This is a genomic window from Xylophilus sp. GW821-FHT01B05, from assembly GCA_038961845.1.
Classification (GTDB): Bacteria; Pseudomonadota; Gammaproteobacteria; order Burkholderiales; family Burkholderiaceae_C; genus Xylophilus.
Genome location: CP152408.1, coordinates 5,787,674 through 5,832,500, shown reverse-complemented (window position 1 = coordinate 5,832,500; position 44,827 = coordinate 5,787,674). Strand labels below are relative to the sequence as shown.

The following is a 44,827-nucleotide window of genomic DNA, read 5'->3' as shown; positions in this document are numbered from 1 at the left end:
GTAGGAGTAATAAGGAGGGGTTGGGAGAGGCGGTGCCGGTGTGGATAGGCACGGGGGCGAAAGCGGCGGATTCTAAATTATCAAGACCTTGTCCACAAGCTTGTCCAGAACTTGTAGCCAGCTTGTATCCTACCGCCGCCCAGGCCCATGCATTGCCAGAAGCCGTCAAGTTGGTGATAATCATCGGTTTCCCTGAAAAGCGTTCAGGGGCCATACCACTGAAACCCCGAGCTTTCCCAAGGAATTTGCCATGAAGCGTACCTACCAACCGTCCAAGATCCGTCGTGCCCGCACCCACGGTTTCCTCGTTCGCATGAAGACCCGTGGCGGCCGCGCCGTCATCAATGCGCGCCGCGCCAAGGGCCGCAAGCGCCTCGCCGTCTGAGGACGAGCGGATAAATCTGCTGCGCGGCTTGGCCTGGCTGAGCCGCTCGCTGAGATTTTTCCCCCTGTTCTCCCCTGGCTCCAAGCCCCCCGGTCCACTGCCGGTGCGTCTCGCATCTCCCGATGCCGCATGTATCCGCCCGCCCGTTTGGCAAGGATGACTGCGTGCAGCGTCTGAAGACCCGCCCGCAGTTCCAGGCCGTGTTGGCCGGCGGCATCGTCTCCCGCACTCCGCATTTCGCGTTGCACCGTCTGGTGCTCAACGCCGGCTTGCCGGTGGGCGGCGACACGCCCGCAACTCCCCTGTTTGCTCCGCTGGACGACGTCTGGCTGGGCGCGCTCGTGCCCAAGCGCTGGGCGCGCCGCGCGGTCACGCGCAACGCGATCAAGCGCCAGATCTACACCGTCGGTGGCGACACCGGCGGCCGTCTGCCGCGCGCGGCTTACGTGGTGCGCCTGCGCAGCACGTTTGACCGTGCCCAGTTCGTCAGCGCCAGCTCCGACGCCCTGAAGCGCGCGGTGCGGGCCGAGCTGCAGCAGTTGCTTGGCCGCATTGCCCGGGCGCCGCAGGCAGAAGCGGCGGCGGCATGATGCGCCGCCTGCTCATGGCTGCGGTGCGCGGCTACCGCTTGCTGCTGAGCCCCTGGCTGGGCAATGCCTGCCGTTTCGAACCGACCTGCTCGGCCTATTCGCTGGAGGCGCTGGAGCGCCACGGCGCGGCTGCCGGCAGCTACCTGACGCTCAAGCGCATCGCCCGCTGCCAGCCCTGGTGCGAGGGCGGCTGCGACCCGGTGCCCGACGCACCGCCGCGCCTGTTCTCTGGCCCGTGCTTCACTTCCTCCCAAAAGAAGACTCCTTCATGAACGACATCCGTCGCACCATCCTCTGGGTGATATTTGGCTTTTCCATGGTGCTGCTGTGGGACAAGTGGCAGATCCACAACGGGCACCAGGCCACTTTCTTCCCGAGCGCGGCCGCACCGGCCGCGACCAGCCCCGCTCCGGCGGCGCCGGTGGGCCAGGCTGGCGCCTCGTCGGTGCCGACGGCGTCCGGCAACGGTGCTGCGGCCACGCCCGGCAGCACGCTGCCGCCGACGCTCGCCAGCGCGCCGAGCCAGCGCACCGAAGTGCGCACCGATGTGTTCCGCCTGGTCTTCGACAGCGCCGGCGGCACGCTGGTGCAGGGCGAGCTGCTGCTGCACACCGACTTCGAGCACCACGACGAGAAGTTCACGCTGCTCGATGAAAGCCCGAACCGCGTCTACGTGGCGCAAAGCGGCCTGATCGGCGGCGACTTCCCCACGCACAAGACGCCCATGACCCTGCTGCCCGGCCCGCTGAGCCTGGCCGATGGCGACAGCACGCTGGCGGTGCGCTTCGAATCCGGCGATGTCGGTGGCGTGAAGCTGCGCAAGACCTACACGCTGACCCGCGGCAGCTACGCCATCGACGTCAAGCAAGAGGTCATCAACGACGGCAGCACCCCGGTGTCGCCGCAGCTCTACCTGCAACTGGTGCGCGACGGCAACAAGCCGCCGGGTGAATCCTCGTTCTATTCCACCTTCACCGGCCCGGCGGTCTATACCGAAGCCAAGAAGTACCAGAAGGTCGACTTCAAGAAGATCGAAGAGAACAAGGTCGACATCGAAAAGCAGGCCACCAACGGCTACGTAGCCATGGTGCAGCACTACTTCGCCACCGCCTGGGTGCTGCCCGACGGCATCCAGCGCGACCTGTTCATGCGCAAGGTCGACTCCAACCTGTATGCGGTCGGCATGATCACGCCGATCGGCACGCTCGCCCCCGGCGCCAGCAAGACCATCGACGCCACCTTCTACGCCGGCCCGCAGGAAGAGAAGAAGCTCGAAGCCCTCTCGCCCGGCCTGGAGCTGGTGAAGGACTACGGCTGGCTCACCATCCTGGCCAAGCCGCTGTACTGGCTGCTGGACAAGCTGCATGGCTTCATCGGCAACTGGGGCTGGTCCATCGTCGCGCTGGTGCTGCTGCTGAAGGCGGCCTTCTACTGGCTCAACGCCAAGGCCTATTCCAGCATGGCCAAGATGAAGGCCATCAACCCCAAGATCATGGCCATGCGTGAGCGCCTGAAGGACAAGCCGCAAGAGATGCAGAAGGAGATGATGCGCATCTACCGCGAGGAGAAGGTCAACCCCATGGGCGGCTGCTTCCCCATCGTGATCCAGATCCCGTTCTTCATCTCGCTCTACTGGGTGCTGCTGTCCAGCGTGGAAATGCGCGGCGCGCCCTGGATCATGTGGATCCATGATTTGTCGGCGCCCGATCCGTTCTTCATCCTGCCGCTGCTGATGACCCTGACCAGCCTGCTGCAAACCGCGCTCAACCCCGCGCCACCAGACCCGATGCAGGCCAAGCTGATGTGGATCATGCCGCTGGCCTTCAGCGTGATGTTCTTCTTCTTCCCGTCCGGCCTGGTGCTGTACTGGATCACGAACAACATCCTGTCCATCGCGCAGCAGTGGATCATCAACACCCGCATGGGCGTGCCGCCGCAGTTCAACCTGCCGAAGTTCAAGTAAGCCGCAGCGCCCGACCAGGCCGCCGACCGAAAGGTCTGGCGGCCTTTTTCTTTCATCGCCGGGCCGCCCCAAGATGAAAGGTGCCCCCTCGGGGGGCGCGAACCACGCGAAGCGGGGAGCGTGGGGGCCCTTTACTTTCAGTGAGAATCGCCCCATGCCCGCACACCACCACGCCCCGATCGCCGCCATCGCCACCGCCCCCGGCCGCGGCGGCGTGGGCATCGTGCGCGTCAGCAGCGGCGCCGATTTGTCTGCCCTGGCGCTGGCGCTGTGCGGCCGTGCCCTGCCCGCGCGCGAGGCCTGCTACGCGCCCTTTCGCGACGCCGCTGGCCAGCCCATCGACCAGGGCATTGCGCTGCGCTTTGCCGCGCCGCATTCCTACACCGGCGAGCATGTGCTGGAGCTGCAGGCCCACGGAGGCCCGGTGGTGCTGCAACTGCTGTTGGCGCGCTGCCTGGAGGCCGCGGCCGAGCGCGACCCGGCCAGCGGCCAGCCGCGCTTGGCCGGCCTGCGCCTGGCGCGCCCGGGGGAATTCACCGAGCGCGCCTTCCTCAACGACAAGCTCGACCTGGCCCAGGCCGAGGCCGTGGCCGACCTGATCGACGCCAGCACCGAGGCCGCCGCGCGCAGCGCCGGCCGCTCGCTGGCCGGCGCCTTCTCGGCCGAGATCGCCACGCTGCGCGAGGCGCTGATCCACCTGCGCATGCTGGTCGAGGCCACGCTCGACTTTCCTGAAGAAGAAATCGACTTCCTGCGCAAGGCAGACGCCGACGGTCAGCTATCAAAATTGCAGCAAATGCTGGTCCAGGTGCTGCAGCGCGCGCGCCAGGGGGCGTTGCTGCGCGAAGGCATCACCGTGGTGATTGCCGGCCAGCCCAATGCCGGCAAGTCTTCGCTGCTCAATGCCCTGGCCGGGGCCGAGCTGGCCATCGTCACGCCCATCCCCGGCACCACGCGCGACAAGGTGGCGCAAACCATCCAGATCGAGGGCGTGCCGGTGCACGTGATCGACACCGCCGGCCTGCGCGAGAGCGAGGACGAGGTCGAGAAGATCGGCATCGCCCGCGCCTGGGACGAGATCGCCGCCGCCGACGCCGTGCTCTTCCTGCACGACCTGACGCGCGCCAATGCTCCTGAATACATAGCGGGTGACCGAGGCGTGGCCTCGGCTATGGCCCAAAAACTCTCAAAAAACGTGCCGGTGCTGGACCTGTGGAACAAGCTCGACGCCGCTGGCGCAGAAGCCGCGCTGCCGGCCGGCGGCATGGCGCTGTCGGCCCGCACCGGCGCCGGCCTGGAGGCACTGCGCCGCCGCCTGCTGGAGATCGCCGGCTGGCAGTCGGCGCCCGAAGGCCTGTATCTGGCGCGCGAACGCCACGTGCAGGCGCTGCGCCAGGTCGACGGCCACCTGATGGAGGCAGCGGCGCACCTTGCGGCCCAGGCCGGCGCGCTCGACCTGCTGGCCGAGGAACTGCGCCTGGCGCAGAACGCGCTCAACAGCATCACCGGCGAATTCAGCTCGGACGACCTGCTGGGCGTGATCTTTTCGCGCTTCTGCATTGGCAAATAGCGGGCGTCTTTACCAAGCACATGCAAAGTGCCCCTCGGTTTTCGCCGCCGGCTGCCGAAATAGCGAGACACCACCCATCGCCGGGAGCCCACCATGCAGATCACCAGCACTTCTTCCGCCAGCACCGCCTCCTCGGGCGGTAGCGCCAGCCAGATCGCCAAGTTGCAGGCGCAACTGAAGGAGCTGACCGCCAAGCTCAAGGCCTCCGCCACCTCTTCGGGCGGCACGGCCGAGGCCAAGCAGCAAGAGCAAAAACTGTTGCAGGCGCAGATCCAGGCCATCCAGCAGCAGATCGCGGCGCTGCAGCAGGCCCAGCAGCAGGCCGCTGCGGCCAAGGCCGAAAAGCACAACAAGACGGAGCCTGCCGCTGCTGCCGCCAGCACGACCGAGGCAGAGCGCAAGAAGTCCAATCCGCCCGGGCTGGGCGAAACGATCGACGTCTACGCCTGAGCGCCAACCGCCCGGCTTGCGGGCGGCACCGGCAGGCGGTCATCTGTAACTCGCAGTAATGGCTCTTGTGGTCGGCGACCGCCATGGCTATGTTCGCGCACCATGCAAGGATCCATCACCGCCGCCCTAGGCTCCTCCAGCGCTTTGTTGCAAGGCCTGATTGACGCCATCGCCCTGGCCCAGGGCGAGGACGTTCTCGCCGACAAGCTCTCGCCGTCTCAGTGGCAGACGCTCGCCCCTTACCTGCAGCCCTGCCACTTGGCGCAGGGCCAGACCCTGTTTGCCGAAGGCTCGGACGACCGCACCCTGTACTTCGTGGAGCAAGGCAGCCTGAGCGTGCACGCCCAAGACCATGCCGGCCGCCTGCGGCTGGCGATCGTCGGCGCGGGCTCGCTGCTGGGGGAAAGCGCCTTCTTCTCGCACCGGCCGCGCAGCGCCACGGCGCAGGCCGGCAGTGAATGCCGGCTCTGGGGCCTGTCGCCGCTGCGCTTCACCGAGCTCACGCACCGGCAGCCAGAGATCGCGGTGAACCTGCTGCTGGCGGCAGGTGCGGTGCTGGCCAAGCGCCTGGCGAATCGGCGGCGGCGCGTCGCGGCGGTTTGAGTTCACCCCCAGGCTTGCCCACTTCGTGTGGCCGCCAACCCCTTCCGGGGGCGTGCCTGTGGCCCGGCAAAGCCGGTTCCACGGCATCCTTGGGTTTGGCGCGCGCTGGCTTTGCTTAGAACGTGTTTGCGATCTGTATGGGGATCGCGTTGGAGTGCAATCGGGATGAGTGGGTGGCCCGGATCCCGCCGCATGGGCTAATGCCCATGCAAGGGGCCGGGGCGCTCAATCGCCCGATTTCACTCCAACCCGAAGGGCAAGTGTCTTTGCGGGCGGTCTGCGGCGTTGCGGCGCTTGCCAATAGCCGTGCTATTGGCTGCGCACCGCGCCTTGCATCCCATCCCGCAAAGACACTTGCGCGACCCCATAGAGATCGTAAACACGTTCTTAGTGGCCGGAGAAGTCGACCAGCGTGAACAGGGGCAGGCCTGACTCGCGCAGGCGGTCGGAGCCGCCTAGTTCGGGCAGGTCGACGATGGCGGTGCCTTCCACTACCGTGGCGCCCAGGCGCTCCAGCAGCTTCTTGCCGGCCATCATGGTGCCGCCGGTGGCGATCAGGTCATCCACCAGCAGCACGCGGTCACCGGGCTTGACCGCATCGGCATGCAGCTCGACCGTGGCGCTGCCGTATTCCAGCTCGTAGGTTTCTTCCACCGTGGTGAAGGGCAGCTTGCCTTTCTTGCGGATCGGCACAAAGCCCACGCCCAGCTCATAGGCGATCACCGCGCCCAGGATGAAGCCGCGCGCGTCCAAGCCTGCGACCACATCGGGCCGCATGGCGCGGTCCATGTAGCGGTGCACGAAGGCGTCGATCAGCACCCGGAACACCTTCGGGTCCTGCAGCAGCGGCGTGATGTCGCGAAACTGCACGCCCGGCGCGGGCCAGTCGGGCACGGTACGGATGTGCTGCTTCAGGTAATCGTGGACGGAGAGATCGAGCATGGCGCGGGGAGCTGGAGCAGTCTTGAAGGACGTGCATTGTGCCGCCCGCGCCGGCCTGCCTATTTGCGCAGCAGCAGTGCCTCGGCCAGCGCCAGCGCGGTTGGCCGGCCCGACAGCACCAGGGTATCGCCGGCCTGCACTTCCACGCCCGGGTCTGGCACCACGCTGTGGCCGCTGGCGCGCCGCACCCCGACCACGCGCGCGCCCACCGTGTCCAGCGCCAGCGTGCCCAGCGCGCGGCCTATGGCCTGCACGCCGGCAGGCAGGGTGAGCGGCTCCAGACGTTCGGTTTCTGCATCACGCTGCTCCGGATCGTCGGCGCCGTGGAAGTAGCCGCGCAGCAGGTCGTAGCGCGCGTCACGCTGGTCCTGCACCACCCGGATCACGCGCCGCATCGGCACGCCGACCAGCGCCAACGCATGGCTGGCCAGCATCAGCGAGCCCTCGATCGCTTCGGGCACCACCTCGGTGGCGCCGGCGCGCTGCAGCTTCTCTAGGTCGCGGTCGTCCTGCGTGCGCACGATCACCGGCACCTGCGGCGCATGGGTGCGCGCGTGCTCCAGGATGCGCAGCGCGCCCGGCAGGTCGAGGTAGGTGATGACCAGCGCGCTGGCGCGCGCCAGGCCGGCAGCCATCAAGGCCTGCAGCCGCGCGGCGTCGCCAAACACCACGGAATCGCCCGCCGCGCTGGCCTGGCGCACGCGATCCGGGTCCAGGTCCAGTGCGATCGAGGCAATGCCCTCGCGCTCCAGCATGCGCGCCAGGTTCTGGCCGCAGCGGCCGTAGCCGCAGATGATGACGTGCCGGTTGGCGTTGATCGACTTGCGCGCAATGCTGGTCATCTGCAGCGACTGCTGCAGCCATTCGCTGGCCACCAGCTTCATCACGATGCGGTTGCTGTACATGATGATGAAGGGCGTGGCCAGCATCGACAGCACCATGGCCGCCAGCACCGGGTTCAGCAGCGCCGGCGACACCAGCCCGCGCTCCTGCGCCAGAGACAGCAGCACAAAGCCAAATTCCCCCGCCTGCGCCAGGTACAGGCCGGTGCGCAGCGACACGCCTGTGGTCGCGCCCAGGCCGCGCGCCAGCAGCGTGATCAGGCCAACTTTCAGCAGCAGCGGCGCTACCAGCAGCAACAGCACCAGGCCCCAGCGCTCCAGCACGATGTGCCAGTCCAGCATCATGCCGATGGTGATGAAGAACAGGCCCAGCAGCACATCGTGGAAGGGGCGGATGTCGGTCTCCACCTGGTGCTTGAACTCGGTCTCCGACACCAGCATGCCGGCAATGAAGGCGCCCAGCGCCAGCGACAGCCCGGCGCGCTCGGTCAGCCAGGACAGGCCCAGCGCGATCAGCAGCAGGTTGAGCATGAACAGCTCCTCGCTGCGCCGCCGCGCCACGATGGTGAGCCACCAGCGCATCACGCGCTGCCCGCCCACCAGCAGCACGGTCACCAGCGCGGTGGCCTTGAGCATGGCCACGCCCAGCTCCGACAGCAGCGCCTCGGGCGAGGAGCCCAGCGCCGGGATCAGCACCAGCAAGGGCACCACCGCCAGATCCTGGAACAGCAGAATGCCCATCACCCGCTTGCCGTGCTCGCTTTCCAGTTCCAGCCGCTCGGCCATGAGCTTGACCACGATGGCGGTGCTGCTCATGACCACGGCGCCAGCCAGCGCCACGGCGGTCTGCCAGCCGATATGCCAGGCCGGTGGCAGCAGGCGCGCCAGCAGCAATGCGCCGGCCACCGCGATCGCCATGGTCAGCACCACCTGCAGCAGACCCAGGCCGAACACATGGCGCCGCATGGCGCGCAGCTTGGGCAGGCTGAACTCCAGGCCAATGGCGAACATCAAGAACACCACGCCAAACTCGCCCAGGTGGCGCACGCCTTCTGAGTCGTGCGCCAGCGCCAGCGCCAGCGCATGCGGCCCGATCAGCACGCCCGCGGCCAGGTAGCCCAGCATCGGCGGCAGCTTCAGGCTGCGGCAGGCGACCACTCCCAGCACTGCGGCCAGCAGGTACAGCAGGGTGAGTTCGAGGGAGGACATGTCCGATGCTAGCAAGCCCGGTGCCTGCAAGCGGGCTTCGGCGCGCCCCACCAGGCCACATCGGGCCGCTAGATAGAATTCCGCGATGACCGCCGCCCCCGCCCTCCCCGCGTTCGATGACGCAGCAGCCCTGCGCCTGGCCCGTGAAACGCTGGATATCGAGGCCGCCGCCGTCCTGGGCCTGAGGGCCCGGCTCGGCGACCCTTTTCTGCAAGCGATGCGCGCGCTGCTGGCCTGCCGTGGCCGCGTCGTGGTGATGGGCATGGGCAAGAGCGGCCATGTCGGCCGCAAGATCGCCGCCACCTTCGCCTCCACCGGCACCCCGGCCATGTTCGTGCACCCGGCAGAAGCCAACCATGGCGACCTGGGCATGATCACCGCCGAGGACGTGGTGCTGGCCATCTCCAACAGCGGTGAAGTGGCCGAGCTTGCCGGCGTACTGCCTGTGGTGCGGCGCATGGGCACGACCTTGATCGCCATGACCGGTGGCGCCCAGTCCACGCTGGCGCGGCATGCCGACATCGTGCTCGACAGCGGCGTCGAGAAAGAAGCCTGCCCGCTCAACCTGGCTCCCACCGCCAGCACCACGGCGCAAATGGCACTGGGCGACGCACTGGCAGTGGCGCTGCTGGATGCGCGCGGTTTCCGTGCCGAAGACTTCGCCCGCTCGCACCCCGGCGGTGCGCTCGGCCGCAAGCTGCTCACCCATGTGGCAGACATCATGCGCACCGGCGATGCCTTGCCCACCGTGGCGCCCGGCACCTCGCTGGGCGACCTGATGCGCGAGATGAGCGCCAAGGGCCTGGGCGCAGCCGTGGTGCTCGACGCCGGGCGCCGCGTGCTCGGCGTTTTCACGGATGGCGACCTGCGCCGCCTGGTGGAAACCGGCACCGACCTGCGCGCTCTCACGGCCGAACAGGTCATGCACCGCCAGCCGCGCACCATCGCACCGACCGCGCTTGCCGTCGATGCCGCCGAGCGCATGGAAGAGCACCGCATCACCAGCGTGCTGGTCGCAGACGAAGCCGGTGTGCTGGTTGGCATCGCCCATATTGGCGACCTGATGCGGGCGAAGGTGATATGAGTCCCTTGCCACCACTCGCGCCCGTGCTGCGCTGGGCCCCCGAGCTGCTGCTGCGCGCGCAGGACGTGCGCGTGGCCTTCTTCGATGTGGACGGCGTGCTGACCGATGGCGGCCTGTACTTCACCGAATACCCGGAGCCCGATCCGCGCATGGGCAGCGAAACCATCAAGCGCTTCAACACGCTCGACGGCCATGGCCTGAAGCTGCTGCAGCGCGCCGGCATAGAGCCGGCCATCGTCACCGGCCGCGATTCGCGGCCGCTGCGCGCGCGCCTGGCCGCGTTGGGCATCACGCACACGCACTTCGGCACCGAAGACAAACGCCCTGCCGCCGAAGCCACGCTGGCCGCGCTTGGCCTGGGCTGGCACCAGGCCGCCGCCATGGGTGACGACTGGCCCGACCTGCCGCTGCTGCGCCGCGCCGCTTTCGCCTGCGCGCCAAAGGAGGCACATGCCGAAGTCGCCGCCGTTGCGCATCACGTGACGACCGCCCCGGCCGGCCATGGCGCGGTGCGCGAATGCTGCGATTTGCTGCTGGTCGCAACCGGCCGCTACGACGCGCTGCTGCAGGACTACGCCCGGTGAGCAGCTTTCGCATCCCAGGCCCGAAGGCCACGCTGCAACTGGCGGCCGATCGCCTGTCCATCTACCTGCCGATCGCGGTGATGGGCGTGCTGGCCCTGGGCAGCTACTGGCTGGTGCGCAGCACGCCGCCGCCTGCGGCGCCCGAGGTGGCGCAACCGGTGCGGCACGAGTCCGACTACTTCATGCGCGATTTCGCGGTGCGCAACTTCGACGTCAACGGCAGGCTCCGCAGCGAGATATTCGGCGTCGAGGGGCGCCATTACCCTGACAACGACACGCTGGAAATCGACAAGCCGCGCATCCGCTCCATCAGCGAAGACGGCAACCTGATCACAGCCACCGCCAACCAGGGCCTGAGCAATGGCGACGGCACCGAGGTCCAGCTGTTCGGCAACGCCATCGTCACGCGCGCGCCCACCGTCGACAAGGCGGGCCGGCCAGTGCCCAAGATGGAGTTCCGTGGCGAGTTCCTGCATGCCAACACCCAGACCGAGCGCATGCTCTCCAACAAGCCCGTGGTCCTGACCCGTGGCGACGACCGTTTCACTGGCGACCGTATGGACTACGACAACATGAGCCAGATCATGAACCTGCACGGCCGGGTGCGCGGCGTGCTCGTGCCAAGCCCGGCGCCTGCACCAACCCCCAAGCGCTGACCCGGCGTCTCAAGAGATAAGCACCATGGCCGCTCCGCTTGTTTTCATCACCGGTGCGTCCAGTGGCATAGGCCAGGCGCTGGCCGCGCGCTACCACCAGGCCGGCTTCCGCCTGGCACTGGCCGCACGCCGGGTATCAGAGATGGAATCCTGGGCAAACGCAGCAGGGGTGCCGGCTGATAGCTATAAAATTTATAGTGCCGACGTGGCAGACATCGACAGCATCGTCGCCGCCGGTCGTGCCTGCCTGGCCGAGCAGGGAGTGCCCGACGTGGTCATTGCTAACGCCGGCATCAGCGTCGGTATCGACACCGCCGAGCGCTCAGACCTGGAAGTGCTGGCCCAGACCCTGGCCACCAACAACGTGGGTCTGGCAGCGACCTTCCATCCATTCATCACGGCCATGGTGCAGCGCGCCAAGCAGCAAGGCCGGCCCGGCCGCTTGGTGGGCATCGGCAGCGTCGCCGGCATCCGCGGCCTGCCAGGCCATGGCGCTTATTGCGCCAGCAAGGCGGCCGTCATCGCCTACTGCGAAAGCCTGCGCGGCGAGTTGCGCGGCACGGGGGTGCGGGTCACCACGCTGTGCCCGGGCTACATCGACACGCCGCTCACGCGGGAGAACCGTTACTCCATGCCCTTCCTGATGACGCCCGAGGCCTTTGCCGACCAGGCTTTTGCGGCCATCGCGGCGGGCAGCAGCTACCGTGTCATTCCCTGGCAGATGGGCATCGTGGCCAAGCTGCTGCGGCTCCTGCCCAATGGCTTGTTCGACCGCCTGCTGGCGGGACGCCCGCGCAAGCATCGGCGCAGCGAAGACGCGCCGCACTAAGCAGCCAAACGCGCAGGCAGCAAAAAAGGCCCCGCAGGGCCTTTCTTGTTGTTGGGAGTGGGTGCTCAGTAGCCGCCGTTGCCGCCGCCGCCGTATCCACCACCACCGCCGCCACCGCTGTTGCGGCCGCCACGCGGACCGGAGCCGTAGGGACTGCGGAAACCACCGTCGCCGCCACCACCACCACCGCCGCCGCCGCGACCACCATAGCCGCCGCCACCGCCGCTACGGCCACCAGCACCACCGCCGCCGCCGCCGCCATATCCACCACCGCCGCCTCCACCGCCGTAGCCGCCACCACCACCGCCGCCGTAGCCACCGCTGCGCGGGGGGCGTGCTTCCATGGGACGGGCTTCGTTGACCACGACGCTGCGGCCGCCAAGTGGCTGGCCGTTCATGCCATTGACGGCAGCCTGGGCTTCTTCATCGCTGCCCATCTCGACAAAACCAAAGCCTTTGGAGCGGCCGGTGTCGCGCTCCATCATGACCTTGGCGCTGGTGACGGCGCCAAATTGGCCGAAGGCCTGTTCCAGATCGCTGTCGCGTACGGAGTAAGGCAGGTTGCCAACGTAGAGTTTGTTGCCCATTACGGGACTCCTCAAAAACATGGATAAAGCGATGGAGTCCCGAGAACGCAATCAACACCGACCACGCGAAACCGACGCATCACCGCAAACTGGCATGGATTTTCAGGCCCTGCGATTGCATTATGGCCCATAAGTTCGAAAAAAAAGCAAGCATTCTTTCGCTCAAATACTGCTAATTCGACGCCCATGAAAAAAGGGCCCGAAGGCCCTTTCATGGTGCGTGCGCAGTGCGCTGGATCAGTAGCCGCCGCGACCGCCGTAGCCGCCGCCGCTGTTGCCACCGCCGTAACCACCGCCGCCGCCGCTACGGCCACCGCCGTAACCGCCGCCACCACCACCGCCGCCGTAACCACCACCGCCGCCACCACCACCGTAGCCGCCGCCGCCACCCGAACGTGGGGGACGGGGTTCCATCGGACGTGCTTCGTTCACGACGAGGTTACGGCCGCCGAAGGCTTGGCCATTGGTGCCGGTGATGGCCGACTGCGCTTCCGCGTCGTTGCTCATTTCGACAAAGCCGAAGCCCTTGGAGCGGCCAGTGTCGCGTTCCATCATGACCTTGGCGCTGGTGACAGCACCGTATTGGCTGAAGGTCTGTTGCAGATCTTCGTCACGGAAGGTATAGGGCAGGTTGCCCACATAAAGTTTGTTGCCCATCTTGGGACTCCTCAAAAAAACAAGACGCGATGGAGTCTGGGCCACGCAATCAGCAAACCAATGACGACTTCAAAGACGCGAAACTGACCATACACCGCAAAAACGCAGAGCCCAAAAGGACCCGCGCGCGGTCATTATGCGCGATATCACGCGTTATGAGACACCTGACGGACCTTCGTGCGCAGGGGTTTTCACGGAGTCAAGAGGTTTTCTTGTTACCAATTGGCTTCGCGCTCGGGGGTGGCGCTGATGCGGTGGACGGACAAATCGGCGCCGTCGAACTCTTCCTCGGGGCTCAGCCGGATGCCCAGCGACAGCTTTAGTACACCGTAGACCACGGTGCCACCCAGCAGCGCCCAGGCGACGCCGAGTAGTGTGCCCATACATTGGGCCAGCAGGCTCACGCCGCCCAGGCCACCGAATATCTGCTGACCAAAGATGCCGGCGGCGATGCCGCCCCAGACGCCGCACAGGCCGTGCAAGGGCCAGACGCCCAGCACGTCGTCTATCTTCCAGCGGTTCTGGGTGCGTGTGAAAAGCACCACAAACAGGGCGCCGGCCACCAGACCGGTGGCCAGTGCGCCCAGCGGGTGCATCAAATCAGAGCCGGCGCAGATCGCCACCAGGCCGGCCAGCGGGCCGTTGTGGACAAAGCCCGGGTCGTTGCGGCCGAAGGCCAGCGCAGCAAGCGTGCCGCCAGCCATGGCCATCAGCGAATTGACTGCGACCAGGCCCGAGACCTTGTCGATGGTCTGGGCGCTCATCACATTGAAGCCGAACCAGCCCACGGTCAATATCCAGGCGCCCAGCGCCAGGAACGGGATATTAGAAGGCGGGTGCGCACTGATGGCGCCGTCCTTGCGGTAGCGGTTGCTGCGCGCGCCCAGCAGCAGCACGGCCGGAAGCGCCAGCCAGCCGCCGACCGCATGCACGACGATGGAGCCGGCGAAGTCGTGGAAATCCGCGCCCGTGGTGCGGGCGATCCAGTCCTGCACGCCGAAGTGCCGGTTCCAGACGATGCCCTCGAAGAAGGGGTAGATGAAGCCGACGATGACGGCCGTGGCCAGCAGTTGTGGCCAGAAGCGCGCGCGTTCGGCAATGCCACCGGAGATGACGGCCGGGATGGCCGCGGCGAAGGTCAGCAGGAAGAAGAACTTCACCAGCTCATAGCCGTTGCGCTGCGTCAGTTCCTGCGCCCCTATAAAGAAGTGCGTGCCGTAGGCGACGCCATAGCCGACGGCGAAATAGACGATGGTGGAGACGCTGAAGTCCACCAGTATCTTGACCAGTGCATTGACCTGGTTCTTCTTGCGAACGGTGCCGAGTTCAAGAAACGCGAATCCCGCGTGCATTGCCAGCACCATGATGCCGCCAAGCAGAATGAACAGGACGTCAGCGCCCTGTTTGAGTGCTTCCATAAATCCTCTGGATGGGTTTTTGCCTTGTTGTGGTGCTTGTTTGGTTGAATCGCACCGTTTTTTGCTCTTTCGCACCAAAATGAAGCAAAAATCGCGCCAGTGATGTGGTGGGCGCTGCGAGGGCGTTTCACCTGAGAGGCGTTCGCAAGTGCCTTGCTATACTGGTCCGACGCGCCGATTTGCTCCAGCTTGCGGGCGCTTAACAAATACAGCTAAAGACAGACCGACGCGACAGACATCCCCCGACGCCCGGCCTCGTTTTCAGCGATGCCGGGTTTTTTCATGTCGTTTCTCGCTACACCCCAGTCCCTGCATTTCGCCGCGCCGCTGTCGCTGCAGAGCGGTGCTGTGCTGGCCGACTACACGCTGGCCTACGAGACCTACGGCACCTTGAACGCCGACCGCTCCAACGCGGTGTTGATCTGCCATGCGCTCAATGCCTCGCACCACGTAGCCGGCGTGTATGCCGGCCAGGAGCGCTCCGAAGGCTGGTGGGACAACATGGTGGGGCCGGGCAAACCGGTAGATACCGACCGCTTCTTTGTCATTGGCGTAAACAACCTGGGCTCCTGCTTTGGCTCGACCGGGCCGGCGGATGTGAACCCGGCCACGGGCCGGGTCTGGGGCGCGGACTTCCCCGTGGTCACGGTGGAGGACTGGGTCAATGCGCAGGCCCGGCTGCTGGATGCGCTGGGCATCGGCACGCTGGCCGCCGTCATGGGCGGCAGCCTGGGCGGCATGCAGGCGCTGTCGTGGACGCTGCAGCACCCGCAGCGCGTGCGCCATGCGGTGGTGGTGGCCAGCGCGCCCAACCTGAACGCCGAGAACATCGCCTTCAACGAGGTGGCGCGGCGCGCCATCGTGACCGACCCGGACTTCCACGGCGGGCATTTTTATGAGCAGGGCGTGATACCCAAGCGCGGCCTGCGCATTGCGCGCATGGTCGGTCACATCACCTACCTGAGCGATGACGTGATGAACGCCAAGTTTGGCCGGCAGCTGCGCCGCGCCACCGAGGCGGTGGTGGAAGGCGCCGCCAGCATCGAAGCCGAGACCTACCGCTACTCGACGCAAGAGATCGAGTTCCAGATCGAGAGCTACCTGCGCCACCAGGCCGACAAGTTCAGTGAGTACTTCGACGCCAACACCTATCTGTTGATCACGCGCGCGCTGGACTACTTCGACCCGGCCCGCACCTACGGCGGCAACCTGGCCCGTGCGCTGGAGCGCGCCAGTTGCCGCTTTCTGCTGGTGAGCTTCACCACCGACTGGCGTTTCTCGCCGACGCGCAGCCGCGAGATCGTGCGTGCCCTGCTGGATAACCGCCGCGACGTGAGCTACGCCGAGATCGACGCGCCGCACGGCCACGATGCCTTCTTGCTCGACGACGCGCGCTACCACGACCTGGTGCGCTCTTACTTCTATGGCATTGCGCGCGACCTGGTGATGGGCCAGGGCGCCCTGCCTGCGGCCCACGTGGAGGGCACAGCCCCATGAGCGATTCCCTGACCATGCGCCTGATCGCGCAACTCGTGCCCGAAGGCTCGCGCGTGCTGGACCTGGGCTGCGGCGACGGCGCCATGCTGGATCTGCTGCAGCGTGAGCGCGGCTGCACCGGCTACGGCATCGAGATTGCCGACGCCAATGTGCTGGCCTGCGTGCAGCGCGGCGTCAACGTGATTCAGCGCAACCTCGAAGCCGGGCTGGACCTGTTCGACGACAGCTCCTTCGATGTCGTGCTGCAGCTCGACACGCTGCAGCATCTGCGCAATGCCGAGACCATGTTGCGCGAAACCGTGCGCGTGGGCCGCATCGGCATCGTCGCCTTCCCCAACTTTGCGCACTGGCCCAATCGCCTGTCGGTGCTGCGCGGCCGCATGCCGGTGACGCGGCGCCTGCCCTACCAGTGGTATGACACGCCCAACATCCGTGTCGGCACCTACCGCGACTTTGCTGCGCTGGCGCAGAAGAACCAGCTGCGCACGCTGGACGCCTTTGGGCTGCAAGAGGGGCGTGAAGTGCGCTTCTTGCCGAATGTGCGTGCGGGCACGGCGGTGTTCAAGTTCGAGCGCGGAGACTGAGGCTCGTCGCGCGGGCGCGCACCCGCTGCGGTAATGAAATGCATCCGCAGCGTATCGCGATGGGCCGGGCGCGGGCCCTGGTTTTCTCCGGTATGCGCTGCGGCGCCAAGCCCCGGCCATCGGGGTTTGCTACCAATTTGGTAGCGCGATATCGCCATATGCGCGGCGCTGCGGATAAAGCGCTTTCGGGCCGGGCACCAGAGGCGTAGCATGCGCCAAGGAGCAGGGCCGGCCAGAAGGTCCGCCATTGGGCCGCAGCGCTGATGAATAGCGTTACGTCTCTTGCGAAATCACAGGAAGCTTTGCGTGCAAGTGCTCTTTAGCATAGGTTTTTTTCCGGAGAACCCATGGCGCTGCAATCCCCCTTCTTTGGCAAACGAGAGGCTGAACCTTTGAACTCCCGTCCTAACCCGCCCGCGGGTTCGTCGTCGATGGCCCTGCCGTCGTCTTCGGGCTCTTCTTCCTCCTCCTCATCCCCCCTGAGCAGCACGCCGGTCAGCGACCCGCGTGGCAACTCGCTGTCGGGCGCGCCCGCGGCGGCGGTCGGTGCTGTATCGGCCGACGCCAAGGAGAGCGCCAGCAAGCTCACCGTCGGCCCCAACATCAAGCTGAAGGGCGTGGAGATCACCGACTGCGACACCTTGGTGGTCGAGGGCATCGTCGAAGCCACCATGGATTCACGCGTGATCCGCATCGCCGAGCAGGGCGCGTTCAAGGGCTCGGCCGAGATCGACATCGCCGAGATCCACGGCGCCTTCGACGGCACCCTGACCGTGCGCGACAAGCTGGTGATCTATTCCACCGGCCGCGTCACCGGCACGGTGCGCTACGGCAAGCTGGTGATCGAAGAGGGCGGCCAGCTCTCGGGCGACATCACCTTTGGCTTCAACGGCGCGAGCAAGGGCGCACTGAAGTCGGCCTAAAGCGGCTAGCGGGGCCTCGCGGCCGGCAGTTGGCCTGGGAATCAGGGCAGGCGCAGAATTGCGCACTGCCCTTTTTCTTCTCCACGGAGCCCCCTGATGAACGCCCCCCTGCACCGCGAGATCCCCGCCGGCCTGCTTGACAGCGCCCGGCTGCGCAACGACGTCACTGCCCAATGGGATGGCGACATCGTGCGCCAGCTCACCGACTACATCGCCATTCCGGCCAAGTCGCCCGCTTTCGACGCCGACTGGGCGCAGCACGGCTACCTGGAAACCGTGCTGCGCAATGCCGCGCAGTGGGTCGAGGCGCAGAAAGTCGAAGGCCTGCAACTCGAGATCGTGCGCCTGCCCGGCCGCACGCCGGTGATCTTCTTTGAAGTGCCCGCCACCGGCACCAAGGTGAGCGACACCGTGCTGATGTACGGCCACCTCGACAAGCAACCTGAATTCACCGGCTGGCGCAGCGACCTCGGCCCTTGGACGCCCAAGTACCAAGACGGCAAGCTCTACGGCCGCGGCGGCGCGGATGACGGCTACGCCATCTATGCCTCCATCGCCGCGGTGCAGGCGCTCAAGGCCCAGGGCGTGGCACACCCGCGCATCGTCGGCCTGATCGAGACCTGCGAAGAGTCCGGCTCCTATGACCTACTGCCTTATGTGGACGCACTGCGTGCACGCCTGGGCAACGTGGGCTTGGTGGTCTGCATGGATTCAGGTGCCGGCAACTACGACCAGCTCTGGCTCACCACCAGCCTGCGCGGCGTGGCCAGCGGCACGCTCAAGGTCGAGGTGCTGACCGAAGGCGTGCACTCGGGCGATGCCTCGGGCCTGGTGCCCTCGTCCTTCCGCATCCTGCGCCACCTGTTGGATCGGCTCGAAGACAGCGCCACCGGCCGCCTGCTGCCGGCCAGCTTTCATTGCGAGGTGCCGGCCGAGCGCCTGGACCAGGCGCGCGCCACCGCCGCCATCCTGGGCGACGAGATCCATAAGCGCTTTCCGTGGGCGCACTACGACTGCGCCGGCTCGACCCAGTTCGCGCTGCCCACCACCACCGACCCGGTCGAGGCGCTGCTCAACCGCACCTGGAAGCCCGCGCTCAGCGTTATCGGCGTCGATGGCTTTCCGGCGCTGAAAGACGCGGGCAATGTGCTGCGGCCCTTCACCGCCTTCAAGCTCAGCCTGCGCCTGCCGCCGCTGGTGGAGGCCGACCGCGCGGTGCAAGAGCTGAAGGCGCTGCTGGAAGACAACGCGCCCTACCAGGCCAAGGTCACCTTCCAGGGCAACGGCGCCACCGGCTGGAACGCGCCCACCACGGCGCCCTGGTTTGCGCGCGCGCTGGATGCCGCCAGCCAGACGCACTTCGGCGCGTCCTGTGGCTATATCGGCCAGGGCGGCACCATCCCGCTGATGAACATGCTGAGCCAGGGCTTTCCCAAGGCGCAGATGATGGTCTGCGGCGTGCTGGGCCCGAAGAGCAACGCGCACGGGCCCAATGAGTTCCTGCACGTGCCCTATGCGCGCCGGCTCACCGCAGCGGTGGCCGAGGTGATTGCCGCCATGGCGGCGCCGGTCGACAGCACTGTTTCAGCATAAAAAGTGCCTCTAGCCCAGGCGGGGACTGGGCTTATAGCTATAAATTAGATAGCTATGCGGCTCAGCGCGGCGCGCGCTTGGCCAATAGCGGCTGGCTCACGCCCTGCACGCCCACCAGCGCCAGCACCGTCGTCAGGCTGGTCTGCGCGCCCTGCCAGGCATCGGTCGGGTCGAACCACTCGCCCAGCGCGTGAAAGCCGCCGGTCTTGCCGCCGCTGCCCAGGATGATGGCCGGGATGCCCAGGCCCATGGGTACGTTGGCGTCGGTGCTGGCCGCGCGCAGCCCCGGCTTCCAGCCAGCCAGCGTGACGGCGCCCACGGCGGCCTGCACGATGGGCTCGGTCGCGGCCGTGCTGCCGGCGGGGCGGTCGCCAATCAGCGTGGAGGTGACGGTGATCTTCACCGGCGCGTTCCAGCGGCGGTTTTCTTCGTCCACGCCGCGCTGGATGGCGGCCATGATGTCTTTCTCGGCCTGTAGCAACTCGGGCAGCGCGTTGGAGCGAATGTCCACCGCCATGTTGGCATCGCCCGCAATCGTGTTGACGGAAGTGCCGCCACCCACCTTGCCCACGGTAAAGGTGGTCTTGGGGTTGGCCGGCACCTGCACGTCGCCGATGTGGGCGATGGCGCGGCCCATGGCGTGGATCGCGCTGGGCACCTGGCCAAATGCACCAAAGCTGTGGCCGCCGGGGCCCTTGAAGGCGACGTCGTAGCGGTGGCTGCCGGTGCCCTGGTTCAGGATGGTGTCGCCCACGCCGGGCTCCAGGCCGACCATGCCGTCGATGTCGGGCTGGGCCGCAAACAGCGCCTTCATGCCACGCAGGTTGCCCAGCTCTTCCTCGCCCACATTGCCGACGAAGACGATATCGCCCACGGTCTGCAACTTGCGCTCGTTCAAGGCCTTGAGCCAGGACAGCAGCACGGTCAGGCCGCGCGTGTCGTCAGAGATGCCGGGCGCGTACAGCTTGCCGTCGCGCTCGTTCACGGTCACGTCGGTGCCTTCGGGGAACACCGTGTCCATGTGGGCCGACACCACCAGCTTCGGGCCCTGGCCCATGCCCTTGCGGATGCCGATGGCATTGCCTTCCTTGTCGACATAGGCGTCGCTGATGCCCAGCGCGCGCAGCCGCGCCACGAAGTATTCGGCGCGCTTCTGCTCCTTGAAGGGCGGCGCCGGGATCTGCGTCAGCGTGCGCAACTCTTCGACCGTGCGGGCATGGTCGGCCCTGAGGTCATCCAGCACCTGGCGCACGGCGGGCGCGGAGTGCACGGCCAGTACCACCTGCTGCACCGTAGCGCTGGGCGCGGCGACGGCCGACTGGGCACGCGTGACGGGGGAGTAAGCCAGAAGGCCCAACGCCAAGGCAGAGCAGAGCGGGGCCAGACGGTGGCGGGAAAGAATGTGCATGCAGATATGCCCGGCTGCATTGCGCCACCGGGACTTGTTGGTCAAGGGACAGCGCCATTCTTGACCAGGCCGCATGCGTGTTCGCCCAGCCGCGGCAGATTTTTCTGCTGCGGCTGGGGGCTGTGGCTCAGCCGAGCTTGTTCTGCCCGCCCAGCATGTTGCCCAGGCTGGCCAGCAGGCCGCCGGCCGGGGCCTCCTCACCCGGGGCGGGCAGCGCGCCGTTGGGGGTCAGGTGGTTGACCAGCGCCGGCAGGTACTCGGCCAGGTGCGACTGCAGTTGCGCCGGGTCGATACCGACCTTGGCCGCGAGGTTGGTGATGGTCTCGCTGCCCAGCACGCTTTTCAGCTGCTCTTCGGACACCGGCAGGTTGGCGCCGTTGCCGATCCAGGACTGCACCAGGTGGCCCAGCCCGGCTTGGCCGAATTTCTCGGCCAGGCCCGACAGCCCGCCGACCGGGCTGCTGGAGGAGGACAACAACGGCCCAAGCACACCGGCGAGGGCGCCGAGCCCGCCCAGGCCCGCCAGGCCGCCAAGGCCGCCCGCGCCGGGAGCTTGCTCTGGTTGCGCAGATTTATCGCCGAACGCCGAAATGACTGAATCCAGGAGTCCCATATGCTGTCCTTTCAAGTGGTAAGACGTGCAGCGGGCATTGTGCGCGGGATGGTTGCAAACACGTGAAAGGCTGTAACGGGCGTGGGGGCAGACACTAAAGCGCAAGCCGTGCCAGCACTGCCAGCGGCGCGGTCTCGGCGCGCAGCACCGGTGCGCCGAGCCGCACCGGCAAGAAGCCGGCGGCCAGGGCCGCGTCTTCTTCCTCGGGTGCCAGGCCGCCTTCGGGGCCAGACAGGAAGGTCAGCGCCTGCCCGGGCGGCTGCATGTCCGCAGTCAGGGGCTGCGCGCCTTCGCGCAGCGACAGCAGCAGCCGCGTGCCGGGCGGCGCGGCGGGCAGGCTGCGCAGCCAGTCGGCCAGCGTGCGCACCGGGTGCAGCGGCGGCACGCGGTTGCGCCCGCTTTGTTCGCAGGCGGCTACGGCCACGGCTTGCCAGTGGGCAATTTTCTTGTCGGCGCGCTCGCCCGACAGGCGCAGCACAGTGCGCGCGGTGCTCAGCGGCTGCAGGCTGGCGGCGCCCAGCTCGGTGGCTTTCTCCACCAGCCAGTCCATGCGCTCGTTGGCCGGCATGCCCATGGCCAGGTGCAGGGCGCGCGGTGACTCGCGCTCGACCGGGTCGTGCGCGCCGATCTCTACCGTGACCTCGCTGCGGCCCATGCTGCGCACGATGGCCGCGTATTCGCCGCCCTGGCCATCGAACAGCGTGAGCGGGTCGCCGGGCTGGAAGCGCAGCACCTGCACATGCCGCGCCGGGCCGGGCGGCAGCGCCAGGGTGGCGCCGGTGGCAAGGGGCACGGGGCAGTGGATTCGAGGCATTTGCTACTGTATTTGTAGCTAGCAGCCCTTGCTGCACAAGGGCTACAGCCACTTTTTATGTAAATTTCTAAACCCGGCCGTAAGCGAAGCCAACGGTGGGTGTCGTGCCTTCGATGCGGTCTACCAGGCGCAGCAGCGGCAGTAGTTCGCGGTAGCGCCCGGCAGTCGCGCGGATGTAAGCGATGAAACGCGGCGTGTCGGCCAGGTACTTGGGTTTGCCGTCGCGCAGCGTCAGCCGCGCGAAGATGCCGGCCACCTTGAGGTGGCGCTGCAGGCCCATCCACTCGACCGCGCGGTAGAAGTCGCCAAAGTCCGCGTCCACCGGCAGGCCGGCGCGGCGCGCCTGCTCCCAGTAGCGCACCGTCACCTCCAGCACCATGTCTTCTTCCCAGCTCAGGAAGGCGTCGCGCATCAGGCTGGCGATGTCGTAGGTGATGGGGCCGTAGACCGCGTCCTGGAAGTCGAGCACGCCCAGCGCTGCGGCCGGATCGGTGTCGTCCACCATCAGGTTGCGCGGCATGAAGTCGCGGTGGACGTAGACCGGTGCAGCCGCCAGGTTGTGCTCGACCAGCACATCAAAGGTCTTTGCCAGCGTGGCGGCGATGTCGCCTTCCACTGCCACGCCCCGGTGCTGCGCCAGATACCAGTCGGGAAACAGCTGCAGCTCGCGCCGCAGCAGCGCCGCGTCATAGGCCGGCAACTGGCCCGGGCGCGAGGCGCGCTGCCAGGCGATCAGTGCATCGATGGACTGCAGGTAATAGGGCAGGGCGCTTTGCGGGTTCGCGGGGTCCAGGACCTCCAGCATGGTGCGCCGGCCCAGGTCGTCCAGCAGCAAAAAGCCCAGCGGCTGCTCCCAGGCCAGGATGCGTGGCGCCCGCAGGCCGGCGCCGGCCATCAGGCCGGCCACCTGCACGAAGGCGTGGTTGTCTTCCTTGTCCGGCGGGGCGTCCATGACGATGGCGCTGCCGCCGGGCAGGCCGGGCGCGTCCACGCGGAAATAGCGGCGAAAGCTCGCATCCGCCGAGGCCGGGCGCAGCGAGCCTGTTACAAGACCGTGCGCGGCGGCCTGCGCCGCCAGCCAGGCGTCGAAAGCCGCATGGCGGGCCGGGTCGGCCCAGGCGATGGAGGGCGCCACAGGGGCGGCGGCAGAGAGGTCGGGGGCCACGGCCGCGGCTGCGGCGTGGTCCGCGCCGGGGCGGGCGGGTAGGCTCATGGATAATCCCCATTCTACAAAGCGCACCCCAACTTGGATCTCACGCCAGCACTGTCACCTGCCGATGGACGCCTCGACCGATGCATGATCTGACGCAACCGGGTGCCCGGCCGAGGCGCCGTACCTTGCGTACCCTGTTCAAACCCACCCCGCTCGCGCTGCTGGCCGCCGCCATGCTGCAGGGCGCGCCCCTGTGGGCCCAGACCGCCGCAGCAAGCGCCGCGGATGCGGCCGCCGAGCCCTCGCCCACATTGCGCAACAGCCCGCTGCTGCGCCAGGAAATCCCGTCCACGCAGCGCAAGCTGCTGCCGAGCTTCGTCACCGGCGACAACGTGGTCAGCGAGACCGACTTCAACACCATCGTCAAGGGCAATGCCGAGCTGCGCCGCGGCGACATGGTGATCCGTGCCAACCAGCTCGAGTACACCCAGCCCGACGACCTGGCCAAGGCGCAGGGCGATGTCTACATCAACCGCGCCGGCGACATCTTCCAGGGGCCCGAGCTGCAGTTGCACGTCGATGCCTTCGAAGGCTTCTTCACCCGCCCGCGCTACCTGTTCCTGAAGAACAACGCGCACGGTGTGGCCGAGCGCGTGGACTTCATCGACGACGAGCACATGGTGATCCACAACGGCAGCTACACCACCTGCGAGCGCCGCCCGGGCCCGAGCTGGCTGCCCGACTGGATGATCACCGCGCGCTCGATCACCATCGACCAGGGCGACTCCACCGGCGTGGCCGAGGGCGCCATCGTGCGCTTCAAGGGCCTGAGCACGCCAGAGCTGCCGTCGGTGAGCTTCCCGCTGTCGGATGCGCGCCAATCGGGCCTGCTGCCGCCGCTGTTCGGCATCAACAACCTGAGCGGCGTGGAGCTGACGCAGCCCTATTACTGGAACATCGCGCCCAACCGCGATGCCACGCTCTACCCCACCGTCATGAGCAAGCGCGGGGTCGACCTGGGCGGCGAATTCCGCTACCTGGAGAACGACTACCGCGGCCAGATCCGGGCCGACTACATGCCCAACGACAAGTTGCGCGACCGGGACCGCTGGGGCTTGGCCATGCTGCATTCCGGCAGCATCGACACCGGCATCCCTGGCATCGGGTCGCTTGGCCTGAACATGAACATCAACCGGGTGAGCGACGACAACTACTGGAGCGACTTCACCCGCACCGTACCCTCGCTGACCCAGCGCCTGCTGCCCACCGATCTGAACCTGAACTGGGCCCGCGGCGACTTCAGCGTCACCGCCCGCTCGCTCACGTGGCAGACGCTGCAGAACGTCACCTCGCCCATCATTCCGCCGTACGACCGCCTGCCGCAACTGGTGGCGCGCTACAACAAGGTGGACGTGGGCGGCTTCGACTATTCCGTCGAAGGCGACTACACGCAGTTCAGCTCCGACCCGTCGCTTACGGGCCAGCCCAATGCCAACCGCGCCTACGCCCTGGCGCAGATCAGCCACCCCTGGGTGGCGCCGGGCTGGTTCGTCACGCCCAAGGTGCAGTTGCACTCGACCCGCTACGACTTCCAGTACGCGCTGGCCTCCAACAACGCCTTGACCGCCTCGCGCACCGTGCCCACGGTGAGCCTGGACAGCGGCCTGGTCTATGAGCGCGATACCAAGCTGTTTGGCCGCAGCCTGATCCAGACGCTGGAGCCGCGTGCCTTCTACGTCTACACGCCCTTCGTCAACCAGAACTACCTGCCGGTCTACGACACCGCGCGCACCGACTTCAACTTCGCCTCGATCTACAGCGAAAACGCCTTCGTCGGCCACGACCGCATCTCTGACAACAACCTGCTCACGCTCGGCGTGACCACGCGCCTGATCGACGCCGACACCGGCGCCGAGGCCGCGCGCTTCGGCATCGCGCAGCGCCTGCGCTTCCGCGACCAGCTCGTGACCTTGCCAGGCGAGTCACCGGCCACCGACCGGCTGAGCGACGTGATGCTGGGCGCATCGATCAACTGGACGCCGCGCTGGGGCTTTGACTCCACCGTGCAGTACAACCCCAAGACCGGCCGCTCGGAAACCTCATCCATCGGCGGGCGCTACAACCCGGGCGACTTCCGCACCGTCAGCGTGGCCTACCGCCTGCAACGCGACACCAGCGAGCTGATCGACATCGGCTGGCAATGGCCGCTCAGCGACCTGTGGGGCGGCAAGCGCAGCATGGACCGCATGCCGGGCCGCGGCCTGGGACCGGGCAATGTCTACGCCGTCGGCCGCCTCAACTACAGCATGTTCGACAGCTCGATCGTCGACTCTGTCGTCGGCTTCGAGTACGAGGGAGATTGCTGGATCGGCCGCGTGGTGCTCGAGCGCCTGCAGAGCAGCACCACCACCTCCACCAAGCGCATCCTGTTCCAGGTCGAGTTCTTCGGCTTCTCCAGTGTGGGCGCCAATCCCCTGCAGGCCTTGCAGCGCAATGTGCCGCGCTACCAGTACCTGCGCCAGGAGATCAGCACCCCGAGCCGCTTCAGCCGCTACGATTGACCCCCCTCCGGCCGGCCCTGCGTGCCGGCCGCTCCTGTTTTCCCTGTAACTTCCCGCCCAGCCCGCGAACTCCACCGCCATGATGAAACGTGTACACGTCCTGCCGCTTGCCAGTCTGGCGGCCCTCCTGGCCACTGGCGCGTTGGCCCAGGGGCTGCGTCCCTCGGCCGGCGCCGGCAGCCTGGGGCTGCCGCGCAGCAACGCCGCTGGCGCCCTGCAGCCCTCCGCCATCACGGTGCCACGTGTCTCCGGGTCGGTCACCAGTGAGTCGCAGCAGGCCGACTACATCGTTGCTGTCGTCAACTCCGAGCCGATCACCAACAACGAAGTGCGCCAGCGCGCCGAGCGCGCGGCCCAGCAATTCACCCAGCAGGGCCGGCCGCTGCCGCCGCGCGATCAGTTCATGCGCCAGGTGCTGGAGCGCATGATCAACGAGAAGGCGCAGCTGCAAGTGGCCAAGGAGAACGGCATCAAGGTGGATGAGTCCTCCGTCGACCAGGCCGAGCAGAGCGTGGCGCGCCAGAACCAGGTCGAGGTGCCCGAAATGCGCCGGCGCCTGCAGGCCGACGGCATCGCGCTGTCGCGTTTCCGTGACGACCTGCGCAACCAGTTGCTGCTGCTGCGCCTGCGCGAGCGCGAGGTCGAGTCGCGCGTGAAGATCAGCGACCTGGAAGTCGACCAGTACATCCAGGACCAGCAGGGCAAGAGCGACACCACCGCGCTCGAACTCAACCTGGGCCATGTGCTGGTCATCGTGCCCGAGATGGCCACGCCCCAGGAAGTCGCCACGCTGCAGCAAAAAGCCCAACGCGCCGCCGACCGGGCCCGCGCCGGCGAAGACTTCGCCACCGTTGCGCGCGAGATGTCCGATGCCGCCGAAGGCCGCAACGGCGGCCTGCTGGGCCTGCGCGCCGCAGACCGCTATCCGTCGCTGTTCGTTGACGCGGTCAAGAACCAACCGGTTGGCAGCATCGTCGGCCCGATCCGCTCGCCGGCGGGCTTCCATGTGCTCAAGGTGGTCGAAAAGGTGCAAGGCGGTGTCGGCACCTCGGTCATCCAGACCCACGCGCGCCACATCCTGCTGCGTACTGGCTCCCACCTCACCGAGGCCCAGGCCATCGAGCGCCTGGCCGACTACCGGCGGCGCGTCCAGTCCGGCCAGGCCACGTTCGAGTCGCTGGCACGCGAATATTCGGTGGATGGCAGCGCCAAGGATGGCGGCGACCTGGGTTGGGCCAATCCCGGCCAGTTCGTGCCTGAATTTGAAGAAGCGCTGGCCGGCCTGACGCCGGGCGACATCAGCGAGCCGGTGGTGTCGCGCTTTGGCGTGCACCTGATCCAGCTCGTCGAGCGCCGGTCGCACACCCTGACCCAGCGCGAGCAGCGCGACATGGCCCGCAACGACGCGCGCGAGAAGAAGCTCGACGAGGCCTACTCCACCTGGGCGCAGGAAGTCCGCGGCCGCGCCTACGTCGAATTCCGGGACCCACCGCAGTGAGGCTGACTTCCCCCCAGGCTACGCACTTCGTGTCTTCGCCAACCCCCCTCCGGGGGGCGGCCGTGCGCAGCGGCCCTTGGGGTCTTCGCTGCGCTCGACGGAGTGGTGTATGAAGCACATTCCGCGCAAGCGCTTTGGGCAGCACTTCTTGTCCGACAGGGGCATCATCGAGGCCATCGTCGATGCCATTGCGCCGCAGCCGGGGCAGCCGATGGTGGAGATCGGGCCGGGCCTGGCCGCATTGACACAGCCCTTGGCCGAGCGCCTGGGCCGGCTCACCGTGATCGAGCTGGACCGCGACCTGGCGGCGCGGCTGCGCAGCCACGCGCAGCTCGACGTGATCGAGTCTGATGTACTAAAAGTGGACTTTGCCCAGGTGGCGCTTGGGCTTGGTGCTACAAAATTGAGAGTTGTGGGCAACCTGCCCTACAACATCTCCACACCCATCCTGTTCCACCTGCTCGACCACGTAGGCGTGATCGAGGACCAGCATTTCATGCTGCAAAAGGAAGTGATAGACCGCATGGTCGCGCGGCCGTCGACAGCCGCCTACGGGCGCCTGTCGGTCATGCTGCAGTGGCGCTATGCCATGGAAGACGTGTTGTTCGTGCCGCCCGAAAGCTTCGACCCACCGCCGCGCGTAGACAGCGCCGTGGTGCGCATGCTTCCGCATGCCGAGCCGGCCGCACTCGATGTCGCGCACCTGAGTGAATTGGTGCAGGTGGCCTTCAGCCAACGCCGCAAACTGCTGCGCCACACGCTAGGGCGCTGGCTGGAACAGCAAGAGTTCAGCGGCACTTTCGACGTGCAACGCCGCGCAGAAGAAGTGCCGGTAGCCGAATACGTAGCGCTAACCCAGGCGCTAAGCGCGGCAAGCGCGCAGCGCGAGCCGTAAAAACCCAGGGGCCGCTGCGCACGGCCGCCCGAAGCGGCCGGCCCGCCCCCGGAAGGGGGTTGGCGAAGACACGAAGTGCGAAGCCTGGGGGAGAGCCTAGTTTCAGGCGGCTGAGAGCCAGTAACCTGAGTTAAACGGACTGCTCATACGCAGCGCCAGGGGCGACACGTCGACGAGCTTGTCGGTCGGCATCTTCTCTGCGGGATCGGTTTCCAGTGCGATGCCGGTGACGGCCTCTGGCGCTGGCGTAGCCTCATTCGCCCGTTCTGCTTGGCTGGTAGATGCAGAACGGGCTACAGAAAAGAATAGAAGCACCGGAAGGGCACTTTGCGGTCCCCCCAGTAATCCGAGGCTTCGCGGAAGATGTCGAGCAGCTGCTCGCGTGCTTCCTTGTCGAACTTGGCATGTGCCGGAATCTGCTCAAGCACCACCAGGAAGCCTGGTTGCGGGCCCGATTTATGCAACGGGTCCGTCATGCAGTCGTACAACGCGTCGAAATTCTTCCCGAAATGGGAGGGGAAAGTGAACTGTCCGGCAATCATGTCCAACACATCCTGCTTGGACTGTGCCTCCGCCAGATTGGCGTACAGGAAATGATGGCCGAGACCTTCAGCTGCTTCCTGCAGGTCGGGCACGCGGAAGGCGCGGATCGACTGCACGATATTGCTGCGCACGCCCCGCAGGGGTGCCTCGTTCTCTTTACTACGAAGTGGCGTGTCCATCTCCGCTGCTCTTTCTCGTTAAGGTCTAAAAATCCAGGAACGGCTCGCAAGCCATCCGCCCTGCTGTTTGCGTCCAGCGCCCGCTGCCGTCAATCGACGATCTCGCGGAAGCTGGCATAGTGGTCGCTGGTGTAATAGCAGCGATCCGGTGCCTTGGGCGCGCCACCGCAGACAATGCGTCTGGCGCCCCGGTCACGGGAACCCGGTGTCTTCACCGTGTACTCGCGGTAATAACCGCGCGTTTGGGGTGGCAGCAAGCGCTCCCGGTTGCCGAATACGCTGCCGTCTTTCTCATGCCGAAACGTCCCGCCAGCGCGAATGCGCTCGTAGGTTTCGCGGCCCTGGGGCGGCAATTCAGCGATGGAGACGACGGCGGATTGCGGTGCAATCGACGGCATGCGCGCCTGCACCGAAACGGTGACGCCAAGAACCAGCAGCCCCAGTACGCTTGCACGAACCGCCACAGCTGCTGTGGAGAAAGCCGCTCTGAACGCTTGTCTCCGCGCCACTTCACGCCACATGCCAAAACACCTTTCGGACTTTCCGGAAGGCACCCGGCCATGTCGAACAGGCCTGCGGCGCTGCTCGAAATTTCCGAAATTTTCCCCGGGTTAACCCCAAATTTCAATCCGCTAGTGTGACGGAAACAGGCCTGCAACGCAAGTGTCTACTAGCATTGCAGGCCTTGGCCCTGGGGGTTTCGCGTCTGGCGAAGAGGGGATGTAAGTCGGTACTCGCTGTGCGGTTATGGCCCGTATTGGCTGGGTTTTCTAGCGGGAAGCGTTGGCGTCGGCGACGGTCAGCGCAGTCATGTTGACGATCCGGCGCACGGTGGCGCTGGCGGTCAGGATGTGCACAGGTTGTGCCGCGCCCAGCAGCACCGGGCCGATGGCAATGCCGCCGCCGGCTGCGGTTTTCAGCAGGTTGTAGGAGATATTGGCGGCGTCGATGTTGGGCAGCACCAGCAGGTTGGCGTCGCCGGCCAGGGCGCTGTGCGGCATGATTTGCGCGCGCTGGGCGCCGTCCAGCGCCACGTCGCCGTGCATTTCGCCGTCCACTTCCAGCCAGGGCGCCTGGATGCGCAGCAGGTCCAGCGTCTGGCGCATCTTCACCGCGCTGGGCTGGTTGCTGCTGCCGAAGTTGGAGTGGCTCAGCAGCGCAGCCTTGGGCTTGATGCCGAAGCGCATCATTTCCTCGGCGGCCATGACCGTGATCTCGGCCAGTTGCTCGGCGGTCGGGTCGTAGTTGACGTGGGTGTCCACCAGGAATATCTGGCGGTCCGGCAGCAACAGGCCGTTCATGCAGGCATAGGTGCAGACGCCGGCGCGCCGGCCGATGACCTGGTCGATGTAGTTCAGGTGCAGCTGGGTATGGCCCCAGGTGCCGACGATCAGGCCATCGACCTCGCCCTTGTAGAGCAGCATCGCGCCGATCAGCGCCAGGCGCCGGCGCATCTCGATCTTGGCCATCTGCACGGTCACGCCCTTGCGCTCGGTCATGCGGTGGTAGGTCTGCCAGAAGTCGCGGTAGCGGTGGTCCTGCTCGACGTTGACCACGTCGTAGTCGCGCCCTTCCTGCAGGCGCAGGCCGAACTTCTCGATGCGCTGGGCGATGATGGCCGGGCGGCCGATCAGTGTTGGGCGGGCGACGCCCTCGTCCACCACGATCTGGGCGGCGCGCAGCACGCGTTCTTCCTCGCCCTCGGCATAGGCCACGCGCTTCTTCGACGCGGCCTTGGCGGCGGCGAAGATCGGCTTCATCGTGGTGCCAGAGGCATAGACGAAGCTTTGCAGGCTGTCGCGGTAGGCGTCCATGTCCTTGATCGGGCGCAGCGCCACGCCGCTGTCGGCGGCGGCCTGGGCCACGGCCGGCGCGATCTTGATCATCAGGCGCGGATCAAAAGGCTTGGGGATCAGGTAGTCCTTGCCGAAGGCCAGCGGCTCGCCGGCATAGGCGGCGGCCACCACTTCGCTTTGCTCGGCCTGGGCCAGCTCGGCAATCGCATGCACCGCGGCGATTTCCATCTCGTCGGTGATGGTGGTCGCGCCCGAGTCCAGTGCGCCCCGGAAGATGTAGGGGAAGCACAGGACGTTGTTGACCTGGTTCGGGTAGTCGGTGCGGCCGGTGGCCATCACCACGTCGCCGCGCACGGCATGCGCGTCTTCGGGGGAGATTTCCGGGTTGGGGTTGGCCAGCGCGAAGATCACCGGGTTGGCCGCCATCTTGGCGACCATGGCGGGTTTCAGCACGCCGCCGGCCGACAGGCCCAGGAATACGTCGGCACCGTCGATCACGTCGCTGAGCGAGCGGGCTTCGGTTTTCTGCGCGAAGAAGGCCTTGTCCTCGTCCATCAGCTCGGTGCGGCCTTCATAGACCACGCCGGCCAGGTCGGTCACGTAGACGTTTTCACGCTTCAGGCCGACCTTGAGCAGCAAGGTCAGGCAGGCCAGTGCCGCAGCGCCCGCGCCAGAGGTCACCAGCTTGACCTGGCCGATGTCCTTGCCCACGACCTTCAGGCCATTGAGCATGGCGGCGGCGACGGTGATCGCGGTGCCGTGCTGGTCGTCGTGGAACACCGGGATCTTCATGCGCTTGCGCAGCTCGCGCTCGACGAAGAAGCAGTCCGGTGCCTTGATGTCTTCGAGGTTGATGGCGCCGAAGGTGGGTTCCAGCGCGGCGATCACGTCGACCAGCTTCTGCGGGTCTTTCTCGGCGATCTCGATGTCGAACACGTCGACGCCGGCGAACTTCTTGAACAGCACGCCCTTGCCTTCCATCACCGGCTTGGAGGCCAGCGGGCCGATGTCGCCCAGGCCCAGCACGGCGGTGCCGTTGGTGATCACGGCCACCAGGTTGCCGCGGCTGGTGTACTTGAAGGCGGCGTTCGGGTCCTTGACGATCTCCTCGCAGGGCGCAGCCACGCCGGGCGAATAGGCCAGCGCCAGGTCGCGCTGGTTGAGCAACTGTTTGGTCGCGGCGATGGCGATCTTGCCCGGCTTGGGAAACTCGTGATAGGCCAGAGCGGCGCGGCGCAGCTCAGCGCGGCGCTCCTCCAGATTGGTCTGGGCGCTGGCCGGGGAAGTGGGGGTGGACATGCGTGCGTCTCCTGCGCGGGGCTACTGCTTCAAGCGGCCGTGCCGCGCATGGGCGCGGTGGGCGGCGTGTCTGAGGGAGCTGGGATTGTAGACATCGGCTGTGGCACTCCTGCGCCGCCGAAGGCGCGAAGTATCATCCCTCGCACCAAGTACTCGAATGCCCGGAGGACGCCATGGCCCTGATGGATTTCATCAAGAAGCAGTTCATTGACATCCTGCAGTGGACGGAGGAGGGCGATGGCACGCTGGCCTGGCGCTACCCGATGCGGGACCTGGAAATCCAGAACGGCGGCACGCTGGTGGTGCGCGAGTCGCAGGTGGCGGTGTTCGTCAACGAAGGCCAGGTGGCCGACGTGTTCAGCCCCGGCACCTACAAGCTCACGACCCAGACGCTGCCGGTACTGACCTACCTGAAGAACTGGGACAAGCTTTTTGAGTCCCCGTTCAAGAGCGACGTCTACTTCTTCAGCACGCGCCAGCAGGTCGACCAGAAGTGGGGCACGCCCCAGCCGATCACCATCCGCGACCAGGACTTTGGCGCGGTGCGGCTGCGTGCCTTTGGCAACTACAGCTACCGCGTGGCCGATGCCAAGCGCTTCCACACCGAGATCTCCGGCACCCGCGCCGAGTACAGCACCGGTGACCTCGATGGCCAGTTGCGCGGCCTGGTGCTGCAGAACATCAGCAATGCCATAGCCGCCAGCGGCGTTTCTTTTCTGGACTTGGCGGCCAACCAGATCATGTTTGCGCAGGCGCTCACCACTGCGCTGCAGCCTGAATTTGCCAAGATCGGGCTGCAGCTCGAAGGCATGACGGTGCAGAACCTGTCGCTGCCCGAAGAGCTGCAGCAGGTCATGGACCAGAAGATCGGCATGGGCATGGTCGGCAAGGACATGGGCCGCTTCATCCAGTACCAGACCGGCCAGGCCATACCCAAGATGGCCGAGGGCGCGGCGGGCGGCGGTGGCGGCATTGCCGGCGACGCCATGGGCCTGGGCGCCGGCGTGGCGCTGGGCCAGGTGCTGGCGCAGAACCTGCAGCAGGGTTTGCAGGCGGCGCCGGCTGCTGCTGCTGCCCCCGCCGTGGTGCGCGCCGAGGATGTCATGGCCACGCTGGAGAAGCTGGGCGAGCTCAAGTCCAAGGGCATCCTCACGCAAGAGGAATTTGACGCCAAGAAGGCAGAGCTGCTCAAGAAGCTCGTCTAGTCGCTTGGCCACCGCCGTTCCCCAGCGCGTCTACCGCGCGCCCTGCCCGGGCTGCGGCGCGCCGGTTGATTTCCGCAGCGCGCAGTCCACCCACGCGGTCTGCGTCTACTGCCACAGCACCATCGTGCGCAGCGGCGAAGTGCTGTCGCGCATCGGCCGCATGGCCGAGCTGTTCGACGACCACAGCCCGCTGCAGCTGATGGCCACGGGCGCGCATGCGGGCCAGCCGTTCACGCTGGTGGGCCGGCTGCAGTACCGCTCGGATGCCGGCACCTGGAACGAATGGCATGCGGCCATGGCCGATGGCTCTTCGGCGCTGCTGGCCGAGGACAACGGCGCCTATGTCTTTGCCCGGCCGGTCGTGCTGCCGATTGCCGCGCCGCCGCCCGAGGCGCTGCGCCTGGGCGCACGCACCGCAATCGATGGCCGGGGCTACAGCGTGGCCTTCCAGGGGCTGGTGACGCTGGTGGCGGCGGAGGGCGAGCTTTCGCACATCGCGCCGCTGGGCCAGACGTTCCCTTCGGCCGAGCTGCGCGGCGACGACGGCACGGTGCTGTCGCTGGACTACTTCCGCGATCCGCCCGATGTCTCGCGCGGCGAGTCTGTGCTGCTGGAGACGCTCAAGCTCAGCGGCCTGCGCGAGGTCTCGGAGAAGACCGAGGCTGCGCGCCAGTTCAACTGCCCGAACTGCGGCGCGCCGGTGGCCGTGCAGTTGCAGGACAGCAAGGCCATCACCTGCCCGAGCTGCCGCAGCATCATCGACCTGACATCCGGCCTGGGCGGCGAGCTGCGCCACGCGCTGCAGGACGAGCCGATCCGCCCGCTGATACCCGTGGGCACGCTGGGCCAGCTGCAGGGCGCGGAGTGGCAGGTGGTGGGCTTCCAGCACCGCATGGGGCGCGAGGCTGGCGACGACGAGAGCTTTGGCTGGAGCGAGTACCTGCTCTACCACCGCCAGCGCGGCTTTTGTTTTTTGGTGGATGCGGAAGATGGCTGGAGCCTGGTCAAGCCCGCCACCGGCGCGCCCAAGCTCAGCAGCGACCAGAACACCGCCAAGTACCTGGGTTCGGCCTACGCGCTGCAGTACCGCTACGACGCCGAGACCATCTATGTGCAGGGCGAGTTCTATTGGCCGGTGGAGCGCGGCCAGAAGACCTCGAACGCCGACTACGCCTACAACCGCCAACTGCTGTCCATGGAGCGCAGCCGCAGCGAGGTGACCTGGTCCATGGGCAACCGCCTGGAGACGGCCACCATCGCCGCGGCCTTCGGGCTGCCCGAAGAAAAGAAGCTGCAGCTGGCGCGCGGCGAGGCTAGGCTCGGCTCGGGCATTGGCTGCACCGGCGTCATACTGGTTTTGTTCGTGCTGCTGGTGCTGGTCTTGCTGCTGTCGCGCTGCAGCACTTGTGACCCGGCGCGCGAGAACTGCGGTGCGTCGGCGCGCAGCCCGGGCGGCGCCTGGGGTGGCTATTCCAGCGGCGGCGGCCACAAGTAGGGCGTGTCATTCCACGGAGGTTTCCATGATTTTTGAATGGTTCAGGCCCGGTGCCTTGCTGGGCTCTGTCTTCTTTGCGCTGCTGGGCGTGGTGGTGTTCTGGCTGTGCTTTCTGATCATCGACAAGATCACCCCCGTCGATCTGTGGGCCGAGATCATCGAGAAGCAGAACGTTGCGCTCGGCCTGGTGGTGGCGGCGATGTGCCTGGGCATCTCGCTGATCGTGGCGGCGGCGATCCACGGCTGAGGCCGGCCAGGCGCTGGCAATGCGCCTTCGGTCTCTGCATGCTTGTAAGACGATATGTGGACTTTCCAAAAACATCACCAGATGTAAAAACGGGATTCATGGGGGTAATCACTGTGATTTGGCGATGAGCAACGCCGGATAGTGCTCAATGTTGTCCGACAACATATAACAGTCAAGCGGTTAGGCCGCATAAGGAGACACCATTGAACGCGCAGTTTCACCGCAGCGCCATGGCGGCAGCCGTGGGCATACAAACCCAGCGCCGCAGCTTCCTGCTGGGCGCCGGAGCACTCTTTGGCGGGGCCTTGCTTGGCCTTGAAGGTTGCGGCGGCGGTGGCAGCAACGGCGATGTGGACGACCCGATCTGGGGTTTGTCTGGCGCGGCCACCCTCATCGTCAACGCGCTCAAGTCGGTGTCGCAGGATTCGTTTCCCCCGCGCGACTTTCTGGTCACCGACTACGGCGCGCAGGCCTGCACCGTCGTGGATTCGCCCAACCCCTACACCAACGCAGCCCTGTCGCCGCCCAGCGCTGGCTCGGACAAGACCCAGGCGCCGGGCGCGTTCGATGCGCGTCCGGCATTTTTGGCCGCGATACAGGCCTGCAATGCGGCCGGCGGCGGGCGCGTCGTGGTGCCGGCGGGCAACTGGTACTGCGCGGGGCCGATCGTGCTGCTCAGCAACGTCAACTTCCATTTAAGCGCCCACTGCCAGATCTACTTCAGCAACAACCCGGCCGACTACGCCAAGGATGGCCCGATCAATTGCGGCACCAACGGCCAGCTGTACTACGGCCGCTGGCAGTCGAATGACTGCCTGAACTTTGGCTCGCCGATCTATGCGCGCAACCAGTCGCACATTGCCATCACCGGTGCCGACCAGACCTCGATCCTCAATGGCCAGGCCATGACGCCCTTTGCGGGCAGCGGCAACACGGCCACCTCGTGGTGGACCTACAAGGGCAACGTGGGCCAGTACGGTTTTGTCAGTGCCAGCGCTACACCGTCTGCGGCCTCCAACAACCCGCTGAACCTTGATTTGCGTACCAAGGTGCCGGGCATCAGCGATGCGCTCTATGCGCTGCTGACCAACCCCGCCACGCCCTGGCAGCAGGACCAGAACTACCTGCCATGCCTGTCGGAGGCGGGTGTGCCGATAGAGCAGCGCATCTTCGGCCTGGGCCACTTCCTGCGGCCCTGCATGGTCACCTTCATTGGCTGCACCGACGTGCTGATGGAAAACTACCAGACCAACAACACGCCGTTCTGGCAGCACCACCCGGTCGACTGCAAGAACGTGGTGATACGCGGCGTGCTGGCCGACAGCACCGGCCTGAACAACGACGGCTTTGACCCGGACGCCTGCGACATGGTGCTGTGCGAGAACGTCGAGTTCAACACCGGCGACGACTGCATTGCGATCAAGTCCGGCAAGAACCTCGACACCCTGTACGGCCCGGCGCAAAACCACGTGATCCAGAACTGCGTGATGCAAAGCGGCCACGGCGGCCTCACGCTGGGCAGCGAGATGGGCGCGGGCATCGAGAAGATCTATGCGCGCAACCTGGAGATGCGCAACCTCAACTGGGCCACCAATGCGCTGAACATCGCCATCCGCATCAAGACCAACATGAACCGCGGCGGCTTCGTGCGCGGCCTTTATGTGGACAACGTGACCCTCGCCCACGGCGTGAGCCTGAGTCCCTCGGGCTATGGCTCGTCACTGCTGGCAGGCAGCCCGATCAACGCCACCGTGCCGCTGGGCGTGGTCACCGCCGCGGCCGCCAACCCGTCGGCGGCGCAGGGCGGCATCATCACCTTCGACTGCGACTACCAGCCGGCCAAGGATGCGATCCGGACGCGGCCGGCCACGGTCGAGAACATCAACATCTCGCGCGTCAAGGCCAGCAACGTGACGCTGGGCGGCGTCACTGCGTCGTGCTTCCAGGCCATCGTGGCGCAAGGCCCGGTCAAGGCCGACTACAACGGCCCGCTGCCGGTGCCGCTGGTGCCGGCCATCACCGGCGTGACGATCAGCGACTGCGATTTCGGCACGCCCACGGCGGCCGGGCCGGCCAGTGCGAGCGTGCCGGGCCCGATCTACGCCTACAACGTGCACGACATCGTGCTGAAGAACGTGAAGATTGCCGGGACGACCTACAACACCACCGTGAGCGACGTGCGCTAGGCGGTCAGGGCCGGTCCCACCACAGCCCGGCGCACAGCGCCAGGCCCACGGCGTAGAGCAGCCAGGTGCTGGACACCGCATACGGGTAGAACATCAGCGCCACGCCCAGCCACTTGGTGTTGCGCCGCGCCTCGCGCCGGCCCAGGCGCCAGGCCACCAGCCCGACCAGCCCGAACAGGATGGCGCCCACGATGTAGGCCGGGCTTGGCAGCGTCAGGCCCAGGTCGGAGAGGGCGGCAAGTGTGTCCATGGTGAGCGTCGGAGCCGGCATGGGCCTGCTTGGTTCCCCAGCCCGATCGGCGAAGATTGTGGCCGTATGAAACACACCCATGCCCCGCGCCCGGTGCAGGTCGCGCTGCTGGCCAGCGTCTTCGTCATTGCCGCCTGCGGGCTGCTGTACGAACTGGCGGCGGGGGCGCTGGCGTCTTATCTGCTGGGCGACTCGGTGCTGCAGTTCTCCACCGTCATCGGCACCTATCTGTTTGCCATGGGCGTGGGCAGCTGGCTGTCGCGCTACCTGGAGCGGCAGCTGCCGGCGCACTTCCTGCGCATAGAGCTGCTGGTGGCGCTGGCCGGCGGCATGCTGCCGGCCTTGTTGTTCCTGTCCAGCGCCTGGCTGCCGGGCGCGTTCCGGCTGCTGCTGTACGGGCTGGTGTTTGCCGTGGGCGTGCTGGTGGGCTTGGAGATTCCGCTGGTGATGCGCATCCTGAAGCGCGACGTGCAGCTGAAGGACTTGGTGTCGCAGGTGCTGACCTTCGACTACCTGGGCGCGCTGGCGGTGTCGCTGGCGTTTCCGCTGCTGCTGGTGCCGCAACTGGGGCTGGTGCGCACGGGCCTGCTGTTCGGGGTGCTGAATGCCGTGGTGGCGCTGTGGGCGCTTTGGCTGTTTCGCCATGAGCTGCAACGCCCGCGCGCCCATGCGCTGGCCTGCGCGGCCACGCTGGCGGTGCTGCTGGCCGGCTTTGCCGGGGCCGACCGCATCAGCACGCTGGCCGAAGACAGGTTCTACCAGGACCACATCGTGTTTGCGGCCAACTCGCCCTACCAGCGCATCGTGGTCACGCAGGGGCGTGCCGGGCACCGGCTGTTCCTCAACGGCAACCTGCAGTTTGCCGAGCGCGACGAGTACCGCTACCACGAGGCCCTGGTGCACCCGGCCATGGCCGCGCAGGGCGCGCCCAGGCGCGTGGCCGTGCTGGGCGGCGGCGACGGCATGGCGGTGCGCGAAATCCTCAAGTACCCGTCGGTCGAGCAGATCACCCTGGTTGAGCTGGACCCGAACATGACGCGGCTGTTCTCCACGCACGAGACGCTGGCGCGGCTCAACGGCCATTCGCTCACATCGCCCAAGCTGCGCATCGTCAACGCCGACGCCTTTGCCTGGCTGCAGCAGACGGATGAGATGTTCGACGTGATCGTGGTCGACTTCCCCGACCCGACCAACTTCGCCATCGGCAAGCTCTTTACCCAGTCCTTCTACGCGCTGCTGGAGCAGCGCCTGTCGGCCAGCGGCTACGCCGTGGTGCAGACCACCTCGCCGCTGGTGGCGCGCAAGAGCTTCTGGACGGTGGTGCAGACCATCGAGGCCGCGGGCCTCACCGCCACGCCCTACCACGCGCATGTGCCGAGCTTTGGCGAATGGGGCTTTGTGCTGGCCAGCCACCGGCCCTGGCGCCTGCCCACGGCGCTGCCGGCGGGGCTGCGCTTTCTGAACCTGCAAAGCCTGCCGCTGCTGTTCGACTTTCCGCAGGACATGGCGCGCGTGCCGGCCGAGGTGAACCGGCTGTCCAACCAGGTGCTGGTCAACACCTACGAGGAAGAATGGGGCAAGGTCACGCATTGAGCCCGCCCGCATGAAGCGCCGCCACGCCCTGCAACTGCCGGTGCTTGCCTTGGCCGGCTGCGAGCCCGCGCCGCGCCAGATCGCTGGCGGCTTTGCCGGCCAATCGGCCGGGCGCGGCCACCTGCTGCGCGACCCGGCCGCCTGGCCCGCGCCCACCGTGCAGCGGCGCGCCCAGGTGCTGATCGCGGGCGGCGGTATCGCCGGGCTGGCGGCGGCGCGCGCGCTGCGGCAGGCGGGCGTGGACGACTTCGCACTGCTGGAGCTGGAGGACGAAGCCGGCGGCAACAGCCGCGGCGGCAGCGTCGAAGGCGTGGCCTGCCCGCTGGGCGCGCACTACCTGCCGCTGCCCGGCGACGATGCGCCCGAGGTGCAGAACCTGCTGGAAGAACTGGGCCTGCGCCAGCGCGTGGCCGGCCGCTGGCAGTACGACGAGCGCCACCTGTGCCACAGCCCGCAGGAGCGCCTGTTTTTTCGCGGCGCCTGGCAGGACGGCCTGCTGCCCATGCAGGGCGTGGGCGCCGACACGCTGGCCCAGTACCGCCGCTTTGCCGCGCGCGTGGCGGCGCTGCAGCGCGAAGCGACATTTGCCATTCCTGTACAAAAATCGACTTTTGCCCAGGTACAGCTTGGGCTGGATGCTATTGTTTTTGAAAACTGGCTGAACCAGGAAGCCTTCACCGACCCGCATCTGCGCTGGTACCTGGACTACTGCTGCCGCGACGACTACGGCGCCGGCATGGCCGTTGTCTCGGCCTGGGCCGGCATCCACTACTTTGCCAGCCGCCACGGCTTTCACGCGCCGGGCGATGCGGACGCCGAGCGTGAGCCGGTGCTGACCTGGCCCGAGGGCAACGGCTTTCTGGCGCGCGCGTTGGCCGCGCCGTTGGGCGATCGGCTGCAGGCCGGCCGCAGCGTGCTGCGCATTGCCAACGGCCGGCACGGCGTGGAGGTCGATGCCTACGACCACGCCACGCGCCAGGTCGAGCGCTGGCAGGCGCGGCACTGCGTCGTCGCCCTGCCGCTGCATGTGGCGGTGCACGTGGTGCAGAACGCGCCAGACTTTCTGCGCCAGACGGCGGCCGCCACGCCGCACGCGCCCTGGCTGGTCGCCAACCTGCACCTGGACGCGCCGCTGGCCGACCGCCCCGGCGGCGCCGAGCCCTCGTGGGACAACGTGATCTACCAGGACGCGCCAGGCGCGCAAGGCCTGGGCTATGTCGACGCGCGCCACCAGTCGCTGGACCCGCGCCCCGGCCCGACCGTGCTCAGCTGCTACCGCGCCCTGGGCGGCACGCCCGGCGGCCGCGCCGCGCTGCTGCAACAGCCCTGGCAGGCCTGGCGCGACACCGTGCTGGCCGAGCTGGCCGTGCCGCACCCCGACGTGCTGGCGCGCGCCACGCGCATGGAGATCACGCGCTACGGCCACGCCATGGCCGTGCCGGTGCCCGGGACTTTGAGCCGAATCGGGCGTTTGCCCAGTACCCACCTGGGCTATAAGCTATCAAAATCAGAGCAATACGGGCCGCAGAGCGGGCGGCTGCGTTTTGCCCACTCCGACTGGTCGGGCTATTCGGTGTTTGAAGAGGCTTTCACTCGGGGCGATGCTGCGGGGCGCTCGATAGGCTGAGCCCGTGGTAGCCCCGGCCTGCGTAGACCAGGCAGGACAAGGGTTGCGCTCCGGCGCCCAACGCCAGAACCGTGCAAAACAGTACCTGGTGGGTGCCGGCATCCACCGCGTGCTGGATGCGACAGTCGAAGGCCGCGGCGGCCCCTGCGAGCACCGGCGCGCCCGTGGCCAGGCTGTGCCAGGAGGCCGCATCGAAGCGCTCGGCCATGGGCGTCTTGCCACCGAAGCGGCGCGACAGCGCCTCATGCCCGGCCGCCAGGGTGTTGACGCACAGCACGCCATTGCCCATGACCGCAGCAAAGGCAGAGGACTTGCGCTGGATGCACACCAGCAGCGTGGCCGGAGCGTCGCTCACGCTGCAGACGGCCGAGGCCGCGAAGCCGGCCCGGCCATGGGGGCCGTCGGTGGTGACGATGTTGACGGCGGCTGCCAGCCGCGCCATCGCATCGCGGTAGGCCTCGGCACCGACGGCGTCCGGGATGGTCTGGGGCAGGTCCTGGATAAGGCGCATGGGACGGATTTGGGTCAATAGGTATGCAATACAACGCAATTCGTATGCCTGATGACGAAGGCTGAGACCTGAATTGCGTGGCAAGCCCCGAAAAATACGACTTTCACGGGAACGGAATTTGCTTTTATCGAAAGCGCTAATGCATACAAGAACGTTCCCTCAAGGTACAAGGAGTCGTTTCCCGTGACACGCCAGATCCACCTCGGCCTCTTCCTGCTCGGCACCGGCAGCCATACCGCCGGCTGGCGCTATCCGGGTGCACTCAACTCGTTCCAGGACTTTCGCGCCATCCAGAAGATCGGCGAGACGGCCGAGCGCGGCCTGTTCGACCTGATCTTCATGGGCGACAACCTCAACGCCGACCCCAAGGCGCACCCGTCGTACACGCTGCGGCTGGAGCCGCTGACCATGCTGGCGGCGCTGTCCACGTCCACGCGCCACATCGGCCTGGGCGCCACCGTGTCCACCACCTACAGCGACCCGTTCACGGTGGCGCGCGCCTTTGCCTCGCTGGACCACATCAGTGGCGGCCGGGCGGCCTGGAACGCGGTCACCACGTCCAACCCGGTGGTCGGCGCTAACTTCGGCACGGTGCATCCCGATCACGCGCGCCGCTACGAGATGGCGGGCGAATTCATCGACGTGGTCAAGGGCCTGTGGGACGGCTGGGACGACGACGCGGTGCCGGCCGACCGCGCCAGCGGCCTCTACATCGACCCGGCCAAGGTGCATGCGCTGGACCACGAGGGCGCGTTCTTCAAGGTCAAGGGCCCGCTCAACATCGGCCGTGCGCCGCAGGGCCACCCGGTGGTGCTGCAGGCCGGCGGCTCCGAGCCCGGCCTGCAACTGGCGGCGCGCACGGCCGACGTGGCGTTTTCCGTGGTGCAGGACATCGACGAGGCGCGCGCCAGCTACGCCGATCTGAAGCGGCGGCTGGCCGGCTTCGGCCGCCGGCCGCAGGATGTGACCGTGCTGCCCGGCGTGATGCCCGTGGTGGGCCGCACCGACAAGGAGGCGCGCGACAAGCTCAACACGCTGCAGGCCTACATCGGTGATGGCAAGGCCATGGCCGTGCTGTCCGAGCGCTTCGGCCATGACTTCTCGGGCTACGAGCTGGACGCGCCAGTGCCCGAGCTGGCGCTGCCCGACACCTACCACGCCTTCACCCGCGTGCTGCTGTCCAAGGCCCGGCGCGAGCAGATGACGCTGCGCGACCTCTACAGCCTGACGGCCGCTGCGCGCGGCCATTGGGTGGTCTGCGGCAGCCCGGTCACCATCGCCGACACGCTGCAGCACTGGTTCGAGACCCATGCCGCCGACGGCTTCAACATCATGCCGCCGTACTTCCATGAAGGCTTCGAGGACTTCGTCGACGGCGTCGTGCCCATCCTGCAGGAGCGCGGCCTGTTCCGCCGCCAGTACGAGGGCAGCACGTTGCGCGACCACCTGGGCCTGCAACGCCCCCAAACACCGGCTCGCGGCTAAAAACGTCCCGGAAAACCAGGGGCACCGTGGATCTGGCTCCGCCAGTCCACCGGTGCCGCCCCCTTCTTTCCAAGAAGGGTTGGCGGAGCGCAGCGCAGCTTGGGGGTTATTGCTTGAACAACGCGATGAAGTCCAGCAGCTTCTCGCCCAGCAGATTCACGTGGCCCTGCATGGCGCGGCCTGCGCCTTCCTCGTCGCCGCAGGCGATGCAGCGCAGCACGGTCTCGTGTTCGGTCAGCGTGTCGGTGCGGCGGCTGGGCCTATGCGTGACCATGCGGCGGTAGGCCGCCACGCGATTGCGCAGGGCGCGGGTCTGGTCGGCCAGGAACTCGTTCTGCGAGGCTTCATAGATGACTTCGTGGAAGCGGCGGTTGACCTCGTAGAAGGCCTCCACGTCATCGGAGGCGGCGAGCTCCGTGAGCTGCGTCTGCAGCGCATGCAACTGGGCCAGCTGCACGGGTGCGATGCGGCGCGCCGCGAGCTTGGCGCAAAGGCCTTCCAGCTCGGCCATCACCTGGAACATCTCGATCAGCTTGTGCGCTGACAGGCGCGCCACCAGCGCCGGCTGGCGGTTGCGGGTTTCGATGAGCCCGGCCGCGGCCAGGTGGCGCAGAGCCTCGCGCACGGGGGTGCGCGAAACCTGCAGGCGGGCGGCGAGCTCCATCTCGTCGAGCCGCGCGCCCGGCTGCAGGGCGCCCGAAAGGATGTCCTGCTCCAGTATCTGCTGGACCTGTTCGGAACGGGTAATAGGTGTCGTCATGGCTGGGGGCTGAGTGCGACGGGAGCATAGCGAGATTCGGGCCTGCCTGGTCGCCTGGCATCCAAAAAATCAATCAATGTATGCAACAAGCATAAATAGAAATGCATCAATATGGATCGTGAATGCCCTATCAGGTGGCAGCACTCACTTTGATGGTGCAGCCCAGGCGCTTCAGATACCGGGTGCATCACCATTTTTGCTGGCATACCTCTTGCGCAAAGCGGTAGGAGTGGGCAGTGCAGCGCGATGGCGCCTTTGCCCGCGGCGCGCAATAGCTTGCATACATAGTTCTGAAAGGTTGTCGGTCCATGGATCTCGGTTTCAAAGGCAAAACGGCGCTGGTCACGGGGGCCTCCAAGGGCATTGGCCTGGCCACGGCCCACAGCTTTGCGCAGGAAGGCATCGCCAAGCTGCACCTGGCGGCCCGATCGGAAGACAAGCTGCTGGCCGCGCAGGCCGACCTGAGCGCGAAGTACGGCGTGAAGGTCGAGATCCATGCGATGGACCTGTCCAAGACCGAGAGCGTGGTCGAGCTGGGCCGGCGTTGCGCCGATGCCGACATCCTGGTCAACAACGCGGCCGACTCCACCGGCGGCCCGCTCGACAAGGTGACCGATGCGCAGTGGCGCGAGAGCCTGGACATGAAGATCTTCTCGTACGCCACGCTCACGCGTGAGCTGTATGCGCACATGAAGGCGCGCGGCCATGGCGTGATCGTCAACGACATCGGCAACTCGGGCGAGAACTGGGACGCCAACTACATCGTCGGCACCACCGGCAACGCCGCCATGATGGCCTTCACCAAGGGCGTGGGCGGCGCCAGTCTGGACGACGGCATCCGCGTGGTTGGCGTCAATCCGGGCCCGGTGGCCACCGATCGCATGGTCAAGCTCATGAAGCGCCGCGCGCTCGACTGGTACGGCGACGAAGGCCGCTGGGAAGAGCTGTTCGACAAATACCCGGCCAAGCGCCCGGCGCGCCCGGAAGAGGTGGGCGACCTGATCGTCTGGCTGGCGTCCGACCGGGCGCAGTACATCAGCGGCACCATCGTGACCATCGACGGCGGCATCGCGTCGCGCGGCTCCATCATCTGATAGGGCGAGCCATGGCAACCGATACCGCCCTGCGCCCTTTCGAGGCGCGCAACGCCTACTTCGACAGGCTCTGCAGCACGCCGGGCCTGATGTGGCTGGGCCAGAACACCAACCACTTCGACCCGCATCCCTCGGTCATCCAGGCCGCTATCGCCGCGCTGCAGGACGGCAGCTACCACGCCTACGCGCCGCCCGCAGGCTTCGAGGAGTTGCGCCGCCTGATCGTCGAGGACTTCGGCCTGGCCGGCACCGATGCCTGCGCTTTCGTCACCGACGGCGCGGTGGAGGCGCTCTACAACGTCTGCCGCAACATCTGCACGCCCGGCACCGACTTCGTCACCACCAACCCGAGCTGGGCCTGGCCCATGCAGTTCGCGCGGCAGGCCGGCGCCACCGTGGTCGAGCTGCCGATCTACGACCCGGCACAGGGCTACAAGCTCAGCGCCGAGCAACTGCGCGCGGCCGTGGGCCCGAACACCGGCGTGATCTACCTGGTGGACCCAAACAACCCGCTGGGCACCTGCCACACGGCAGCCGAGATCGAGGAGATCGCCGCCATCGCCAGGTCGGTCGGCGCCTGGTTGATCCACGATGCCACCTACGCGCACTTCGCGGACGACTTCACGCCCGCCTACCGCTTCTATCCCGA

Annotated in this window: 41 protein-coding genes and 1 pseudogene (1 of these 42 only partly in view); 27 read left to right on the top strand and 15 right to left on the bottom strand. The window is 66.9% G+C overall.

Going from position 1 to position 44,827, the window contains the following annotated elements:
* Nucleotides 1–250: 250 nt before the first annotated feature.
* From rpmH to AAFF27_27145, 7 genes are all read left to right on the top strand, one after another.
* A complete protein-coding gene (gene rpmH / locus AAFF27_27175; GenBank protein XAH23607.1) occupies nucleotides 251–385 on the top strand; it encodes a 50S ribosomal protein L34 in 135 nt (44 codons plus the stop codon).
* A 164-nt stretch (nucleotides 386–549) separates the two neighbouring features.
* A complete protein-coding gene (locus AAFF27_27170; protein ID XAH26343.1) occupies nucleotides 550–975 on the top strand; it encodes a ribonuclease P protein component in 426 nt (141 codons plus the stop codon).
* Nucleotides 972–1,247 carry a membrane protein insertion efficiency factor YidD gene (gene yidD / locus AAFF27_27165; GenBank protein ID XAH23606.1) on the top strand — a complete coding sequence of 92 codons (276 nt, stop codon included), beginning with the start codon at nucleotides 972–974 and terminating at the stop codon, nucleotides 1,245–1,247. The genes AAFF27_27170 and yidD overlap by 4 nt, the downstream gene beginning before the upstream one ends.
* Nucleotides 1,244–2,938, top strand: a complete 1,695-nt coding sequence (yidC, locus tag AAFF27_27160) for a membrane protein insertase YidC (protein ID XAH23605.1) — start codon at nucleotides 1,244–1,246, stop codon at nucleotides 2,936–2,938. The genes yidD and yidC overlap by 4 nt, the downstream gene beginning before the upstream one ends.
* Nucleotides 2,939–3,092: 154 nt before the next feature.
* Nucleotides 3,093–4,508, top strand: coding sequence for a tRNA uridine-5-carboxymethylaminomethyl(34) synthesis GTPase MnmE (gene mnmE, locus AAFF27_27155; GenBank protein ID XAH23604.1), 1,416 nt, complete (start codon nucleotides 3,093–3,095; stop codon nucleotides 4,506–4,508).
* Nucleotides 4,509–4,601: 93 nt separating this feature from the next.
* Nucleotides 4,602–4,958, top strand: a complete 357-nt coding sequence (locus AAFF27_27150) for a FlxA-like family protein (GenBank protein ID XAH23603.1) — start codon at nucleotides 4,602–4,604, stop codon at nucleotides 4,956–4,958.
* A 102-nt stretch (nucleotides 4,959–5,060) separates the two neighbouring features.
* Complete coding sequence (locus tag AAFF27_27145; GenBank protein ID XAH23602.1) at nucleotides 5,061–5,561, top strand: cyclic nucleotide-binding domain-containing protein; 501 nt, start codon at nucleotides 5,061–5,063, stop codon at nucleotides 5,559–5,561.
* A gap of 387 nt (nucleotides 5,562–5,948) precedes the next feature.
* Here AAFF27_27145 and AAFF27_27140 read toward each other — a convergent pair whose 3' ends face one another.
* Entirely contained in the window at nucleotides 5,949–6,503 is a 555-nt protein-coding gene (locus AAFF27_27140) for an adenine phosphoribosyltransferase (GenBank protein ID XAH23601.1), read from the bottom strand.
* 59 nt (nucleotides 6,504–6,562) lie between these two features.
* The gene (locus AAFF27_27135) at nucleotides 6,563–8,554 is read right to left on the bottom strand and encodes a cation:proton antiporter (protein ID XAH23600.1); all 1,992 of its coding nucleotides are present in this window, start codon (nucleotides 8,552–8,554) and stop codon (nucleotides 6,563–6,565) included.
* 85 nt (nucleotides 8,555–8,639) lie between these two features.
* On the opposite strand from AAFF27_27135, the gene AAFF27_27130 reads away from it, so the two are divergent.
* From AAFF27_27130 to AAFF27_27115, 4 genes are read left to right on the top strand one after another with little or no spacing between them, the layout of a single operon-like run.
* Complete coding sequence (locus tag AAFF27_27130) at nucleotides 8,640–9,638, top strand: KpsF/GutQ family sugar-phosphate isomerase (GenBank protein XAH23599.1); 999 nt, start codon at nucleotides 8,640–8,642, stop codon at nucleotides 9,636–9,638.
* Nucleotides 9,635–10,222: an HAD hydrolase family protein gene (locus AAFF27_27125; GenBank protein ID XAH23598.1), complete on the top strand. Its 588-nt coding sequence runs from the start codon at nucleotides 9,635–9,637 to the stop codon at nucleotides 10,220–10,222. Before AAFF27_27130 ends, AAFF27_27125 begins: the two co-directional genes overlap by 4 nt.
* Nucleotides 10,219–10,878, top strand: a complete 660-nt coding sequence (gene lptC, locus AAFF27_27120) for an LPS export ABC transporter periplasmic protein LptC (GenBank protein ID XAH23597.1) — start codon at nucleotides 10,219–10,221, stop codon at nucleotides 10,876–10,878. The genes AAFF27_27125 and lptC overlap by 4 nt, the downstream gene beginning before the upstream one ends.
* A 25-nt stretch (nucleotides 10,879–10,903) precedes the next feature.
* Nucleotides 10,904–11,707 (top strand): SDR family oxidoreductase, encoded by an 804-nt coding sequence (locus AAFF27_27115; GenBank protein ID XAH23596.1) that lies wholly within the window; start codon nucleotides 10,904–10,906, stop codon nucleotides 11,705–11,707.
* A 65-nt stretch (nucleotides 11,708–11,772) separates the two neighbouring features.
* On the opposite strand, the gene AAFF27_27110 is transcribed toward AAFF27_27115, so the two are convergent.
* From AAFF27_27110 to AAFF27_27100, 3 genes and pseudogenes are all read right to left on the bottom strand, one after another.
* Nucleotides 11,773–12,294 carry an RNA-binding protein gene (locus AAFF27_27110; GenBank protein ID XAH23595.1) on the bottom strand — a complete coding sequence of 174 codons (522 nt, stop codon included), beginning with the start codon at nucleotides 12,292–12,294 and terminating at the stop codon, nucleotides 11,773–11,775.
* Between the two features lie 246 nt (nucleotides 12,295–12,540).
* A pseudogene (locus tag AAFF27_27105) lies at nucleotides 12,541–12,951 on the bottom strand (RNA-binding protein).
* 215 nt (nucleotides 12,952–13,166) lie between these two features.
* The gene (locus tag AAFF27_27100; GenBank protein ID XAH23594.1) at nucleotides 13,167–14,369 is read right to left on the bottom strand and encodes an ammonium transporter; all 1,203 of its coding nucleotides are present in this window, start codon (nucleotides 14,367–14,369) and stop codon (nucleotides 13,167–13,169) included.
* A 282-nt stretch (nucleotides 14,370–14,651) separates the two neighbouring features.
* On the opposite strand from AAFF27_27100, the gene AAFF27_27095 reads away from it, so the two are divergent.
* The 4 genes from AAFF27_27095 to AAFF27_27080 all read left to right on the top strand — a co-directional run bounded on the left by AAFF27_27095 (nucleotide 14,652) and on the right by AAFF27_27080 (nucleotide 18,966).
* Nucleotides 14,652–15,866 carry a homoserine O-acetyltransferase gene (locus tag AAFF27_27095; protein XAH23593.1) on the top strand — a complete coding sequence of 405 codons (1,215 nt, stop codon included), beginning with the start codon at nucleotides 14,652–14,654 and terminating at the stop codon, nucleotides 15,864–15,866.
* The gene (gene metW, locus AAFF27_27090; GenBank protein XAH23592.1) at nucleotides 15,863–16,450 is read left to right on the top strand and encodes a methionine biosynthesis protein MetW; all 588 of its coding nucleotides are present in this window, start codon (nucleotides 15,863–15,865) and stop codon (nucleotides 16,448–16,450) included. Before AAFF27_27095 ends, metW begins: the two co-directional genes overlap by 4 nt.
* Before the next feature lie 347 nt (nucleotides 16,451–16,797).
* Nucleotides 16,798–17,373, top strand: coding sequence for a polymer-forming cytoskeletal protein (locus AAFF27_27085; GenBank protein XAH23591.1), 576 nt, complete (start codon nucleotides 16,798–16,800; stop codon nucleotides 17,371–17,373).
* A 96-nt stretch (nucleotides 17,374–17,469) separates the two neighbouring features.
* Complete coding sequence (locus tag AAFF27_27080) at nucleotides 17,470–18,966, top strand: M20 family metallopeptidase (protein ID XAH23590.1); 1,497 nt, start codon at nucleotides 17,470–17,472, stop codon at nucleotides 18,964–18,966.
* 61 nt (nucleotides 18,967–19,027) lie between these two features.
* Here the strand turns inward: AAFF27_27080 and AAFF27_27075 are convergent, their stop codons facing one another.
* From AAFF27_27075 to AAFF27_27060, 4 genes are all read right to left on the bottom strand, one after another.
* The gene (locus AAFF27_27075) at nucleotides 19,028–20,374 is read right to left on the bottom strand and encodes a M20/M25/M40 family metallo-hydrolase (protein XAH23589.1); all 1,347 of its coding nucleotides are present in this window, start codon (nucleotides 20,372–20,374) and stop codon (nucleotides 19,028–19,030) included.
* A gap of 127 nt (nucleotides 20,375–20,501) precedes the next feature.
* Complete coding sequence (locus AAFF27_27070; protein XAH23588.1) at nucleotides 20,502–20,987, bottom strand: YidB family protein; 486 nt, start codon at nucleotides 20,985–20,987, stop codon at nucleotides 20,502–20,504.
* A gap of 94 nt (nucleotides 20,988–21,081) precedes the next feature.
* On the bottom strand, nucleotides 21,082–21,801 hold the full coding sequence (locus tag AAFF27_27065) for a 16S rRNA (uracil(1498)-N(3))-methyltransferase (protein ID XAH23587.1): 720 nt from the start codon (nucleotides 21,799–21,801) through the stop codon (nucleotides 21,082–21,084).
* A gap of 67 nt (nucleotides 21,802–21,868) precedes the next feature.
* Nucleotides 21,869–23,014: a phosphotransferase gene (locus AAFF27_27060; GenBank protein ID XAH23586.1), complete on the bottom strand. Its 1,146-nt coding sequence runs from the start codon at nucleotides 23,012–23,014 to the stop codon at nucleotides 21,869–21,871.
* Nucleotides 23,015–23,187: 173 nt separating this feature from the next.
* Here AAFF27_27060 and AAFF27_27055 point away from each other — a divergent pair, with 173 nt between their 5' ends.
* From AAFF27_27055 to rsmA, 3 genes are all read left to right on the top strand, one after another.
* Complete coding sequence (locus AAFF27_27055; GenBank protein ID XAH26342.1) at nucleotides 23,188–25,515, top strand: LPS-assembly protein LptD; 2,328 nt, start codon at nucleotides 23,188–23,190, stop codon at nucleotides 25,513–25,515.
* Between the two features lie 79 nt (nucleotides 25,516–25,594).
* Nucleotides 25,595–27,013 (top strand): peptidylprolyl isomerase, encoded by a 1,419-nt coding sequence (locus AAFF27_27050; protein XAH23585.1) that lies wholly within the window; start codon nucleotides 25,595–25,597, stop codon nucleotides 27,011–27,013.
* 109 nt (nucleotides 27,014–27,122) lie between these two features.
* Nucleotides 27,123–27,908 (top strand): 16S rRNA (adenine(1518)-N(6)/adenine(1519)-N(6))-dimethyltransferase RsmA, encoded by a 786-nt coding sequence (gene rsmA / locus AAFF27_27045; protein XAH23584.1) that lies wholly within the window; start codon nucleotides 27,123–27,125, stop codon nucleotides 27,906–27,908.
* Between the two features lie 293 nt (nucleotides 27,909–28,201).
* Here the strand turns inward: rsmA and AAFF27_27040 are convergent, their stop codons facing one another.
* The 3 genes from AAFF27_27040 to AAFF27_27030 all read right to left on the bottom strand — a co-directional run bounded on the left by AAFF27_27040 (nucleotide 28,202) and on the right by AAFF27_27030 (nucleotide 31,725).
* Complete coding sequence (locus AAFF27_27040) at nucleotides 28,202–28,630, bottom strand: barstar family protein (GenBank protein XAH23583.1); 429 nt, start codon at nucleotides 28,628–28,630, stop codon at nucleotides 28,202–28,204.
* 89 nt (nucleotides 28,631–28,719) lie between these two features.
* Nucleotides 28,720–29,151 (bottom strand): ribonuclease domain-containing protein, encoded by a 432-nt coding sequence (locus AAFF27_27035; GenBank protein ID XAH23582.1) that lies wholly within the window; start codon nucleotides 29,149–29,151, stop codon nucleotides 28,720–28,722.
* A gap of 249 nt (nucleotides 29,152–29,400) precedes the next feature.
* On the bottom strand, nucleotides 29,401–31,725 hold the full coding sequence (locus tag AAFF27_27030; GenBank protein XAH23581.1) for an NADP-dependent malic enzyme: 2,325 nt from the start codon (nucleotides 31,723–31,725) through the stop codon (nucleotides 29,401–29,403).
* Nucleotides 31,726–31,898: 173 nt separating this feature from the next.
* Here AAFF27_27030 and AAFF27_27025 point away from each other — a divergent pair, with 173 nt between their 5' ends.
* The 4 genes from AAFF27_27025 (at nucleotide 31,899) to AAFF27_27010 (ending at nucleotide 36,858) form a co-directional block, all read left to right on the top strand.
* Complete coding sequence (locus tag AAFF27_27025; GenBank protein XAH23580.1) at nucleotides 31,899–32,930, top strand: SPFH domain-containing protein; 1,032 nt, start codon at nucleotides 31,899–31,901, stop codon at nucleotides 32,928–32,930.
* Nucleotides 32,931–32,934: 4 nt separating this feature from the next.
* Entirely contained in the window at nucleotides 32,935–34,425 is a 1,491-nt protein-coding gene (locus AAFF27_27020; protein XAH23579.1) for a DUF4178 domain-containing protein, read from the top strand.
* Nucleotides 34,426–34,450: 25 nt separating this feature from the next.
* The gene (locus AAFF27_27015; GenBank protein ID XAH23578.1) at nucleotides 34,451–34,672 is read left to right on the top strand and encodes a DUF350 domain-containing protein; all 222 of its coding nucleotides are present in this window, start codon (nucleotides 34,451–34,453) and stop codon (nucleotides 34,670–34,672) included.
* A gap of 230 nt (nucleotides 34,673–34,902) precedes the next feature.
* Complete coding sequence (locus tag AAFF27_27010; GenBank protein XAH26341.1) at nucleotides 34,903–36,858, top strand: glycoside hydrolase family 28 protein; 1,956 nt, start codon at nucleotides 34,903–34,905, stop codon at nucleotides 36,856–36,858.
* Between the two features lie 4 nt (nucleotides 36,859–36,862).
* On the opposite strand, the gene AAFF27_27005 is transcribed toward AAFF27_27010, so the two are convergent.
* On the bottom strand, nucleotides 36,863–37,108 hold the full coding sequence (locus tag AAFF27_27005; protein ID XAH23577.1) for a hypothetical protein: 246 nt from the start codon (nucleotides 37,106–37,108) through the stop codon (nucleotides 36,863–36,865).
* Between the two features lie 66 nt (nucleotides 37,109–37,174).
* On the opposite strand from AAFF27_27005, the gene AAFF27_27000 reads away from it, so the two are divergent.
* Nucleotides 37,175–38,701, top strand: coding sequence for a polyamine aminopropyltransferase (locus tag AAFF27_27000; protein ID XAH23576.1), 1,527 nt, complete (start codon nucleotides 37,175–37,177; stop codon nucleotides 38,699–38,701).
* A gap of 10 nt (nucleotides 38,702–38,711) precedes the next feature.
* Nucleotides 38,712–40,328, top strand: a complete 1,617-nt coding sequence (locus tag AAFF27_26995) for an FAD-dependent oxidoreductase (GenBank protein XAH23575.1) — start codon at nucleotides 38,712–38,714, stop codon at nucleotides 40,326–40,328.
* On the opposite strand, the gene AAFF27_26990 is transcribed toward AAFF27_26995, so the two are convergent.
* Complete coding sequence (locus AAFF27_26990) at nucleotides 40,291–40,839, bottom strand: flavin reductase (protein XAH23574.1); 549 nt, start codon at nucleotides 40,837–40,839, stop codon at nucleotides 40,291–40,293. The genes AAFF27_26995 and AAFF27_26990 overlap by 38 nt on opposite strands.
* Before the next feature lie 183 nt (nucleotides 40,840–41,022).
* On the opposite strand from AAFF27_26990, the gene AAFF27_26985 reads away from it, so the two are divergent.
* Complete coding sequence (locus AAFF27_26985) at nucleotides 41,023–42,324, top strand: LLM class flavin-dependent oxidoreductase (protein XAH23573.1); 1,302 nt, start codon at nucleotides 41,023–41,025, stop codon at nucleotides 42,322–42,324.
* A 106-nt stretch (nucleotides 42,325–42,430) separates the two neighbouring features.
* Here AAFF27_26985 and AAFF27_26980 read toward each other — a convergent pair whose 3' ends face one another.
* Nucleotides 42,431–43,084 carry a GntR family transcriptional regulator gene (locus AAFF27_26980; GenBank protein XAH23572.1) on the bottom strand — a complete coding sequence of 218 codons (654 nt, stop codon included), beginning with the start codon at nucleotides 43,082–43,084 and terminating at the stop codon, nucleotides 42,431–42,433.
* A gap of 308 nt (nucleotides 43,085–43,392) precedes the next feature.
* On the opposite strand from AAFF27_26980, the gene AAFF27_26975 reads away from it, so the two are divergent.
* Both AAFF27_26975 and AAFF27_26970 read left to right on the top strand, forming a co-directional pair.
* The gene (locus AAFF27_26975) at nucleotides 43,393–44,178 is read left to right on the top strand and encodes an SDR family oxidoreductase (GenBank protein XAH23571.1); all 786 of its coding nucleotides are present in this window, start codon (nucleotides 43,393–43,395) and stop codon (nucleotides 44,176–44,178) included.
* Between the two features lie 11 nt (nucleotides 44,179–44,189).
* Nucleotides 44,190–44,827 carry the 5' portion of a pyridoxal phosphate-dependent aminotransferase gene (locus AAFF27_26970; protein XAH23570.1) on the top strand. It continues 520 nt past the right edge of the window, so the window shows 638 of its 1,158 coding nt (coding positions 1–638); its start codon is at nucleotides 44,190–44,192; its stop codon lies off the right edge, out of view.

Excerpts from the sequence above, each read along its gene's own strand:
- rpmH (XAH23607.1), top strand. The coding sequence starts at position 251 with ATGAAGCGTACCTACCAACCGTCCAAGATCCGTCGTGCCCGCACCCAC.
- yidD (XAH23606.1), top strand. The coding sequence starts at position 972 with ATGATGCGCCGCCTGCTCATGGCTGCGGTGCGCGGCTACCGCTTGCTG.
- yidC (XAH23605.1), top strand. The coding sequence starts at position 1,244 with ATGAACGACATCCGTCGCACCATCCTCTGGGTGATATTTGGCTTTTCC.
- mnmE (XAH23604.1), top strand. The coding sequence starts at position 3,093 with ATGCCCGCACACCACCACGCCCCGATCGCCGCCATCGCCACCGCCCCC.
- AAFF27_27150 (XAH23603.1), top strand. The coding sequence starts at position 4,602 with ATGCAGATCACCAGCACTTCTTCCGCCAGCACCGCCTCCTCGGGCGGT.
- AAFF27_27145 (XAH23602.1), top strand. The coding sequence starts at position 5,061 with ATGCAAGGATCCATCACCGCCGCCCTAGGCTCCTCCAGCGCTTTGTTG.
- AAFF27_27140 (XAH23601.1), bottom strand. The coding sequence starts at position 6,503 with ATGCTCGATCTCTCCGTCCACGATTACCTGAAGCAGCACATCCGTACC.
- AAFF27_27135 (XAH23600.1), bottom strand. The coding sequence starts at position 8,554 with ATGTCCTCCCTCGAACTCACCCTGCTGTACCTGCTGGCCGCAGTGCTG.
- AAFF27_27130 (XAH23599.1), top strand. The coding sequence starts at position 8,640 with ATGACCGCCGCCCCCGCCCTCCCCGCGTTCGATGACGCAGCAGCCCTG.
- AAFF27_27125 (XAH23598.1), top strand. The coding sequence starts at position 9,635 with ATGAGTCCCTTGCCACCACTCGCGCCCGTGCTGCGCTGGGCCCCCGAG.
- AAFF27_27115 (XAH23596.1), top strand. The coding sequence starts at position 10,904 with ATGGCCGCTCCGCTTGTTTTCATCACCGGTGCGTCCAGTGGCATAGGC.
- AAFF27_27110 (XAH23595.1), bottom strand. The coding sequence starts at position 12,294 with ATGGGCAACAAACTCTACGTTGGCAACCTGCCTTACTCCGTACGCGAC.
- AAFF27_27100 (XAH23594.1), bottom strand. The coding sequence starts at position 14,369 with ATGGAAGCACTCAAACAGGGCGCTGACGTCCTGTTCATTCTGCTTGGC.
- AAFF27_27095 (XAH23593.1), top strand. The coding sequence starts at position 14,652 with ATGTCGTTTCTCGCTACACCCCAGTCCCTGCATTTCGCCGCGCCGCTG.
- metW (XAH23592.1), top strand. The coding sequence starts at position 15,863 with ATGAGCGATTCCCTGACCATGCGCCTGATCGCGCAACTCGTGCCCGAA.
- AAFF27_27085 (XAH23591.1), top strand. The coding sequence starts at position 16,798 with ATGGCGCTGCAATCCCCCTTCTTTGGCAAACGAGAGGCTGAACCTTTG.
- AAFF27_27080 (XAH23590.1), top strand. The coding sequence starts at position 17,470 with ATGAACGCCCCCCTGCACCGCGAGATCCCCGCCGGCCTGCTTGACAGC.
- AAFF27_27075 (XAH23589.1), bottom strand. The coding sequence starts at position 20,374 with ATGCACATTCTTTCCCGCCACCGTCTGGCCCCGCTCTGCTCTGCCTTG.
- AAFF27_27070 (XAH23588.1), bottom strand. The coding sequence starts at position 20,987 with ATGGGACTCCTGGATTCAGTCATTTCGGCGTTCGGCGATAAATCTGCG.
- AAFF27_27065 (XAH23587.1), bottom strand. The coding sequence starts at position 21,801 with ATGCCTCGAATCCACTGCCCCGTGCCCCTTGCCACCGGCGCCACCCTG.
- AAFF27_27060 (XAH23586.1), bottom strand. The coding sequence starts at position 23,014 with ATGAGCCTACCCGCCCGCCCCGGCGCGGACCACGCCGCAGCCGCGGCC.
- AAFF27_27055 (XAH26342.1), top strand. The coding sequence starts at position 23,188 with ATGCTGCAGGGCGCGCCCCTGTGGGCCCAGACCGCCGCAGCAAGCGCC.
- AAFF27_27050 (XAH23585.1), top strand. The coding sequence starts at position 25,595 with ATGATGAAACGTGTACACGTCCTGCCGCTTGCCAGTCTGGCGGCCCTC.
- rsmA (XAH23584.1), top strand. The coding sequence starts at position 27,123 with ATGAAGCACATTCCGCGCAAGCGCTTTGGGCAGCACTTCTTGTCCGAC.
- AAFF27_27040 (XAH23583.1), bottom strand. The coding sequence starts at position 28,630 with ATGGACACGCCACTTCGTAGTAAAGAGAACGAGGCACCCCTGCGGGGC.
- AAFF27_27035 (XAH23582.1), bottom strand. The coding sequence starts at position 29,151 with ATGTGGCGTGAAGTGGCGCGGAGACAAGCGTTCAGAGCGGCTTTCTCC.
- AAFF27_27030 (XAH23581.1), bottom strand. The coding sequence starts at position 31,725 with ATGTCCACCCCCACTTCCCCGGCCAGCGCCCAGACCAATCTGGAGGAG.
- AAFF27_27025 (XAH23580.1), top strand. The coding sequence starts at position 31,899 with ATGGCCCTGATGGATTTCATCAAGAAGCAGTTCATTGACATCCTGCAG.
- AAFF27_27015 (XAH23578.1), top strand. The coding sequence starts at position 34,451 with ATGATTTTTGAATGGTTCAGGCCCGGTGCCTTGCTGGGCTCTGTCTTC.
- AAFF27_27010 (XAH26341.1), top strand. The coding sequence starts at position 34,903 with ATGGCGGCAGCCGTGGGCATACAAACCCAGCGCCGCAGCTTCCTGCTG.
- AAFF27_27005 (XAH23577.1), bottom strand. The coding sequence starts at position 37,108 with ATGGACACACTTGCCGCCCTCTCCGACCTGGGCCTGACGCTGCCAAGC.
- AAFF27_27000 (XAH23576.1), top strand. The coding sequence starts at position 37,175 with ATGAAACACACCCATGCCCCGCGCCCGGTGCAGGTCGCGCTGCTGGCC.
- AAFF27_26995 (XAH23575.1), top strand. The coding sequence starts at position 38,712 with ATGAAGCGCCGCCACGCCCTGCAACTGCCGGTGCTTGCCTTGGCCGGC.
- AAFF27_26990 (XAH23574.1), bottom strand. The coding sequence starts at position 40,839 with ATGCGCCTTATCCAGGACCTGCCCCAGACCATCCCGGACGCCGTCGGT.
- AAFF27_26980 (XAH23572.1), bottom strand. The coding sequence starts at position 43,084 with ATGACGACACCTATTACCCGTTCCGAACAGGTCCAGCAGATACTGGAG.
- AAFF27_26975 (XAH23571.1), top strand. The coding sequence starts at position 43,393 with ATGGATCTCGGTTTCAAAGGCAAAACGGCGCTGGTCACGGGGGCCTCC.